A 57671-nucleotide genomic window follows, 5' to 3' on the forward strand; every position below is an offset into this window, starting at 1 on the left:
GTTTCATCTTTATATTTATTCATGATTTCCTTATCTAAATTCATCATAACAAATCTTGATGCATTCCATATTTTATTAGCAAAGTTTCTTGCTGACTCAACTCTTTCTGGGAAGTATCTTATATCATTTCCTGGAGCATTACCTGTAACTAACATAAATCTTAAAGCATCCGCTCCATAAGTATCTATAACTTCAAGAGGATCAACTCCATTTCCAAGAGATTTGCTCATTTTCCTTCCCTCAGAATCCCTAATTATTCCATGAATTAGCACCGTATCAAATGGCTTTTCTCCCATATTGTGTAACCCTGAAAATACCATTCTAGCAACCCAGAAGAATATAATATCATATCCAGTAACTAAAACATTTGTTGGATAAAAGTACTCTAAATCTTCTGTTTTATTTGGCCATCCAAGTGTTGAGAAAGGCCATAAAGCAGATGAGAACCATGTATCTAAAACATCTGTTTCTTGTCTTAATTTTTCTGATGAACATTTTGGACAACATTTTGGAGTTTCTTCTGAAACTATTATTTCTCCACATTCACAGTAATAAACTGGAATTCTATGTCCCCACCATAATTGTCTTGAAATACACCAATCCTGAATATTTTCCATCCAGTTAAAGTAAGTCTTTTCAAATCTTTCTGGTACAAATTTAGTTTCTTTATTTTTTACAATGTCAATAGCAGGTTTAGCTAAAGATTCCATCTTTACATACCATTGCTTTGATATTATTGGTTCTATTACAGTACCACATCTATCATGTGTACCTACATTATGAACATGAGGTTTAACCTTAACTAATAGTCCTTGTTCTTTAAGATCAGAAACCATTTGCTTTCTTGCTTCATATCTATCTAATCCTTGATATTTTCCACCTAGTTCATTAATAACTCCATGATCATCCATAACTCTAATTTCTTTTAATCCATGTCTCTTACCTACTTCATAGTCATTAGGATCATGAGCTGGTGTTATTTTAACTGCCCCAGTTCCAAATTCAATATCAACATATTCATCTGCAACTATTGGAATTTCTCTATCTGTCAATGGTAACTTTAATGTTTTACCAATAAGATGCTTAAATCTATCATCATTTGGATTAACAGCAACAGCAGTATCTCCAAGTAATGTTTCAGGTCTTGTTGTAGCTATTTCTAAAAATCCTGATCCATCTGATAAAGGATAGTTTATATGCCAAAAGCTACCTTCTTTTTCTTCATACTCTATTTCCGCATCTGATAAAGCAGTTGTACATTTTGGACACCAGTTTGTTATTCTGTTTCCTTGATATATTAGACCTTCATTGTATAACTTAACAAAGACGTGTCTTACTGCTTTATTTAAGTTTTCATCCATTGTAAATGCTTCTCTTGTAAAATCACAAGAAACACCCATTTTCTTTAACTGTTTTCTTATTGTTTCTCTATACTCATCTGTCCATTCCCAAACTTTTTCTAAGAATGCTTCTCTTCCCATTTCTTTTTTAACTAAACCTTGCTTTAGCAACTCATTTTCAACTTTAACTTCTGTAGCAATACTTGCATGATCTTGTCCTGGAAGCCATAAAGTAGAATATCCTTGCATTCTTTTAAATCTTATTAACATATCTTGAAGTGTATTATCAAGCGCATGCCCTAGATGTAGCTTACCAGTTATATTTGGAGGTGGCATAACTATTGAAAATGGTTTTTTAGTTTTATCCACCTTAGGAGTAAAGTATTTATTTTCTTCCCAAGTTTTATATATTCTTTCTTCAAACTCTTTTGGGTCATAAGTTGTTGATAAATTCTTTTTTTCTGACATTTGTATTTCCTCCTTATTTTAAGTTTTAAACTCACTTTAATCTCTTTTTTTAGAAATAAAAAAAGAGCCTTCATCACAAAAGGACGAAGACTCGCGGTACCACCTTTTTTCCCACTATCTTAAAATTGATTATGGGCTCTTTAATAAATAACGACTAAGAAAGCCGTCTTTGCTTACTTAAGTTCTGCAAAGAAACTCAAAAGCTACCTTCAAGAAACTCCGTATAAAGGGCTCTCAGCCACAGACCCTCTTCTCTGAATACTTTGTATTCTCTACTCCTCTTTTTCACTGCTTTTAAATATATTTTTGTAAAATCATCTTATAATATATTATTTAATTTGTCAATATTATCATATTACTTTATCTTAAATTAAAATACTATACTTCTTCTTTCCAAGTCATGGTCTTCATAAATTCATTTACGTATTCTTCACTCATATTTGGATTTATAGTTTCTTCATGAGATATTGTAACTATTGACATTGCAATTGCATATTTTACAGTATCTCTTAAAGAAAAGTTGTTCATATATCCATATCCTAAACCAGAAACAAAAGAATCTCCTGCTCCAGTTACATTTTTAACCTCTACACTTGTAGCTGCTATTTTCCCCTCTTCATTTGAGTTTTTATAATAAATACCTTCTTCATCTAAGCTAATAAATACATTTTCTACACCTAATGATCTAAAATAATCAGAAGCTTTTTTTAAATCTTCATTTGTTTCAACTTTAAATCCACATAGCATTTCTGCTTCTATTCTATTTGGTTTTATTGTGTGAAAGTGTTTTACTAAATGCTTAATTTTTCCAGCCTTTGTTGCTGATACTGGATCTAAAATAAATTTTGTTTTTCCTTTAAACTTAGTTAAAAGATATTCCATTAATTCTGGATTATCAGAATCTAAAATCGTATATTCCGCATTTTCAATTATATCTGCTTTAGAATCAATAAATGATGTTTCCATTTTATCTAAACTATCCATATCTACTATTGCAGACTCCATTTCACCATGTTCATTTAAAATTGCCATATATGTAGGTGTATACTCGCCTTTAAGAATTAAAGAATTATTCATATTATAACCAATAACTTTTGAATTAGCTAATATATTTCTACCTTGCTCATCATCTCCTAATATGGAAATAAATTCTGTTTTTACATTTACTCTTGCTAAATTTTCTGCAATATTTCTACAAACACCACCAAGGGAAATTTTTATATTTCCTGGTATTGAATCCTTTGGGCTATACTTTTTTCTACTAAAATCTATTATATCAACAATAGATGCTCCTAATACTAATATATAAGGATTATTATTTATCATAATATCTCTCCTAATCACTTTCTTTTCAAAAATACAACTATTATTATATTAGAGAAGTTAAAAAAAATAAAGGAGTTTTTAAAAACTTTGTCGAAATTCTATCATTTAATTTTAATTGTTATTTTTATCCAATTATAATAATATTTTATATAAACATACATATACTGTATATAATTTCCTGAATATGATAATAATTTAAGTGACTATAATTTTTGGGGAGGAAAGCATGGATTATTTTGTTGAAGGTAATAAATACTATAATTTAAAAGAATATAAAAAGGCAATTACTTATTACGAAAAAGCAATTGAAAATAAAGAAAGTATCACTTGTTCATATTATAACTCTGGAGTTTGCTATATTAAATTAAAAAAATTTGATTTAGCAATAGATATGATAAAAAAAGCAATCTCTATGCAACAAGAAAGTAAGTACTTTTTTAATTTAGCTTACTGCTATGCTATGAAAGAAGAAACAAGTAAGGCTCTTATTTACTTTAATATAGCTTGGTCATTAGATTCTAGCGATGAAGACTGTGAAAAAGCGATTAACTTAATAATGTCAAGAAATAAAAAAGCCCTATAATATTAATTATAGGGCTTTTTTACTACCATTCACCGGCTATACTTTCATTAATATGATCATTATTAAAATCTTCATTATCAAAGTAATCTCCAGCTAAATAAAATGTAGGATCTATTTTTATCCAGCGTTTTTCATCACTTAAATAAACTTCATTCCATGCATGAGGTCCAAAGTTTTTACCGTCAAATGCTTCACCTGTAACTAATCTTACTTTAAGATCTGCACTTCTAGCCATAGTGACATAAAGACAAGCATAATCGAAACATATACCACTTCTTGTATTCCATGCTTCTATTGCTCCACTATTTTTAATCCCCTTACTACTTAAGGCTTTTTCGGCTTTCTTATTGTCATATTCTATATTAGAACCAACCCAAGAATAAATTCTACTGGCCCTTTCTCTATCACTGCTTAAATTAGCTACTAACTCTTTAGCTTTTTGATCTATTTCCTTATTACTTTTAACTCCCTGCTCTAATGTTACGCCATTGTAATATGTGATAACATTTGAATTTACTGGAATATAATTTTTAATTTCACTATAATTTAAAACTGGTTTATTTATAGACAGTACATTTTCTAATTTGCTATACGCAGAAATACCATTAAATATATTAACTTTAAAATTTCTTCCTATAGTATTATTAAATGTTATAATGCTCATAAATAAAATTAAAACTATAACAAATCCTTTTAAAGTTCCAAATATAGAAGAAAAAAACACTATTCTTCCAGTGCCTCTTCCTAAAACTAAACTATAGCTTTTAGTTAATGGACTACATAAAGCTTTTAATATTTGATAAATTATAAATTGGCTTATTAAAAAACAAATTGCTAATGAAAAAGCCTTAAAAAATACTAAGGTTAAATTATTGAAATTATATAAGTTGTTACTAAGCTTCAGTATTGTTAAATATACTTTATCTAAATTAATTAGCATTACTAAAAAAGTTATGAAAACAGAAAAATAATATATTAATCTATTTAATGCATACTTTGCATTTCTTTCTTCTAAAGAGTCTTTTATACTTCCTTTAAGAGCTAAAATAATAAGAAGAATACAAATGCCATAAGGTAAATAAGCACTCATTTTCTACCTCTCCTTTAATATGAATCCTCTACTTTTATAATGTTTTTTACAACATTTGAAACAATATCATATTCATATCCCTTTGAAATTAGATATCTATATAATTTTTGTGATAATTTATATTTATCACTTTCCTTTTTACATAATATATCATATTTTTTTTTACCTAATGAATAAGCAACTTCCCTTTGGGTATCACTATTAATATTAGCTATTTCATCTTTAATTAATTCTTCATTAATTCCTTTTTTTATAAGAGTATACTTTATCTTATTTTGTCCTTGGCTTTTCATTTTATCTTTAATATACATTTTTGTATAATTCTCATCATTTAAAAAATTATATTGTTTTAAAAATTCTATTGTTTTATCTATAGAATCTTTTTCATATCCTTTTAAAATCAATTTATCTATGAGCTCTTTTTGACTTTTATAAGTTTTTTCAACTATTCTTAATGCAGAATTTTTACATTTTATATACTCATCTTCTTTTGCTATCTTTTTTATTTTCTCTATATCTATATTATCCTTAACTTTAATACCTTCTTTATAAACTATTTCAGCACTTAAAGAAAATGCATATTCCTCATCAATATATAGGTTTACTCTTTCTTTATTTCTCTTTTGAACTTCTAACTTTGTTATAACATTCATAAAAATTACCACCTTTTATGATTTCAAGATGTGGATTGTAGGATTTTTTAACACTTTTTTTGCTACTTCATGAATTTTGTTAGTATCTAAGGTATTTAGCTTCTCCATATCTTTAACAAATTCATATAAATCCTCTCCATCTAAAGCTTGATGTAACATATAATTGCAAAGTTCTGCTGGGTCTTCTAATGTTGAAATAACAGCTGTTTTATGAACCTTTTTCATTAAAGTTAAATCTCTATCACCAATTACTACATTTCCATTTTTAACACCATTAATTGTTTCATCTATTGCCTTTAATGTTTTTTTTATATCCTCTTCTCCAATTGCCGTATAGACATATAAAGTTTTAACATTTTTAGTCATATCTAATGTTGTATATATATCATAGGCTAAACCCCTTTTTTCTCTAACTTCTCTAAAAAGTAGTGAATTTGAGCTTTCTCCTAATCTATGATTTAATATTCTAAGTGGTAGTTCAAACTCTCTTTCTAAATCATAAAAAGTATATAAATACACTATAGTACTCTGTTCTATATTATCTTTTTTTGTAGTTATTATTTTTTCTTCATTTTTTTCCTCTACTACAATTATATTATTAGTATTGCCACTTTTCCAACTTGAAAACACTTTTTCTACTTCTTTTAATGCTTCTTCGTGCTCAAATGATGAAACAATAGTTACTACACTATTATTTGCCACATAATATTTATTATAAAATTCTACTAAATCTTCTCTTTTATAATTTTTAACATTTTCCTCTAGTCCAGCAACATCATATCTTAAAGGACTTTTCTTAAAAGCAACTTCATTTATTCTTTTAAAACTTAAATCTTCTATATCATCTTTACTTGTCCTTATTTCAGCTAATATTACTCCTCTTTCTTTTTCTATTTCACTTTTATTAAAACTTGAGTTAATTAGCATATCCCCTAAAATATCTATTCCATTTTTAATTTCTTCTTCTAAACAACTAATTGAATATACAGTTACAGCATAATCTGTGTAGGCATTATACTCTCCACCTAAAAACTCTAATTCATCGTTGATTTCTTCATAATTTCTTTTTTTAGTTCCTTTAAATATCATATGTTCTATAAAATGAGATATCCCTTTTTCTTTAATATCTTCATATAAAGACCCAACTTTAACTCCTACATTTATAGAGGCTATTTTAGTATCTTTTTTTATAGTAACTATTTCTAATCCATTATCTAAATTATGCCTCTTTACATCAAAATTAAGTTTAACCATCAATTACTCCTTTTCATTTTTAACAATAATAATAACTATAATATGATTATATACTAATTACAATATATAATTATATATTAAATATTCTTTACCTTAATAGAGTTCACATTTATAATTAAAATAAATATTTCTTTTTAGGAGGTTTTTATGACAAAGAATATACTTATTATAGAGGATGAGTTAAGAATTAGATTTTTACTTAGAGATTATTTTATTAAAGATGGTTTTAATATTATAGAAGCTTCTGATGGAGATGAAGGGATTAAGTTATTTATAGATAACAAAATAGATTTAGTAGTTTTAGATATAATGATGCCTAAAGTTGATGGTATTACTGTTTTAGAAACAATAAGAGAAGTATCTACTGTACCTGTAATACTTCTAACGGCTAAGGGCCAAGAAGAAGATAAGCTATTTGGATATGAAATGGGTGCAGATGATTATATTACTAAACCATTTTCCCCAAAAATCTTAATAGCTAAGGTAAAAGCTTTACTTAAAAGAACTTCTGATGATAAATCTACATGTTCTACTGATTTTAATGGATTGATAATTAATAAGTTATCTCATGAAGTAAAGGTTAATGGAAATATGATAAACCTTTCTCCAAAAGAATTTGAACTTTTAACATATCTTTCTGATAATGAAGGAATTGCCCTTTCAAGAGATAATATATTAGATAATGTATGGGGAATAGACTATTATGGTGATATAAGAACTGTAGATACTAATGTAAAAAGATTAAGAGAAAAGCTTGGAGATAAATCATCGTATATTGTAACTGTAAGAGGAAGTGGTTATAGGTTTGAAACAGTTAGTGAATAAAAGTATATCTAAAAAATTATTTGGTATTACATTTGGTCTAATATTATTTGTTATATTATCTAGCCTTACATTTCAATTATTATTTTTTGAAAAATTTTATTTATCTCAAAAGACAAAAGATATGATTAAAGAAGTTAATAAATTTAAAGCTATTTATTCATTTAAAATAGATGATGAATCTGCATTAACTTCTGCTCTTTATAGATTTGAGCAAGAAAATGAATCAAGAATTGCAATCTTCTCTGTAGATGGTAAGTTTAAATATCTTCCAGATTATTACAAGGGTGTAGATGATCTTAGAACATTAACAGCTTTTGCTACAGAACTTTTAAATAATAAAGAACTTATTTATGACGTTTTATCTACTGGTGAAACTAAATCAACTATTTTTGAAAATCAAAGTAGTAATTCTAAAAAAATAGGTATAATGGCACCAATGTCTATGTCTTCTAATAACGACTCTTTAATTATTTCTGTATCCTCTACTCAACCAATAAAAGAATCGTCAAATATTATAAAAGAATTTTATAAATATTTACTTACAGGATTTATTATTATAGGAGTTTTCCTATCTTTTATTTATACTAATTTAGTAACAAAACCATTAGTTAAAATAAATAAAGTTGCAAAGCGAATGTCATCTATGGATTTTACTGCTAAATGCGAAATAACCTCAGATGATGAAATTGGAAATTTAGGTGAGACTCTTAATTTTTTATCTTCTAATTTAGAAGATGCCCTTGAAAATTTAAAACAGAAAAATAAAGCTTTAGAAGAGGATATAGAAAAAGAACGTAAACTAGAAGAAATGAGAAAAGACTTTGTTGCAGGTGTTTCTCACGATTTAAAGACTCCTATAGGAATTATAGAAGGGTATGCTGAAGGTATTAAAGATGGTATTGCAACTGGAAATGATGCCACTATGTATTTAGAAACTATTATTGATGAAGCTCATAAAATGAATAAACTTGTATCTAATATGCTAGAGCTTTCAAAACTTGAATCTGGTAATTTAAATATTAATATTGAAAGCTTTAATATTATACGCTTAATACAAAAAACACTTAAGGGTTTATCCTTAGAATTCCAAAATAAATATATTAATCTTTACTTCAATCCTACTATTCCGTATGCTTATGTAAATGGAGATACTTTTCAGCTAGAGCAAGTTATTACAAACTTACTTACAAACGCACTAAAGTACACACCTAATGGTAATGACGTTATAGTAGATATAATAGAAAAAAATAATCTATATACTATATCTATAGAAAATAAAGGTGTTCATATTCCCGAGTCTGAACTTGAAAACATATATACTAAATTTTATAGGTTAGATAAATCTAGAAATAGAAATGGAAATAGTAGTGGATTAGGACTTGCAATAGTTAAAAGAATATTAACTATTCATAATAGCCTATATAAAATTGAAAACACTAAAGATGGTGTAAAATTTAGCTTTTCCCTAGAAAAAAATGATCATATTATTTAAAGTATAGATAATATCAAAATAAGCTGTATCAATTTAAGATTGATACAGCTTATTTCTTAATATCCTAATATCTCTGGTATTCTACATTCTACTTCTTCTATAGTTGATCCATTTCTTAAAGCATAGTCTTTAATTTGATCTTTATTAACCTTATGAACATCAAAATACTTAGCTTCTTCTGATGCAAAAAACAATCCACAAACTGAAGCTACTGGATTCATCATATAGCTTTCTGTAATTGTTACTTTTGTCAGCTTTTCTCCATTTAACAAATTAAATAACTTTTCTATTTCTTTTTGATCCTTAAGTGATGGATACCCTATTGCTGGTCTTATTCCTCTATATTTTCCCATTAAAATCTCTTTAATTTCTAAATCTTCATCTTCTGCATATCCCCAGTAATTTTTCCTTACATCTAAGTGAAGTTTTTCTAAAAAGGCTTCTGCTAATCTATCACATACTAATTTTAATAGCATTGCGTTATAATCATCTCCACTAGTTATTAACTTTTCTGTATATTCTTTAATCCCAATTCCAGCTGTTACAATAAAGGCTCCTATATAGTCATCTCCATGAATATTACTAGGTTTTATATAATCACTTAAACAAATATATATGTCATTTTTATTTATATTTTGTTGTCTAAATAAATTAAATGTTTCTAAAAGCTCTCCCTCTTCATTAAATACCTTTATATCATCTCCATAGGATTTTGCCTTAAATAACCCTAATGCTCCATTCATCTCATTTAGATTATTTTCTTCTAAATAATCTAAAAGTTTATTTGCATCATTAAAAAGTCTTTTAGCTTCTTCTCCATAAAATTTATCTTCTAGTATTTCTGGATAAGTTTTTTTCATATCCCATGCAGTAAAGAAAAATGTCCAATCAATATATTTTCTTACTTCCTTTACAGTATAATTAGTAATTTGTTTTATTCCTAAAAAATTAGGTTTTTTAATATACTTTTCTTCCCATTTTATTTGTAACTTTTTACTTCTTGCTTCTTTAAGACTTATAAACTTTGACTTTATATTCCCATAATTTTTTCTTTGATTTTCATAATCTATTTTAATTTCTTTTAAAAACTCTTCTTTTTTATTTGAAAGTAAGTTTTTGCATATATCAACAGTTCTTGAAGCATCATATCCATAAATAACTGGACCTGAATACTTTGGGGCTATTTTTAAAGCAGTATGAAGCTTAGATGTTGTTGCTCCTCCTATTATTAAAGGAATATTAAATCCATTTTTCTCAAGCTCTACTGCAACATTTATCATTTCATCTAATGATGGTGTAATTAACCCACTTAATCCAATAATGTCTACATTATGCTCTTTTGCTGCTTTTAAAATGTCTTCAGCTGGTATCATAACTCCTAAGTCTATTATTTCAAAATTATTACAAGCTAAAACAACACCTACTATATTTTTCCCTATATCATGAACATCCCCTTTAACTGTTGCTAAAAGAATCTTTCCACTATTTTTATATTCAGAAGTTTTATCCATTTCTATATGTGGTAATAGATAATTTACTGCCTTTTTCATAACTCTAGCAGATTTAACTACTTGCGGAAGAAACATCTTTCCATCTCCAAACAACTCTCCTACCTTCGTCATACCGCTCATTAAAGGGTTCTCGATAATTTTTAAAGCCTTATCATAATTAAGAAGAGCTTCATTAATATCTACTTCTATATAATCAGTAATTCCTTTTACTATTGAATAGCTTAATCTATCATTACAGGATTTTTCTCTCCAATTATTTTTTTCTTGTACTACTATTTCTTTATTACCTTTAAAATTTTCTGCCTTTTCTAATAACTCTTCTGCTGCATTAGAACTTTTATTAAATATAACATTTTCAACTAATGCCAATAAATCCTTTGGAATATCATCATATATTTGAAGCATACCTGGATTTACAATCCCCATATCCATTCCAGCTTCAATAGCATAATATAAAAATACTGAATGCATAGCTTCTCTTATAATATTGTTACCTCTAAAAGAAAAAGATAAATTACTTACTCCCCCAGAAACCTTTGCATATGGTAAATTTTCTTTTATCCATTTAGTTGCCTTTATAAAATCAATAGCATAACTATTATGTTCTTCAATTCCAGTTGCGATAGATAATATATTAGGATCAAATATTATATCTTCTGCTGGAAATCTTACTTTATTAACTAATATATTATATGCTCTACTACAAACTTCTATCTTTCTACTATAATTATCAGCTTGACCCTTTTCATCAAAAGCCATTACAACAACTGCTGCTCCAAAGTCTTTTATTATACTAGCTTTTTTAATAAAATCTTCTTCTCCATTTTTTAATGATATTGAATTTACAATTGTCTTACCTTGTATAGCCTTAAGTCCAGCTTCTATTACTTCAAACCTTGATGAATCTATCATAATAGGTTTTGAAGCTATATCTGGCTCTGATGAAATAAGCTTTAGGAAATTATCCATTTCATAAACACTATCTAATAGTCCGTCATCAATATTTACATCAATAATTTGAGCTCCATTTTCTACTTGCTCCTTAGCTACTAATAAAGCCTCATCATACTTTTTTTCTCTAATAAGCCTTGCAAATTTTGCAGAACCTGCAACATTTGTTCTTTCTCCAATATTTATAAAATTATTTTCTTTATTACTAACAACTAAATCTAAGCCACAATATTTACTTTGTTTTTTAATTTTAGGTATTTTTCTTGGCTTATATTTTTGAATAACTTTATATATTTCGTTAATATGTTTAAAGGTTGTTCCACAACATCCACCAACAATATTTAAATATCCTTTACTTGCCATTTCCTCTACAAAGGTTGCAGTCATTTTAGGTGTTTCATCATATAGACCTAATACATTTGGAAGACCAGCATTAGGATAAACAAAAACAAATAAATCCTGTGTTTTTGAAAGTTCTTTAATAAAAGGTATTAATTCCTTTCCACCAAAAGAACAATTTAAACCAATTCCAATGACATTTTCATTTTTCATAGATTCTGCAAATGCCTCTAATCTTTGACCTGATAATATTCTACCTGACTTATCTGTTATTGTTCCTGAAATTAATATAGGTAATATAATATTCTTTTCTTTAAAAACTTCATTTGAAGCTATAATTGCAGCTCTAGCATTTAAAGCATCAAAAATAGTTTCTACTAAAACTATATCTATTCCACCATCTATTAATGCTGAAATCTGTTCTTTATATGCTTCCTTTAATTCATCAAAGGTTACATTTCTATAACCTGGATTTTCAACATCTGGTGAAATTGATGCCGTTCTATTTGTAGGACCAATTGATCCTGCTACATATCTAGGTTTAGTTGGATTTTTAATAGTATACTCATCTGCTAATTCTTTTGCAAGTTTTGCACTTTTATAATTTAAATCATAAACTAAATTCTCAAGATTAAAATCACTTTGTGATATTACATTTGAGTTTAAAGTATTTGTTTCAATTATGTCTGCACCTGCTTCTAAAAACCCTCTATGTATTTCCTTAATTATTTCTGGTTTAGTTAAAGTTAATAGATCATTATTACCTTTTTGATCCTTATGAAAATCCTTTAGTAATTCCCCTCTATAATCTTCTTCCTTTAACATGTGTAATTGAATATTAGTTCCCATTGCCCCATCAAGAATTAATATTCGCTTCTTTAAATCTTCAACTAATTTGCAATTCATTTATTTTGCCCCCTTAATATTGCTTTTTTCTTTGAAAATTCTTTGGTATTTTTATGTAATTTTCATGTTACTATTATAACATCTTTTTTTTAAAAGTCTTTTTAATTTTATATAAAAAGAGTTAATACTTCTTTTTTGAAATATTAACTCTTTATTTTAACCTTTATGCTATTTTTTATCTAAATTTAATCCTCCTAAAAGTGCTGCAAAAGGATTATTTATATCTTCCTCTGATTCCTTCTTCATTTTCTTTAAAATATTATTAACTTCCCTCTTATTTGTTTTTTCAGATTTAGAGTTAAATCTTTTATTAAATATTGATGCTTTTTCTCTAAAACTACAATTTGTATTTGGACAAACATATATTTGACCTTCTCCTTGTCCTCTAAGTTCTAGCTTCTTTTTACATTCTGGACATCTTGCATTAGTATTTCTGCTTACGTTTTCTCTATATCCACATTCTCTATCTTGGCATACATTCATTATACCATTTTTACCTTTAACCTCTAATAAATATTTTCCACAATTAGGGCATTTCTTTCCTGTTTTATTATCATGAACAAATTTACTATTTGTTCCTTTAACAGCTTCTACTAATGCAACTGAATAATTTTTCATATCTTTTATAAATGAATTCCACTCTCTTTTTCCCTTTGATATTTCATTTAGTTGACTTTCCCATTTAGCAGTTAAAAGTGGTGACTTTAAATCTGTTGGTACAAGTTCTATAAGCTGTCTTCCTTTTGATGTTGGAATAATATCTTTTCCCTTCTTTTCAATTACAAAAGAATTAAATAATTTTTCAATTATATCAGCTCTTGTTGCAACTGTTCCAAGTCCTCCAGTTTCTCCTAGAGTTTTTGCTGCATCTTTTGAAACTGTAATATATTTATGAGGATTTTCCATAGCTGATAAAAGTGTACCTTCATTAAATCTTGCTGGTGGCTTTGTTGTACCCTTATTTAATAAAACATTCTCTACTTTAAATTTATCGCCCTTATTAATTCTTGGAAGAACTTGTTCTTTTATATCATCTTCTGAATTTTCATCATTATTATTATCATAAAGTTTTTTCCAACCCTTAGATATTATAACTTTTCCTTTTGCTATAAATCTTTCACCTTCTATCTTACCTTCAATTGTTGTTTGAGTATATTCAAAAGGTGGAAGCATTACACTTAAAAATCTCTTAACTACTAAGTCATAAATTTTTCTTTCTTCTGAAGATAATAATGATAAATTTGGTCTTTGCTCTGTTGGAATTATAGCATGGTGATCGCTTACTTTTGAATTATCTACGAATCCTTTATGTCCATTAATCTTTGTCTTTAATAAACTATCTGCTACACTTCTATATTCACCTATTGATATTGCTTTTAATCTATCTGGAATAGTGGAAACTATATCGGTTGTTAAATATCTTGAATCAGTTCTTGGATAAGTTAATACCTTATGATTTTCATAAAGTCTTTGCATTAAACTTAAAGTCTGCTTAGCTGAATAGCCCCATATCTTATTTGCATCTCTTTGAAGCTCTGTTAAATCATAAAGTGCTGGTGCAAATTTTTTCTTATTAACTTCTGTTATATTTATTATTTCACCTTCTGAACCCTTAACCTTAGATGAAATCTTATTAGCAAAATCCTCATCAAATATTTTCGAATTATTATCTTTATTTACCCAAGAAAGATTATAGTCTCTAGTTTTTATTCCTATTGTATAATAAGTTTTAGGTTTAAAATTCCTTATTTCATCTTCTCTATTAACTATCATAGCTAATGTTGGTGATTGTACTCTTCCTGCTGATAATTGAGCATTGTATTTACATGTTAATGCTCTTGTAACATTTAATCCAACTAGCCAGTCTGCTTCTGCTCTACATACAGCAGCTCTATAAAGATTCTCATAATCAGAACCTGGTTTAAGATTTCTAAATCCATCTAAAATTGCTTTATCTGTTTGTGATGAGATCCATAATCTTTTAAGCGGCTTATTTATTCCTGCTTTTTCTATTGTCCACCTTGCAACTAATTCACCTTCTCTTCCTGCATCAGTTGCTATAACTATTTCACTTATATCATCTCTATTCATTAACTTTTTAACTTCATTAAATTGTTTTCCAGTTTTCTTTAAAACTACAAGTTTCATATACTTTGGTAGCATTGGCAGTGTTTCCATACTCCAGGTTTTATATTTATTATCATATCCTTCTGGATCCATAAGACCTACTAAGTGGCCCATAGCCCATGTAACTATATATTTATTTCCTTCTATATATGCTCCTTTATTTTGATTGCATTTTAATACCTTAGCAATATCTCTTCCAACTGATGGCTTTTCAGCGAAAACTAAAATTTTTCCCATATTTAAATTCCTTTCATTTATTCATAATAAAGCTTTTATTATGAACATCTTATACTATATTTTTATGCTAATTAACTACATTTACTATATTAAATCATTCCACCATCTATTTTTATTATCTGACCTGTTAAGTATTTACACTCATCATTACATAAAAAAGTAACTAATTTGCCAATTTCCTTTGTATTTCCAAATCTACCCATAGGTATTTCTTCTTCTAAAGTCTTTCTTTCTTCATTATCTAAGAATGAATTCATCTCTGTATCTATAACTCCTGGTGCAATTGCATTAACTCTAACTCCCATAGAAGCAACCTCCTTTGCTAGAGATTTAGTAAATAAGTTAATTCCTCCCTTAGTAGTTGAATATAAAACCTCACAAGATGCTCCAACATCTCCCCAAATAGATGATATATTAATAATATTTCCACTTCCCCTACTTATCATTTGAGGTAATGTTAATTTACTTAAGTACATAGCTCCTAAAAGATTTACTCCTATTAAATCATCTATTTCTTCCTTAGATGAATCCATAAATAATCCGATTTTTGATATTCCTGCATTATTTACTAATATATCTATTTTACCAAATTCATTAATAATATTATTTATTATTTCTTTGCAACAATTAAAGGAAGATATATCTCCTTTAACAAGCTTTCCATATCCACCTAATGATATAACTTCATCTAAAGTTTTTTTTGCTCCTTTATCATCTTTTGAAAAGTTAATTAAAACAGTTGCTCCCTCTTTTGCTAGTTCAAGTGTAATTCCTCTTCCAATTCCTCTTGATGCTCCTGTTATTAATGCTATTTTCCCTATTAAGTTTCCCATTTTCTTCTCCAAATTTATTTCATTATTTTAAACATTCTTTTATAACTCTTTTTACATTTCCAAAAAATATTTTATCTATTTCATTTTGGCTAAAGCCTTCCTTTAATAATTTATGTGATAATTTTCCCATATCACCTATATTTTCAACTTCAACTTCATTTTCTATTCCATCAAAATCTGTTCCTAATGCTAAAACTTCTATTCCACCTATATTTTTTATGTGCTTTACATGAGCTATCATCTCATCTAAACCTGGAATATCTTTATCTCCAAGAAAAGGTGCACAGAAATTCAATCCCATTACTCCACCTTTATTAGCTAATTTAACTATCATATCATCTGTAAGATTTCTTGAATGCTCTGTAACGGCTCTTGCATTTGAATGTGTAGCTATAAATGGCTTTTTACATATATCTATAAGATCATAAAAGCCACCATCTGAAAGATGTGAACAATCTGGGATTATTCCGTACTTTTCCATCTCAATTACAATTTCTTTGCCTCTACTTGTTAAACCTTTATCCTTATATTCATATTTATAATTTGGATATCCAATGCTATTTTTAAAATTCCAAGTTAATGTTATAAACCTAATTCCTAGGTCGTACATTTCCTTTACTCTTTCAACTTTCCCCTGAAGCACTTCCCCTTCTTCTATTGAAAGAAAAGCTCCAACTTTACCATTTAAATTAGCTTTTTCTAATTCATCTATATTTGTTACAATACTTATATCATCTTTGTTTTTATTTATTTCATTTATAAAATTATTATACATTTTCTTAAATTCAATATATGGATCTTCTACTATATTTAATTCTATAAAATGTGCAAAAGTTTGTGCTAACGCTCCTCCTTTTTTCAATTTTCTAATATCCACCTTACATATACTATCTTTTAAACTTAAATTTTCATAAAGTAACCTACTTGCTGTATCACAGTGTAAATCTATTGTTTTCATTTATTGTTCTCCCCTCTATTTCACTTCTTATCTAGCCTTCTTTTTGCTCTCTACTAATTCTACTTCTTTTTTCTCTTGCAAGTAACAAGTACTCACTTAAATTTTCTGGACCTGCAATAACTTTTCTTCTTACCCAAAGTCTTCCTTCTTCTTCCACCTCGACACTCCATTTAATTAATGATATTTTTCCCTTTTCAATTTCAATTGAAGTCATTGCATATGGTAGTACACAACATCCATCATTAAAATATGGTGGTTCATACTTTCCTGGTAACCTACTATTATGTGTATGTCCACATAGTATCATCTTATAGTTATCTCTAGCCCATTTTTCAAGCTTTATATCAACTTTATTTCCCTTTTTATTGTTTTTAGCTGGACTTGTTGGATCTTTAAACCCCGCTACTCCATTTAAAAATTTCCATATATATCTTACTAAAAATCTCGAAAATATCCAATAATTTGAGTTCATTGGATCTAGTTGATGTCCATGAGTAACTAAAATTTTTTCATTTATTGAAGTATAGTTTAAATTTAATGCCTCATAAAACTCTATATCTTTTATAAACATTAAAAAGTTTTTACCATAATCCTTTCCAATTTTTCTTAAAACCTTATATTGGCTATCATAAAAACTTCCTCTATTTTTTATTATATCATGATTTCCATAAATCATATAAATTCTATTTTTTTCTTTGAATTTATTTAATATTTTAAAAATATCATCATAGCAATATGAAATATCATTGCAATTTCTATTTTTCCATAATTCATCTCCATCTCCAACTTCTATATAAGTAAATCCTTGTTTTAAATAATATTCTAAAGCAGTTTTATATACATTTTTATTTGGTAATAATGAGTCTGAGTATGTTCCATCTCCTCTATGAACATCAGATATAAAAACAATTTTTGAGTCTTCATTAATTTTTATTTCTCTAGCTGAATTATATAAATCAATTAAATTTGTCATAAAGCTCTCCTATATATTTATAACATTTCATTATATGTGCTTTATAGTAAACTTGTTAGTTTATTTTTTATTTACCTTTAATATCTGTATATAAATACTATGTTTTTGTACAAACTAATTACAATAATTCTTAAAAAAGGAGAGAATCATAGTGATTAAGAAATATAAAAAAATAGCTTTTATTATTATATCAATACTAGTATTTAATCCATTTTCTTCAGTTTTAGCAAATGATAAAAGTATTTATATTGATGATGAAATGTCTTCTATAAATAACTTGCCAGCAACTTCTGAGGAAACAAAAAATGAATTTAAACTTTTGTTAGAAAATTTATTTAAAGATAAAAACTCTGCAATTGTATCTGGTGATTGTGAACTTCTAAAAAACTTTTATGACCTTAAAATAAAAGTTAGTCAATGGGCTTATGAAAGTGAAGCAAAAAAAACACAATATCTTATTAATTGGTCAGAAAAACAAGCTGTAAAATTTACAGACTTACATTCTACAGTAAAAATTAGAAAAGTTGTTGAGAAAGAACCTGGATTGTTTGGAGTTATATGTGATGTAGCAACTGATTTTAATTATTACTATATTGACTCTCCCGATGTTATTAATCATTTTAGATTAGGAACAAATCATTACTTAAATTTAAAAAAAGAAGGGGATAGATATATTATTACAAAAGAGTGGTATACTGATCCATTTGCAGATTCATTAGATGTAACAAATATTAAATCTAATGAAATAAAAGAATATATTCTATCCAAATCTAAACCAGATTTTTTTCCAAATGAAAGGCTTTTAAAAGCTATAAATTATGCTCATACTTACTGTGGAGTTTCTGAAGATGAAGAGTTTACCTTTAAATATAACTCAAAGTATAAAAACCACAATCCCGATGGTGGTGACTGTGCAAACTTTGCATCTCAAATTCTTTTTGAAGGTGGAGGATTTAAAAAGAATGGCTTATGGAGTTATGAAGGAAAAGAAGGAACTAAGGCTTGGTTAAACGCTCAAGGATTTAAAAACTATATGGTAGGTAGTGGTAGAGCTTCTTACATTGCAAAAGGTAGCTATAGTCAAACCTATAAAGCTGCATTTAATATGAGGCCTGGTGACTTTGTAGCTTATGAAAAAAAAGGAAGAATTACTCATATTTCTACAGTTACTGGATTTGATTCTAAAGGCTATCCTTTAGTAACTTGTCATAATACTGATAGATTATTAGTTCCTTATGATTTAGGTTGGAGTAATCCAAATATTAAATTCCATTTAATTCATGTACATTATTAATGACATATAAAAGGACTATCACATGAAGAATTTTAAACACAATATTTCATTAGTTTATTTAAACAATATTGTATCTATATTTTTAATGTGATAGCCCTTTAAAACTATTTATAACTAAATATTATTTTATTTTTTTCTTAGCTTTGTTATAAAAAAACCTTCCATTATATCATTTGGTATTATTCTTATAGCTTTTTTCAATTCATCTTTATATTTTTTATTTTTATACTTCGATAGTCCACTAGTAACATTTGGCAAGGTTAAACTTATATCTTCAATTTGTAAATTTTTGTATTTATCTAATATATATTCTACTACTTCCTCATTTTCAAAGGGATTTAATGTACAAGTTGAATAAACCATAATTCCATTTGGTTTCAAAGCATTATATGCACTATCAATTAATTTTTTTTGAATTCTAACATAACTTTTTATCCTTTTTTCATTCCATTTATTATAGCTTTTAACGCCTTTTATTCTTATTGTTCCTTCACCCGAACATGGTGCATCTAATAATATTCTATCAAAATATTCATTTAATCGTTTACCAATAGTACATCCATCGGTTCCAACAACTATAATAGATTCTGCTCCTTGTTTTTTAATATTATAACTTAACCTTTGTCTCCTAATTTCATTTACATCATTTGCAAAAATCGTAGCATTGTTTTTTGTTAAGTCTGCCATAAATAAACTTTTACCTCCAGGAGCTGCACACATATCTAATATTGTTTGATTTTCATTAATATCTAAAAATAAAGGAGGTAGCATTGAAGAAAGATTCTGAAGATATATTTTTCCTTCATAATACACCTCTAGCTTTCTTAAGCTACTCTCCTTAACTCCTTTAACTATAAAAGCATTTTTATAAATAGAATGGTTAATTGCTTTTATTCTATTTCTACTAAGTTCATCCAAAATTTCTTTTCTATCAGATTTTAATTCATTAATTCTAAAGCTTGGGTTTCTACCTTGCTGAAAGCTTTTATAAATCATACCTAACTGATTATCAGTAAAGATTTCTTCTAATATTTCTATAAACTCTTTTGGCAAACAATGCTTAACATTCTTTATAGACACTACCTCACCCCTATAGTTTGTTTATACTATAGTTTACTAGTTCACTTTTAAGATTATGCTGCTTTATAATGCATTTTTAGCAATAAATAAAAATACATAAAGAATATTTAAGATAAAATTCTATTTATTAATGTACAATACTCATTGGTATAAAATAAAGGTTATAACTATCTATTTCAGTTACTATTCCTTTAACATTATATACATTTTCTATTAATTCTTTGTTTATTATATCTTTTGCTTTACCTTCTTTTATTATTTTTCCATTTTTCATTATAACTAAATTATGACTATATTTTATCGCTTGATTTATATCATGCAATACCATAACAACTGTTATATTATATTCCTTGTTTAACTTCTTTACTAACTCTAATATTTCTATTTGATAAAAAATATCTAAATACGTATTTGGTTCATCTAAAAATAATATTTTAGGCTTTTGTGCTAAAGCAAGTGCTATAAAAACACGTTGTCTTTCTCCTCCAGATAAGTTTGAGACAAGCTTTTTTCTTAAATTTTCTATATTAGTACTTTTAATAGCCCATTCTATTATCTCATAATCTTCTTTATTATTATTTTCAAAATATCCCTTATGTGGTATTCTTCCATAACTAACTAAATCTTCTACAGTTATATCATTTGGAATATTATTTTGTTGATATACGGTAGCTATTTTTCTAGCAATTTCCTTACATTTATAATTATTAATTTTTTCATTTTCTATATAAATATAGCCACTATTAGGTTTATTAAAGTTACAAAGAATATTTAATAATGTAGATTTTCCACTTCCATTAGGTCCTATTATTGTAGTTATTTTCCCCTTAGATATATTTATATTTAACTCCTTTATAAACTCTGCTTTATCATAAGAAAAGTTTAAATTTTCCCCATATAACATAATAATCACTCCTTATTAAAACCTTTAGCTATAAATAAAATTTATATATCACTTTTCCTTAATAGATATAAGAAGAATGGTCCTCCTAAAACTGCCATAATTATACCAACTGGTATCTCGTATGGCTTAGCTATAGTTCTTCCTAATGTATCTGCAATTAAAAGTAATATTGAGCCTAATACACAACTAAATGGTATTAAATACTTATGATTAGATCCTATAATAATTCTACATATATGAGGCACTATTAATCCTACAAAGGATATTATTCCTGCTATAGATGTTGATACTCCTGCTAAAAACACAGCTATAAAAGATATTATAATTCTATTTGTATCAGCATTAAATCCTAAACTCTTAGAATTTTTATCTCCTAAAACTATAACATTACAACTTTTATATACTAACAAGGCTCCAATTAATCCTATTGTAGTGTATATTATAAGTGGATTTACATCATTCCATGACGTAGCAGCTAAGCTTCCTGTAAGCCACATTTGAACACTAGCTGAATTATTTCCATTAAATATAATAATTATAGAAACTAATCCACCAAGCACTGCATTTACTGCTATACCTGAAAGTATAATTCTAATAGGAGATAATGTTTTCTTAAATGCTAAAAAATATACTATTATACAAGATATTATTCCACCTAAAAATCCAAATAAATATCTATAAGTACTTAAATAAGGAAATATAACCATTATTAATATAACAGCCAAACTTGCTCCAGAAGAAATTCCTGTTACTGATGGGTCTGCTAATGGATTTTTTATAATTGCCTGTAATAGTACTCCTGATACAGCTAGACTTGCTCCTACTAAAATTGCTATAATTACCCTTGGTATTCTTAAATCCCTTATAATTTCCCATGCTTGTCCACCATTATTAGTTAAAATACCTAAAATCAATTCCCTCAAGCTTATATCTATACTTCCAATTTTAATAGCTACTATAGTTGTTATTGCTAGAATAACTATTGAAATACAAATATATATTTTTTTTATTTTATTATTTTTCATTAATTACCTCATTAATTTTTACTAAAATTGTCTATTTATATAATATTTCCTCTAGGTTATCTAATGCTTCCATAGCTTTAAGATTTGCACTCATTCCAAATTTATTATGGTCTAAATAATAAACTTTATCTTCTTTTATCGCATTAACTTTTTTCCACATATAATTATTATTAAACTCATTTTCTACCATTGCTTTACTTTTCTCAGGATCTGCATGAGTCATAACTAAAATTTTATCTGGATTATATTTAAAAATTTCTTCCATATTTACTTGTACAAATGGAGTAGATTTATTTTCAATAAAATTTTCACCTCCAATAGATTCAACTAAACTACCTACATAGCATCTGCTTGTTCCAATCATTATGCTTCCAGGTGCTGCAAAAACTATTAAAATCTTTGGTTTTATATTTTTATTATTTAATTTTAATATTTCATTTTCCTTTGAACTTAAACTTTCAAGCAATTTTTTTGCTTCTTCTTGTTTGTTAAATTTATCTCCTAGCGTTTTTATAGACTCCTTTAACCCTTGTAAGCTAGTTAGTGTTACAAATTCACTTGGTATATTATTTTCTATAAATATATTTTTAAAATCATCTCCTAAAGTATCTACTGATACAACTACATTTGGATTTAATGATTTAATTATTTCTAAATCTGGATTCATTGGATTTCCAACTTTAACAGCATCTTTAGTACTTTCAGGTAACTCATATGCTGTTGTTGGTACTCCTTTTAGCTTTACACCTAATTTATCAAGTATTTGTGTAACAGCAACAGAAGTTGATATTACAATTGAGTCTTCACTATAATTTTTATTATCATTATTAGTATTATCATTACTATTATTTCTGTTATAACATCCCGTAATAAATGTCATAACAGAAATAACTATGATTATAAATGATAGTTTTTTCATAAATATACTCTCCTATAAAAATGTCTTTATATAACTAATCATAGCTATTTCTATTGTTTTTTGTTATAATTATTTAGGTTATAATTTAGGTATTATGCAAATAGATAATATTTATCTCTGCTATATAAATTTATTTATTTGCATATATACTTATTTTTTATTAAATTTATTTTTAACAATTATAATAGTAACTAGAATAACAACTATTCCTCCTGCTATTATTAAAGGTATAGAATTATTATAATTATCTTCTAACTTATCTACTTCACCTTTATCTTCTTTCTTTATAATATCACTTTTAGGCTCTTCTATTTTTTCTATTAGCTTTAATGTATCCTTTTTAGGTATTATATCAAAACTAACATCTCTTCCCATTGGAATTACATACATATTAGCATTTATCTTTGAATCTATTGAATTAATTTTAAACTTTACTTTTACAGTATTTTTTTCATTATTTCTATCAACTATTTCACTTTCAACATTATTACCATCTATTATCATTTTATAATTTTGCATGTATTCACTTCCTGAAAACTCTACTGTGCAAAACATCTCATTATTTCTTGACTCTATACTCATAATATTGTTTAAGTAAGTTCTAGACATAGACATACCAATTTCGGAACTATGATAAACATCATTTTCTACTTCGTATATACCACTTTCAATCGGAGAATTTTCAATAGCCTTTACATTAATTCCAAATAAAGTACTAAATATACATGCTAAAAATAATAGAACTGTAATTCTAAAATTTTTCATTTAATAACCTACCTTCTTTTTCTTCTATTCATAAAAGCACCAAGAGTTAACATCAATGATCCAGCAGTTGCCATCATTCCGCCTGAAACCATTCCTCCTGTATATGGTAATGTTCCATTTTTCTTTACTTCATATTCCTTAACAAAGTTCAAAGTCCCCTGTAAGAATTTAACACCAAACTGTACATTTGAGTTCATTGGAATTACAAACATTTCCACCTTAACATCAGCATCTATATTAGGAATTTCAAATCTTAAACTTAATAAATCTCCATTTCTTTCAACTATTTCATAGTTAGCATTTTCTCCATTAACACCTATTTTAAACTCCTTCATAAATTGTGAGTTATTAAATGTAATTGTTGCATATGTTTTTCCATCTACTTCTTCTATCTTCGAAATTTTTTCTAAATATTTTCTTGCCATTTCTCTACCAATTTGTCTATCATGAAAAACTTCATTTTGTACAGTGTACAATTTTCCTTTTATAACTACCTCTTGTGCTTTTTCATTTGCTTTATCATCAGCTTTTAAAACACTTGTTTCACTATTAGAAGATTTATCTTCACTTGCCTTTGTCGCGCTCTCATTTGTAATATTTGGTTCAATAGTATTACTATTATCTGTAGATGGTTTATTATCCTCATTTAGTTTACTATCTCTAATTAATTTTACATTTTCTTTATCATGAGCTACTGTAAATTGTACATCCCTTGACATCGGAATTACATATAGCTTCATAGATACCTTTGAATCTAAGCTTGGTACTTCAAACTTTAATTTTAATAATCCATTATCTAAAGTTTCTTTTTCATAATTAACTTCTGAATTATCTACAAGAATTCTATAGTTATCTAACATTCCTTGAGGGTTTAATTCAAGAGTTAAATAGTTTTTACCATCTTTAACTTCCATATTAGTCTTATCTTTCAATACACGTCTTACCATTGATTTACCAGTTTCACTTGTATCTTCTATAGTATTATTCAACTCATAAATTTCATTTTTATATGCATTAGTCTCTTTATTATCCTTTTGTTCATTATTTGTTTCACTATTAGAAGATTTCTCTTCGCTTGGCTTTGCTGTGCTCTCATTTGTAATATTGGGTTCAATAGTATTACTATTATCTGTAGATGGTTTATTACCCTCATTTAGTTTACTATCTCTAACTAATTTTACATTTTCTTTATCATGAGCTACTGTAAATTGTACATCCCTTGACATTGGAATTACATATAGCTTCATAGACACCTTTGAATCTAAACTTGGTACTTCAAACTTTAATTTTAATAATCCATTATCTAAAGTTTCTTTTTCATAATTAACTTCTGAATTATCTACAAGAATTCTATAGTTATCTAACATCCCTTGAGGGTTTAATTCAAGAGTTAAATAGTTTTTACCATCTTTAACTTCCATATTAGTCTTATCTTTCAATACACGTCTTACCATTGATTTACCAGTTTCACTTGTATCTTCTATAGTATTATTTAACTCATAAATTCCATTTTTATATGCATTAGTTGCTTTATTATCCTCTTGTTCATTATTTGTTTCACCTGAGGTTGCTGTTTGAACTCCTCTAACCGTTTCTGGCAATAAATTTTTTTCTTTATTTTCACTTATCACTATACTTTCAGATTTATTATTAGTTGCTGCCAATACAGATGTACTAGTAATTCCTCCTAAATTCGTTATAACAACTAACATAACTAATGTTTTCGATAAATTTCTTTTCACAATTATATTTACCAAGTTATTCAAAATTACCTTATTCACTCTTTGAATAACCTGATACCCCCCTTTCATTAATATATTTTTTATTTCTAAAATACTCTCCCTCCTACTAAAATTTCTAAAGTAAAATTAATAGTATCATTATTTTCCCAATAATATCCTACTTATTCTTACGATTTGTATTATACTATTATTAATATTGATTTTCAATATCAATTAATCTTTTTTGTAAATTTCTATTTTTTTATTTATAAATTTTAACAATACATCTTTATTAATCGTTTACAAATATGAATATTGTTTAAACTTTTTCTTAGCTAGTTTTACAATTTTAAAAATACTTATTAACATTAATTAATTTTTATTTAATAAATTAACAGAAGGAGACTGTTACAATACTTATTCAATGTGTTTAATCAGAAACAAAATAAGTATTAGTTGATATACACTTTATGAAGAGATTTCCTGATTTCCCTTATTTATATTAACTAGCAAATGAACTAAATAAAAATCTCCTTTATTTTAACAATATATTACTTTTTTTATATTTTTTTAATAAAAAAGTGATTACTCAAAATTTTTATTAAAATATAAAAGTTAAAGACATACTTTATTCACTAGTATATTTAACTTATATATTTATAAAATATTATTTTGAAAGTAATCACTTTTAAAAATTAATTTAAATTGAAATATTTAATTCTACTGGACAATGATCTGATCCTAATATCTCTGAATGTATATCTGCTGACTCTAAATTCTTCATAAGTCTTTTAGAAGTTAAAAAATAATCTATTCTCCATCCAGCGTTATTTTTTCTTGCGTTAAATCTATAAGACCACCAAGAATAAGCACCTATTTTCTCTGGATTAAAATATCTATATGTATCTATAAATCCTGAGTTTAATAAATTAGTAAATTTACCTCTTTCTTCTTCTGTAAATCCAGCATTTTTAGTATTAGTTTTTGGATTTTTAAGATCTATATTTTTATGTGCAACATTTAAATCCCCACAGACTATAACCGGCTTTTTCTCATCTAATTTTAAAATATATTCCTTAAATGCTTCTTCCCATTCCATTCTATAATCTAATCTTGCAAGTTCATTTTGGGAATTAGGAGTATAAACTGTTATCATAAAAAATTTTTCAAATTCTAATGTAATAACGCGTCCTTCTTTATCATGCTTTTCTATTCCAATTCCATATTCTACACTTATTGGATCATTCTTAGTAAAGATAGCCGTTCCTGAATATCCTTTTTTCTCTGCATAATTCCAATATTGTTTGTATCCTTCTAACTCTAAACTTATTTGACCTTCTTGTAATTTGCTTTCTTGAATACAAAATATATCAGCATCTACTTCTTTAAAATAATCTAAGAATCCTTTTGTTACACAAGCTCTTATTCCATTTACATTCCATGATATAAGCTTCATACTATTTCTCCTTTATAATATATTATTTATAAATATATTATAACAATCTTTCGTAAAAGTCTATTTTAACTATAAATAGCTTGACATTTTTTCTGATAATAATATTAGTTCCTCTAAAGCTTCCTTTGCATCTAAGACCTCTTGTTGTAATAATTTTACTGTTTCGTTTGTATTTTGAGTATTAGCAAGTGTTTCTTCTGAAATAGTTGCAACATTAGTAATTCCTTCATTTATTTTTAGATTATCATTACTAATTTCCTCTATTTTAGTTTTTACATTTAATACTCCACTTTCTAATGTTACTAATCCACCATTTAATTCTTTTAAATTAGTTGTTGTATTTTTAACTAATTCTTCCTCTTCATCTATAATTTCAGTAACTTCTTTTATTAAATCTGAAACATTTATAACCTCTTCTTCCAAAGCTTTAATAATACTATTAATTTCATTAGATGAATCTTTACTTTGTTCTGCTAATTTTCTTATTTCTTCTGCCACTACTGAAAATCCTTTTCCATATTCACCAGCCCTTGCTGATTCTATAGCTGCATTTAAAGCTAGTAAATTTGTTTTTTCTGCAATATCACTTATAATGTCTATAATAGATAATACTTTTTTAGTCTTATTTCTTAGTTCCTGTGATGTAATAAATACATTATTATTTTTATTTCTTATATCATTTGATTTAAATTCTAACTCTCCTATCATATTGAAAGTTTTATTAAAGGTATTTTTATTATCATTAAAATTCTTTTCCATGATTCTAGAACTATCTACAGCTAACTCAATATCATTTTTTATATTTTCTGACGCATTATTTTGTTCCTCAATGCTAGATGTTGTATTTTCACATCCATGCTCTATCTCTTTAACTGCATTATTAATACCCTTTGAAGAATTTTCTATAGTTTCAAATGTTTGTGAAATAGATTTTGTATTTTTATTTAAAAGTTCTACTGCATTTCTTATTTCAATTAATATTTTTTCTTGACTTTTGGCAATATCGGTTGCATTTTTTCGTTCTTTATCTGCACTCATTCTAATTTTATTAGAGATAAAAGTGATTATAAAAGCCATAATATAAAACATAAATATACTAAACATTTCTAATGTCATGCTTTTTCTTATAATATCATTATTTAAGTTAACAAATATCCATATTATATTTAATATGAAGGCCCCTGATATTGGTATAATCATATATTTATGATCTAGATAAACCATGCATATAACTATTAATGGTATTATTGTTATTGGTGCAATTACAGAATTTGTTCCAAATAATGTTATTGCATATACGATAGCATACGGTGTTCCAATTATATGTCTTACCTTTACGTTTCCTTTGTCTTTAAAATACATCATTATAAGGATTATTGTAGATATAATTATTAATCCAATTGCTAAGTAAGCAAAGTTTTCTTTTATATCACCTAAACTAATCATCCTTAAAAATCCAATTATTGTAGCTATAGATAATCCACTAGTAGCTATTACAAAACACTTATTGGGTAGCTTTATTTACGTTAATGTCCATATATTAATCCCCCTAAATTTATTATGCTCTTTATATTTTCGATATTTTTTAAATTTCCTTAATATTAATTTATAGAAATTCACACTAAATAAATTTTTATAAATTATTTTGAGTATCATTAATTGAGATGATATAATTTAACCCGAGGTGTTTAAATTGAATAGTTTAAAAATGTTAGATTCTTGCAGTTTATGTATTAGAAACTGTAATGTAAATAGAAATAAAAATAATCTTGGCTTTTGTAATTCATCTTCAACTATAAAGGTTGCTAGAGCTGACCTTCACCACTGGGAAGAACCTTGCATTTCTGGAACTAAAGGTTCTGGAACTGTATTTTTTTCTAACTGTAATCTTAAATGTGTTTTTTGTCAAAACTATGTTATATCAACTGATGGGAATGGAAAAGAAATTTCTATAGATAGGCTTAAGGAAATATTTCTAGAACTTCAAAATAAGGGTGCACATAATATAAATCTTGTTACTCCAACTCACTATGTTCCTCAAATAATTGAATCATTAAAACTTGCAAAAAAAGAAGGTTTAGTAATTCCTATTGTATATAATACAAATGGTTATGACTCATTAGAAACAATTAAAGCTCTTAATGGATTTATTGATGTATATCTACCAGATTTTAAATATATGTCTGATAAATATTCTACTAAATATTCAAAAGCTCCTAATTACTCAAAAAATGTACTGGAAATTATAAATGAAATGATTTCACAGGTAGGAATTTCAAAATTCAATAATGATGGTCTTATAGAAAAGGGAGTTATTATTCGTCATCTTATGCTCCCTAGTCTATTATTTGATTCTAAAAAGGTTATTGATAGCATATATACTTCATTTAAAGATACCGTTTATATTTCTTTAATGAATCAATATACACCGATGAATCAAGTTTCCATTTATCCTGAAATAAATAAACCCCTTAATCCAAAACATTACGACTCCTTAATATCATATGCCTTAGATTTAGGTATTAAAAATGGATTTATTCAAGAAGATGGTACAAATAGCAAAACATATGTGCCTAGTTTTAAAAATGAGGGAGTATAGCTCCCAATTTCCTCGCCAAAAGAAAAAGAGAGCAAATTTTAGCTCTCTTTAAATTAAACTATTTATATAATGGATATTTACCACATAATTTATGAACTCTTTGTTTTAAAGTTTCTAACTCTCCATCTCTATTAGAAATTGCATCATTAATTATAGAAGCAACTTCTTTAATAGCTTCTATATCAAACCCTCTAGTTGTTACTGCAGCAGTTCCTATTCTTACTCCTGATGTTACAAATGGGCTTCTAGTTTCATTAGGAACAGTATTTTTATTAACAGTAATTCCAATACTATCAAGTAAAATTTCTGCATCTTTACCTGTAATATCTTTATTGGTTAAATCTAAAAGAATTAAATGATTATCTGTTCCACCTGAAACAATTTTAAAACCATAATTAATTAATTCTTCACCTAAAACTTTGCAATTAGCAACTACATTTTCAATATAAGTCTTATAGCTAGGTTCTAAAGCTTCTTTAAAACAAACTGCCTTTGCAGCAATTATATGCATTAATGGTCCACCTTGAATTCCTGGGAAAATATTTTTGTCTAATTGCTTAGCATATTTTTCCTTACAAAGAATTAATCCACCTCTTGGCCCTCTTAAAGTTTTATGTGTTGTTGAAGTTACGAAGTCAGCATACGGTACTGGTGATGGATGCACTCCCGCAGCAACCAAACCTGCAATATGTGCCATGTCAACCATAAAAAATGCCCCTACTTCATCACATATTTCTCTAAACTTTTTAAAATCTATAACTCTAGCATAAGCACTAGCACCTGCAACAATAAGTTTTGGCTTATTTGCTAATGCTAATTCTCTTACATTATCATAATCAATAACTTCAGTTTCATTATCAACCCCATATGAAATAAAGTTAAATAATTTTCCTGAGAAATTAACTGGTGATCCATGAGTTAAATGTCCACCATGACTTAAGTCCATTCCTAATACTGTATCACCTGGTTCTAATATAGAAAAATATACTGCCATATTTGCTTGTGATCCTGAATGAGGTTGAACATTAGCGTGTTCAGCACCAAATAGTTCTTTTGCTCTATCTCTTGCTATATCCTCTATTTCATCAACTATATGACAACCACCGTAGTATCTTTTATTAGGATAACCTTCTGCATACTTATTTGTAAGATAGGATCCCATAGCTTTCATTACTGCTTCTGAAGCAAAGTTTTCTGAAGCTATAAGTTCAATCCCATCTTGTTGTCTTTTTAATTCCTTTTGTATTAATTCATAAATTGATTCGTCTTCTTTTGATATTTTATCAAAGTTCATAATTTCACCCCAAATTCCTTTTTTTTAAATTATAAATATAATTTAAAAAATAATCAACAACTTTAATATATAAATTTAACATTTAAGCCTAAAATTACATTTTTCTTATATTATAAGTTTTATTTTTAAAAATATTATTAGTATATTATATAGTTAATAACTAAAACTACTAAGTATAATATACTATATTTTAACTGTTTGTGATATAATACTTTAAAGAATTTTGCTTTAGAGGTGAATACTATGGATATGGATGAATTACTTCATGTTGCTACTTTTGCTGGAAAGATAATGCTTGAAAGTGGTGGTGAAACATATAGAGCTGAAGAAATAATTTGGAGAATTTGTAAGATATACGGTGTAGATGAAGCTGAAAGCTTTGTTACTCCAACGGGAATCATGGTATCGGTATGCCATGAAGGTAAAACATGTTCTCTTATAAGAAGAGTTTCTACGAGAACTATAGACTTAGATAGAGTTGATAAAGTAAATGACTTATCTAGAAATATCGTATCTAGAAATTTATCTGTTAAAGATTTAAAAGCTCAACTAAACATAATTAACAATGGTGAACGTTATAACAAATATACTACAATTTTAATTTCTGCCTTAGGGGCTTTTTGTTTTGTATTTCTTCTTGAAGGTACTCTAATAGATGCTATAGGTGCATTTTTTATAGGTATAATTATAAAGTTAACTTCAATTAAATTTGAGTCTCTTCAAATTAATCCATTTTTCATTAATAGTATTTGTGCTGGGATTGCTGCTATAATGGCAATATTTTTTCTTAAAATAGGCTTTATAAATAGTATTGACAAAACTATTATTGGATCTATAATGCTTTTAGTTCCTGGGCTTGCAATAACAAATGCTATTAGAGATACTATTTCTGGAGATTTAGTAGCTGGCTTAACTCGTTCAGCAGAGGCATTTTTAATTGCAATATCAATAGCAGTTGGAACTGGTGCAGTTCTTAGCTTTTGGATTTCTGTTTTTGGAGGTTTATAAATATGATAAGTCAGTCACTATTTGCTTTTTTTTCTTCTTTAGGCTTTGGAATACTATTTAATATAAAAGGTAAAAAATTATTTTTTGCTGCTCTTGGTGGGGGAATCGGCTGGTTTATAAGTCTTTATTGTTCAAAATTAGGTTTAAGTACATCTGCTTCATTTTTTATTGCTTCTGTAGTTTTTAGCATTTACTCTGAAATTTTTGCCAGAGTACTTAAAACACCTGTGACAACCCTTGTAATATGCGCCCTTATTCCTTTAGTTCCTGGTGGTGGTATGTACTATACTATGTATGAAGCAGTAACTGGTAATATAATGAAATCACTAGAAACAGGAATAACAACCCTTGCAAATGCTGGTTCACTTGCTGTTGGAATTATATTTGTTTCAACTATAACTAGGTTATTTGTATCTGCAAAGCGAAAAAGAGAATTTAAAGAACTATTACAAAAGAAAAGAAAAGCAAACTAAATCTGCTTTTCTTTTTTTAATTATTTAAATATATTAAATACACCTAATCCATATAAAAATATTATTAATATTGCTAATGGAGAAATATATTTAACAGAAGCTGAATAAAGTCCTTTTAACTTAAATTTATATAATCCTTCGCTTGATATTTCTTTGGTAGCATTTTTTACTCCCCATACCCAAGCAACAAATACGCATATTAGTATTCCACCAATTGGAAGAAATACTTGACCTGTTATAAAATCTAATGAATCAAATATATTCATTCCTTTTAAAATTTTTATATCTGATAATGGTCCAAAAGAAAGAATACTTGGTATTGCTAATATAAACAAAGCTAAAGTTACCATAGATATTGTTTTCTTTCTTCCTAAAGAAAACTGTTCAGAGATAAATGTAACTACAGTTTCCATTAAAGAAACTGTTGAAGTTAAAGCTGCTATTGAAATTAGCACAAAAAACATAAATTCAAAAAATTGACCAAATGGCATTGCTTTAAATACTGCTGGTAATGTTATAAATATAAGTCCTGGTCCTGCTGTTGGTTCCAATCCATATGCAAATACAGCTGGAAAAATAACAATTCCTGCCATTAATGCTATTATCGTATCTGCAATAGCAACTTGATATGATAATGTTACTAAATTTTCTTTTTTATTTATATAGCTACCAAATGTTATTATTATTCCCATTCCTAAACTTAAAGTATAAAATGAATGTCCTAATGCTTCTAATACACCATGTATTGATAATTGTGAGAAATCTGGTTTAAATAAAAATTCTAAACCTGCCTTAGCTCCTGGTAAAGTAACTGATCTAAAAATTAATAAAATAATAATTAAAACTAAAAGTGGCATAACTATTTTGCTAAACTTTTCTATACCTGTCTTTATTCCAAAAAATAATATAATTGCAGTTATAACTAGAACTAATAAAGTCATTAATGCAGGTTCTAATGGATTTATTGTTAAATTAGTAAAATATTCTCCAAATCCATCAGCTGGTATATTCTTTAATGAACCTGTTGCCGATCTTAAAATATATGAAAATACCCAACCAGCTATAATAGAGTAAAATGATAATATTATAAATGCTGTAGAAACTGCTAAATAACCTGACCAATGCCATTTTCCTTTTGGAGATATTTTTTTAAAGCTTTCTACTGCATTTACTTGATTTTTTCTTCCAACAGCAAACTCTGATAACATAACAGGGATACCTATAAGTAATATACAAGCTAAATAAACTAATATAAATGCCGCCCCTCCATTTTTACCAGTGATATAAGGGAATTTCCATATATTCCCCAAGCCTATAGCTGAGCCTGCTGCTGCCGCTAATATCCCTACTCTTGTACCAAAATTTTCTCTTTTCATTATTATCCCCCTTATTTGTTAAATTTTAATTTATAAACCAATTAATAGTATTATATATATAATAGAAATTTACTTATATTTTGTCAATAAATTTTCTTATTTTTTATCAATATATTAAAAATAATCATTTTTAATTAACATTTATTTATTTGTATATTATATTTTATCATTATAATTAAGAAAAACTAATTATCTATGAACTTATTAAATTGTAATAAAAAGAAAAAGCTATACAAAATAAAGAAATTAAATTCTTATATGCATAGCTTTTTCTAATAAACTTCTAAATAGTCTAAATTTAAAGTATTAATTTAGTTAATTAATACTACTATTTTACAAAAGTATTTATTGTTTTAATTAATCTTTTCAGACTTTCTTGTTGTTCTGTATCTTCTTCAATTCCTAAGCAATTATTAGCATAATGTTCTATAGTTAATCCTCCAACTTTATTTATTGCTGACCTTATTGCCGAAATTTGGACTAATATCTCTCCACAACAAACATTTTTTTCCATCATTCCCTGAATTCCTTTTACTTGACCTTCAATTCTTTTTAATCTATTTATTATATCTTTTCTTAATTTTTCATTTTCTTCATACATATTTTTTCCCTCCAAATATAAATACCTCCACATGGTATTTATATTTTAACATTTATAAATATATTTATTCAACTAAATATATTTTCTTCATTATTGATAATATTATTTATATAAGATATTATATAAATAATATTAGAAATTTTTTCAAGGAGGTTTATTATGCAAAATTTTAATTTCCAAAATAGTACTAAAATTATTTTTGGTAAAAATACAGAAAATAAAATAGGTAATGAAGTAAAAAAACATTCAAATAAAATATTACTTCATTACGGTGGTGGAAGCATAAAAGCTAACGGACTTTATGATAAGGTTATCAATAGTTTGAAAGTAAATAACATAGAAGTAATAGAACTATCAGGGGTAAAGCCAAATCCTAGAGTTTCTTTAGTTAGGGAAGGTATATCTTTATGCAAAAAATATAACATAGACTTTATATTAGCTGTTGGTGGTGGTAGTGTAATTGATTCTGCTAAAGCCATAGCTGCTGGAGTAAATTATCAAGGTGATGTATGGGATTTATTTACTGGAACCCCTATTAATCATGCATGTTTAAAAGTTGCAACTATTCTTACAATACCTGCTGCTGGAAGCGAAACAAGTTCTGGCACAGTTATTACAAATGAAGATGGTTTTTATAAATTAAGCACAGGGCACCCTTCTTTAAGACCTGTTTTTTCTATAATGAATCCTGAACTTACATTTACATTATCAAAATATCAAACCGCTTGTGGTATAGCTGATATGTTAGCTCATGTAATGGAAAGATATTTTACTAATGAAAAAAATGTTAGTGTTACTGATAGATTATGTGAAGGAACTATGAAATCAATAATAGAAAATGGTATTAATCTAATTAATAATCTAGATAACTATGATTATAGAGCAGAAATAATGCTTGCTGGTATGGTTGCACATAATGATTCCCTTAGTATTGGAAGAATTGGTGATTGGGCTAGTCATGATATAGAACATGAAATTAGTGCAATTTACGATATCCCCCACGGAGCTGGCCTTGCTATAGTTTTTCCAGCATGGATGAAATTTGTATATAAACATGATATAAATAGATTTGTTCAATTTGCTAATAGAGTGTTTAATGTCGAAATAAATATTAACAATTTAGAAGAAACAGCCTTAGAAGGTATTTCTAGATTAGAATCTTTCTTTAAAGCTTTAAATTTACCTACTTTATTGAAAGAAGCCAATATAACAGATGAGTATATTGATGAAATGGCTAGAAAATTAACGGCATATAGAGATCATGCAGGTAGTTTTGTTGAAATTCGCTATAAAGAAGCTCTTTCAATTCTTAAACTTGCCCTTTAATTAATAGCATTAGAAATGGTTAAAAATAAGTACACTTATTTCTAACCATTTTTTATTTGTTAAGATATCTTAAAATATTCTTTTAAAATAACAGCTCTTATAGATTCATATTTTATATGATCTGGAAGTTGTTTTTTTATAATGCTAATTTTATCATATCCATTTTTATTGCAGGCATCTATTATAATAGAAATATCATCTTTATTATAGTATTTTTTTAAATTTAAGTTTAATTCTAAATCTCCAGTTTCTTTTATATAATCAGTTACATATCCTAAAATTGTAGAAATCGATGTTTCTATTTCTGTTGAAATATACTCAATATTTATATTTTTCTTTAACATATCTAAAGCTATCTCTGAATTACTTCTTGTCTCTCCATCTATAATTAATTTTTTTCTATTCTTTTCTTTCCAAGAAACATCTACATTATTTTCTATTACGTATTTTTGTACTTCAGATATAATTTTCTTTCCATAAGATTCAATTTTTTTTGGTCCTATTCCTCCGATATCCTTTAAATTATCAATATTTAGTGGATATCTACCACTTATTTCTTTTAATGTATTCTTAGATAAAATCATTTGTGGTAATACCTTTTCTTTTTTTGAAATTTCTTCCCTTATAATTAATAATCTTTTAAGTAATAAAGTATCACTAGTTACTTCGAAAAAATTCGTTTCCTTTAAATTCTCATCATATTCTAATTCATTATTATCCCTTTTTATAATTATATTATTTTCATTTACATAATTCCTTATTATTTCTATAAATCTTTCTCCATACTTTTCAAATTTTATCTCTCCTATTCCTGAAACTTCTAAAAGTTCTTTTCTTTCTAATGGATACTTAATACTCATTTCTTTTAAAGTTCCATCACCAAAAATCATATAAGGAGGCACTTTTTCTTCAGCTGATATATTAAATCTTAATTCCCTTAAAATTTCAAATAATTCGTTACTTTCACTTTCTCTTCTTTCAACTTTAAACTCTTTAAACTGTACGCTTTCTTCTCCTTTAAGAACTTTAATCGAATTATTATTTAATCGTAAAACAGGATAAGTACCCTCTATAGAATCTAAATATCCATGAGATATTAATGTATTAATAAAGTTTTTAAGATTTTCATTTGAATAATCTTTCATTATTCCATAAGTTGATAAATTATTAAAATCAAATTGCATTACTTTTTTATTTTTAGAACCTCTTAATACATCAATAACCATTGTAGCTCCAAAACTTCTTTTCATTCTATAAATACAAGATAGAACTTTCTGAGCATCTATAGTTTTATCTATTACTTCACCTTCATTAATACAATTACTACAGTTATTGCAATCTTCATAAACCTTATCCCCAAAATAATTTAATATATATTTTCTATAACATCCATTGCTATAAATTAAGTCCACCATTTGTTGCAGCTTTTTATATTGATTATTTTGTCTTTCTATATTTTCTGTTCCAATTTCAATAAGATATTTTTGAGTATGAATATCTCCTGGAGAAAATAATAAAATACACTGACTTTCTTCCCCATCTCTCCCTGCTCTACCAATTTCCTGATAATATCCTTCTATATTTTTAGGCATATTATAATGAATTACATATCTAATATTAGGTTTATCTATTCCCATTCCAAATGCATTGGTAGCAACCATAATATTTATTCTATCATGAATAAAATCCTCTTGATTGCTTTTTCTTAACTCATCTGATAAACCAGCATGATATTTACTAACTGAAAAATCAAATTCCTTTAATAAGTCATATATATTATCCACTTCTTTTCTAGTTGCTGCATATATAACTCCAGATTGATTCTTATTATTTTTAATATAATCAATAAGATATTTTTTCTTATTTACCGCTTTTATTATATTTATTTTTAAATTTTCTCTATCGAATCCTGTTACAAATATTTTAGGATTGTTTAACTTTAATAGTTTAACAATATCTTCTTTAACCTCATCAGTAGCTGTTGCTGTAAATGCTGTAACTATAGGTCTTTTTTCTAATTTTTCTATAAAATTATATATACGTCTATAGCTTGATCTAAAGTCATGTCCCCACTGTGATACACAATGAGCTTCATCTACTGCAACTTGACTTATATTGCATTGTGTTATTGCATATAAAAATTCATTACTATCTAAACGCTCTGGCGCTATATAAATTATTTTATATTCATTGTTTCTAATTCCATTAATTATTTCATTGAAAGCTACTGTACTTAAAGAGCTATTTATATATGTTCCTTCTATACCCATTTCTCTTATTGCATCTACTTGATCTTTCATTAATGATATTAATGGAGATATTACTATTGTAATTCCTTCTAACATTAATGCTGGTACTTGGTAACATATAGATTTACCTCCTCCAGTAGGCATTATGGCTAGAAGATCATTTCCCTCTAGTATGTTGCTAATTATTTCTCCTTGACCTTTTCTAAACTTCTTATATCCATAATACTTTTCTAGAACTTCCAAAGCATTATTAATCACTATAAACCACTCCTATCCCTAACTTAATTATAATACTTACCATTAAGTTTTGTTTATATACAACCCTTACAATTCCTTAAGTAAATATATTTACAACAAAAAAGACTTTTAAAAGCTTATTTCAATTAAAAGTCATCTTTTCTGCAAAACAATTATTAAAATTATACGTTTCTATAAAAATTCTTCTTATATTGATGAATTATTTTCTATATTTATTCTATTTACTTTATTTTTATTGTTTCTATAAAATAAAACTTTATATACCACAATTAATATAATAATTAATACAAAAATAATTAATGCATACATCTGAAAAACTTCTTCTGGTAATACATTTATAATTGGATCTGTTACTGGATCAAAAAGCCAATAATTATTATTAAAAAATATCTTATGAAACATTATAAACGTTTTTGAGAAATCAATATATACACATATTAATAATGATATTATTGAAATAGAAAGTAAATTTGCTGAATAATTAAATATTTTATATACTTCTTTTTTATACTCTTTTTTTCTTTTTATAATTAAAGTAGCTATAAATATTAATGCTATTATAAATAAAGCTATATATATTATTAAGAATATCTTTTTCACCTCATAAAAATGTATTGCCCCATCTGTACTAGTTGGAAAGTTATTCATTTTTAAATCCTTTATAAATGGATTTTGAAGATATTTTATTAATATTTTATAATCACTCATAAGCTCAATATTAGATATTTCTCCTATGCTAGTTAAATTATACTTATTAATAGCATATTGATATATAGAGGTTATATTTAATACTGATATAACTGCTATTCCTATAGTAAAGAAGCTCGTACATATTACTAATAAAACTCTAATAAGAAAATTTATACTTTTTTTCATAATACACCTCTATTCTTATATTTTATATATTAACTTATTCAATAATATCATAGTTATTTAACTTTAACCATAGCTATATTTATATATAAAAAGATGCTAGATATGTATCTAACATCTTTTTAATTAATATTATTTTTTAAACTATATTTTTATTTTTATATTTCCAAAATAACATTGCAACAATTAGTAAAATTAAACAAATAGTTGCATATATAAAAAATAATGGATTTCCAATACTACCAAATAAAATAATTAAGGATCCTATTATAGCAAGGATTGGATTTAAACGCCCTCTCCATATACCTTTTATTTCTCCTTTTCTACCCATTTTAAATACTTTAATATATAAAAGTATATATAATAAATAATTAATTGTTATTGATATCTCTGAAATATCACTGTTTGGTAAATATCCAAACTTTTGTGTTATGTAATGAATAATAAGCCAAAATAAACTTATAATAAAGGCAATTACTGATGATACTACAGGCATTCCTAAGTTAGAATTAACCTTCTCCACCGCTTTTGAATTTGGAAACATTCCTCTGATTGCTAATGAATAAGGCATTCTAGTATATCCCATTGTAAGCCCATTTACAGTTCCTAATATAGAAATTACTACAAATGTAAGAACTAACTTTGCTCCCCAAGGTCCGAATATTTTATTTGCAGCTAAATCAACATGTGCATCACCCATACTCATAACCGTTTCTGGTCCAACATAAATACTAATTCCAACAAAATATAGTATATATATAACTAATATGAACAGTGGTGCAATAATAAGTGCTTTTGGTAAATTTCTTTTACAATTTTTTATTTCATGTCCTATGGATGTTGAAATAATCCATCCATCAAATGAAAAGGCAATTGGTGCAATTGCTGCAATCCAGCCTACTGATTTCATTGCTGTTACATCTCCAGGTGAAATTGTTCCTGGATTTCCAAAAAATAATCCAGCAAAAGCTATTAATACAAGCGGGATTATTTTAATTACTGTAGATGCATTTTGAAAATAACCTCCTAATTTTGCTGATAGAACATTAACTATAAATAAAACTATAATTACTACAAGTCCTATTAATGTTTGAATTAATAATGTTCCCTCTATTCCAAAAAGCATACATATATAAATTCCTGATACCCAAGATACTACTGCAATTAAAGTAGGATAATATAAAAATGTATGAAACCATCCAAATGCACATGCTATTGATTTATTATATGAATACTCTGCATAAGTAATAATTCCTCCAGCCTTTGAGTTTCTTGAAGCTAATTCTGAAATAGTAAGACTTCCAAATATTATACCTGTAGCTGCAATAGCAAAAACAAGTACACCTAATGAAATACTTCCACCTGTTGCAACTAAAATATTATCACTCTTAAAAAATATACCTGATCCAATTACTATTCCTACAATCATTCCTATGGCTGTAAATAATCCATATTCATTTTTCTTCATAAGTCACCTCTTTTAAATTAAGTTTAAGTTTTCTATAGAAATATATAAAAACAATATATCATAAATTGACAAAAATAAGAATAGAAATTTAATTAATTTGTTATTAACAATTTACATATTATTTTTTGTCATAATATGTAAATTTACTTTCTCTAAATACATGCTAATATAACTATTAATAAATTAAAGTAAAAAAGTTTAAAGAATAATTCTTTAAACTTTCTTACTTTAATTTATATTTCCTTTATAATTTCTTCTACCCATTTACAAAGATTTACAGATGCTTTTTTAGCAGTTTCAACAACTCTTTCATGTGAATGCTTTACTTTTTGTATTCCTGTAGCCATATTAGTTATACAAGCTATTCCTAATACTTCTAAGCCTAAATAATTAGCTGCTATTGTTTCTGGAACCGTTGACATCCCCACTGCATCTGCTCCTTGCCCTCCTATTGATCTAATCTCTGCTGCCGTTTCATAATATGGTCCTTGGAATCCTGCATATACACCTTCTTTATACTCTATATTCAATCTATCTGCAATTTCCTTAGATTTTTGTATAAGATTAAGTTTATATGGTTCAGACATATCTGGGAATCTTACTCCTAGTCTTTCATCATTAACTCCTATAAGTGGGTTTGTCCCAAATAAATTAATAAAATCATTTATAAGCATTAATGTTCCTGGAGCAAATGACTTATTAATTCCTCCACAAGCATTTGTAACAATAATCTTTTCTATACCTAGCATTTTCATTACATATACAGGATATGTAACTTCTTTCATAGTATATCCTTCGTAATAATGAAATCTTCCTTGCATTAAAAGAACTTCTACACCTTCAATATCTCCAAATACTAACTTTCCTTCATGTCCAGAAACTGTTGAAATTGGAAAGTTTGGAATCTCCTTATAATCTATATATTTTTTATTCTTCACTACGTTTACTAAATCTCCTAGACCTGACCCAAGTATAACACCAATTCTTGGATTATTGGAAATCTTTTCTTTTATAAATTTAACTGATTCTGCTATTTTATCATACATAACTCTCTTCTCCTTTAGTAAAATTTAATTTTATTATATATTATTTTGACTTATAATAGAAGTATATTTAAATGGAGGTTGTAAATTTGTATAAACTTTTTATAATTTATCTTATATTTATAAATTTATTTTCATTATTACTTATGTATGTAGATAAACAAAAAGCAATAAAACATAAATGGAGAATAAAAGAATCTACATTAATGTTTATTTCAATTTTAGGTGGCTCTTTAGGTTCTTTATTAGGTATGAATTTATTTAGACATAAAACAAAGCATATAAAATTCTCCTTAGGCATTCCTATAATAATTTTAATTCAAGTTTCTTTATTTATTTATTTTATACTAAAGAAATAAATATTAAAAAGGAAGATTATATTAATATTAATTATTAATTACGAAAAAATCACCAATGAAATATTTTATATCTCATTGGTGATTTTTTATAGTCTAAAAAATTATTCTTCTGTTTTATTTATTGTTAATCCTAATTCTATAATTTGTTTTTCATCAGCAACATTTGGAGCTTCACTTAAATAGCAATATACATTTTGGTTTTTAGGGAATGCTATTACATCTTTAATATTTTCTGTTCCTGCTAAGAACATTATCATTCTATCTAAACCAAATGCTAATCCTCCATGTGGTGGTGGACCAAACTTAAATGCATCTATTAAGAATCCAAATCTTTCTTGTGCTGATTCTTCTGTAAATCCTAATGCTTTAAACATTCTAGTTTGAAGCTTAGAATCATGAATCCTTATAGATCCTCCACCTAATTCTTCACCATTTAATACTAAATCATATGCCTTAGATCTTACAGCTCCTGGATTAGTTTCAAGCATATCTAAATCTTCATCCATTGGTGATGTAAATGGATGGTGAGCTGCATGATATCTTTCCTCTTCTTCATCATATTCAAATAATGGGAATTCTGTAATCCAACAAAAATTAAATTCTGATTTGTCTTTTATTAAATTAAATTGTTTAGCAAGCTCTAATCTAAGTGCTCCTAAGCTTTGGAATACTACTGAATTCTTATCTGCTACTATTAATATAGCATCGCCTGTTTCAGCTCCCATAGTTTTAATTATATTTTCAGTAACATCATCACTTAGGAACTTAGCTATTGAAGACTTAACCCCATCTTCTTTTAATTGAATCCACGCAAGACCTTTAGCTTTATAAGTTTTAACAAAGTCTACTAATTTATCTAATGGTTTTCTTCCAAGTTCTGACCCACCTTTTAGACATAAAGCTCTAACTGATCCCCCATTTTCTATTGCAGATTTAAATACTACAAAATCCATATCCTTAACATTTTCAGTAATATCAGTTATTTCCATACCAAATCTTAAATCAGGTTTATCTGATCCATACTTTTCCATAGCTTCTTTAAAAGGCATTCTTCTTATTGGAAGTTTAATTTCATGACCTACCACTTCCTTAAATACATGAGAAACTAACCCTTCATTCATAGCTATAACATCGTCTTCCTCAACAAAACTCATTTCTAAGTCTACTTGAGTAAATTCTGGTTGTCTATTTGCTCTTAAATCTTCATCTCTAAAGCATTTAACAATTTGATAGTATTTATCAAAACCTGACACCATTAATAATTGTTTAAAAATTTGTGGTGATTGTGGTAATGCATAAAACATACCTGGATAGTTTCTTGATGGAACTAAATAATCTCTAGCGCCTTCTGGAGTACTTTTAGTTAGCATTGGAGTTTCTACCTCTAAAAATCCATTATTATCTAGATAGTCTCTAACTGCCTTTGATGCTCTATTTCTAATCATAAATATTCTTTGCATATCTGGTCTTCTTAAATCTAAATATCTATATTTAAGTCTTATACTTTCAGCTGCATCTAAGTTTTCTTTTATATATATTGGTGGTGTTTCTGACTCAGATAATATCTTTAAGCTTTCACACTTAAGTTCTACTAAGCCAGTTTCCATATTTGTATTTGGAGCTTCTCTTAAAACAACCTCTCCTGTAACTGCAATACAATATTCTGGTCTAACATCCTTAGCCTTTTCAAAAGCTTCAGCATTAATTTCTTCGCCAAACACTATTTGCATTATTCCAGTTCTATCTCTAAGGTCTATAAATTGAAGACCTCCTAACTTTCTATTTCTTTGAACCCATCCCATAAGTGTTATTCTTTCACCTACGTTAGCTTCTCTTACATCTCCACACATTAGGCTTCTTTTTAAGCCACCTAAAGCTTCACCCATTATTAACTTCCTCCTAACTACTTAATAACTTTTGTTATTTCTTCTATATTTTCTAAATTCACTTCAAATTGTTCGCCATCAGACATTCTTTTAAGTCTAATAGTTTTGTTTTGAAGTTCATCCTCTCCTAAAATTGTAGTAAATTTAGCACCAATTTTATTAGCATACTTCATTTCTGCTTTTACGCTTCTTCCCATATGATTAACTTCAGTTTTAACTTCTGAATTTCTTAATTTATTTGCTAAAGTAAAAGCTGCAAGCTTTGCCTCATCTCCCCTAGCTCCTATATATAAATCAAATAAATCTTCTTTTGGAATATCAATATTTTCTTTTTCTAAAGTCATTATAAGTCTTTCAACACCCATAGCAAATCCAACTGAAGGCATTTCTGGTCCACCAAGTTGTTCAATTAACTTATCGTATCTTCCACCACCACAAACTGTAAAATCATCGTTTAATATTTCAAATATTGTTTTAGTATAGTAATCAAGCCCTCTAACTATTCCTGAATCCACAATATATGGAATATCTAAGCTATCTAAATATTTTTTTACTTCTGTAAAGTGGCTATCACACTCTTCACATACATAATCTAATATTATAGGTGCACTCTTTGTAATCTCATTACATTTCTTTTCTTTACAATCTAATATTCTCATAGGATTCTTTTCAAATCTAGTTTTGCAAAGTCCACATAAATTGTCGTAGTTTTCTTGTAAATATTTTTTTAACGCTTCATTGTATTTAGGTCTACATTTAGGACATCCTAAATTATTTATATTTAAACTTAAGCTTTTTAAGCCTAAATTCTTAAGCACATTCATTGCAAAAGCAATTACTTCTGCATCCATACTTGGTTCCTTAGATCCAAATATTTCTGTTCCTACTTGATGGAATTGTCTAAGTCTTCCTTTTTGTACATTTTCATATCTAAAACATGGTATTGAATAATAAAGTTTTGTTGGTTGAGCTTCATTGAATAATCTATTTTCTATAAATGCTCTTACTGTTGGAGCTGTTCCCTCTGGCTTTAATGTAATACTTCTATTTCCCTTATCATTAAATGTGTACATTTCCTTTTGAACTATATCAGTTGTATCACCTACACCTCTTAAAAATAACTCTGTATGTTCAAATATAGGAGTTCTGATTTCTCTCATCCCATAAAATTTTGCAGTATTTTTGAATGTTTCCTCAACAAAGTGCCACTTATAAGCATCTTCTGGAAGCATATCTTTAGTACCCTTCGGTGCCTGAATATCCATATTTTTCCCTCCTATTTTAAGTAAAGAGTATCTAAAAGCTTTTGCTTCCCCTCTACCATTTCTTTAATTCTAGTTGTATATTCCCTAATATCTTTTATATTAGCAAATCTCTCAATTCTATTTTCATCTAAAAATACCACTTTAGAAACTGCATCTGCTCCAAGTGCTATTATGGTTTGCTTATCCTCAATCATTTGTATATTATAAATACATTCTTTTCCCTTTTTAGAATATCCTAAATTCTCCATATTTCCAACCATATTTTTTTGTCTATACATATAATATGGATCTAAATTCAACTCTTTTGCAAGATTTCTACTTTCTTCATACATAGCAGTAAGTTCATCCTGCCTTTTTATTTGAATTCCTTTTTTTAAAATAAAATTCTCATAAAGTATTGATGCTCTCTTTAATGATAGTCCATGAACAGTTAAGCTATCTGGAGAAAGTTTTAAAATTTCATTAGCCGTATGTTTAACCTCTTTAAGCCCTTCTCCTGGCAAACCTATTATCATATCCATATTTATATCATTAAATCCTAGCTCTCTTGCTAATTTAAATTTTTCTATAACATCTAAAGAATTATGTCCTCGTCCTATCATATTTAATGTTTTATCATTCATAGTTTGAGGATTTATACTTATTCTAGTTGTATTATATTTTTTCATAGTTTCTAACTTTTCTTTAGTTATACTATCTGGTCTACCACACTCTACTGTAAATTCTACAACATTTTTTCCCTTAATGAAAGCACTATAAATTTCTTTCATTAAACTTTCAAACTCCTCATTATTTACTGCAGTTGGTGTTCCACCACCAAAATAAACTGATTCTATATTTAAGTTTCTATCTTCAACATACTTTTTCATTTCTCTTATTTCATATGTTAAGGCTTCTAAATAAGGATTAACTAACTTTTTATTTCCTCCAATAGGATTTGCTGCAAATGAACAATAAAAACATCTAGTTGGACAAAATGCCATACCTATATAAATAGCTATATTTTTAGAATTACTATTAACAAATCTTTTTTCTGCATTAGCAACATCAATACAAAGTTTCGCCTTTTCTTTAGATGCTAAATGCTTTTTATTAAATATGCTAATAACCTCTTCATCTTCTCTTCCTTCCTCAAGAAGCTTTAATGCTATTTTAGATGGTCTTATTCCAACAAGAGTTCCCCATGGATATTCATCTTTCGTTATATCTTTTAAAAAAGAAAAAATTAACTTTTTTATCTCTTCTTTAAGATTATCACTTACTAAAGTTTCTTTATATAGTTCCTTATATGATATATCTACTTTATTTTCTGTTATATTTATATAGTAATCTCCATCATCTTGAAATTTTAATTCATGAAGTGGAAAGTAGATATTAAACATTTGATATACATCATATCTATATTTTAAATCATTTAATGTGATTTTTACTTCCATTTTTTCTCCTTATGCTAAAAAAGGATTTCTCATTCTTTCAAATATAATTGTAGACTTTGGCCCATGTCCTGGATATACTTCTACGTTACTTTCAAGAACCATAAGTTTTTCCTCTATGCTTTTAATTATTTCATCAAAGTTTCCTCCTGGAAAATCTATTCTTCCAATAGACCCTTGGAATAATGTATCTCCAGTAAAAACCTTATCCTCTATTAAAAAACACATTCCACCCTTTGTATGTCCTGGTGTATGTATACATTTTATTATTAGATTTCCAAGTTTTAATATATCTCCATCGTTAATAAACCCGTATATTTTAGGCAATTTACCAAATACAAATTTATCCTTTTCCATATATTCTTCTTCCTCTTTATTCATTAAGACTTCTACGTCATATTTATTCTTAATATCAACAACCCCACCATTATGATCTGCATGGGCATGAGTTAATAGAATATACTTTATTTTTACTCCTAAAGATTCTACTACACTTATTATATGGCTTGAATCACCACCTGGATCTAATATAGCTCCCTCATTTGTTTCTTCATCAATAATTATATAACAGTTTGCCTGTAATGCTCCTGCTGGTATTGTTTTTACTATCATTATTACTCCTCCAATCTAGAAGTTTCTTTTACTATCTAAAAGTAAAGTCACGGGTCCATCATTTTGAATATCTACTTTCATATGTGCCCCAAACTTTCCTGTTTCAACCTTTAGAGAAGATTCTTTAAGTAACTCTATAAATTTATCATAAAGCTTTTTAGCCTCTTCTCCTCCTTGTGCTTCCATAAAATTGGGTCTTCTTCCTTTTCTACAATCACCATAAAGGGTAAATTGAGAAATAACTAATAGTTCTCCTTTTACATCTAAAATAGAAAGATTCATTTTATCATATTCATCTTCAAATATTCTTAAATTAATAACTTTATCTCTTATATATGTTAAATCATCTACAGTATCATCTTTTGATATTCCTACTAGTATATTTAATCCCTTACCAATTTCTCCAACTATCTCTTCATTAACAACAACTTTTGAAGAAGATACTCTTTGAACTATAGCTCTCATAGTATAACACATCCTTTAGTTATTCATTCTATATACATCCATAACACCTTTAAGTCTTCTTATTTTTCTCATAAGCTCTTTAAGTTGCTCTACAGAATCAATCTTAACTTTAATATTAACCATAGCTACATTACCTTTAGATGATTTTGCATTTAAAGCATTTAAAGGTAAATTAGCCTCTGTTATTATTATCATAATATCTGATAGTATCCCCATTCTATCTTCTGCTTTAACCTGTATTTCAGCAACATAAGCAGCTCCTTTAGCTGTCCCCCATGTTACTTCTACTACCTTATCACTATCATAATCTATTAGTGCCTTTAAGTTACTACAATCTGATCTATGAACTGATACTCCTCTACCTTTTGTTATATATCCTTGAATATCATCTCCTGGAACAGGATTGCAACATCTTGCAAATCTAACCATTAAGTTATTAAGTCCTTTAACTGTAATTCCATAATTATTATTTAAAGGTTTCTTTTCGCTTTTAGCAATATGGTCATCAATATTTTTATTAATATATTCTTGATTGCTTTTATCCTTTTCTGATAAGTTTTCTTCTTTTAATCTAGAAATAAAAGAAGATGCTGCTATTTGCCCAATTCCTATTGCTGCATATATATCTTCAATACTATGTATATTATATTTCTTTAATAGCTTTTCATAAGTTTCACCCTTAGCTATTTCGTTATATACTACGCCTTGCTTCTTTATCTCTTTTTCAAATAGATCTTTACCTTTATCTATATTCTCCTCTTTCTTTGCTCTTTTAAACCATTGTCTAATTTTACTTTTAGCCTGATTGCTTTTTGCCATGTTAAGCCAATCCATATTAGGCCCATTAGCATTTTTAGATGTTAATACTTCTACAATTTCTCCTGTTTTTAACTTATAATCAAGAGGAACTATTTTCCCATTAACCTTTGCTCCAATACATCTATTCCCAATATCTGTATGTATTCTATACGCAAAATCAATTGGAGTTGCACCATTTGGTAAATTAATAACAACACCTTTAGGAGTAAAGACAAATATTTCATCAGCAAACAAATCTATTTTAAATCCTTCAATAAACTCCTCTGCATCTGCTGTTTCCTTTTGCCACTCTAACATATCTCTAAGCCATGCTAGCTTGTTTTCAAAAGATTTTTCCTTATCTTCTTGAGCATCACCCTCTTTATACTTCCAATGAGCTGCTATACCATATTCAGCAGTTTTATGCATTTCGAAGGTTCTTATTTGTATTTCAAAAGTTTTACCTTGTGGTCCAATTACAGTTGTATGTAATGATTGATACATATTAGGCTTTGGCATTGCAATATAATCCTTAAATCTACCTGGTATCGGCTTATATATGGTATGTACAATTCCTAAAACTCCATAACAATCCTTTACCGAATTTACAAGAATTCTTATTGCTGTTAAATCAAATATTTGCTCTATACTTTTATTTTTATTAACCATCTTCTTATAAATGCTATAAAAATGTTTAGGTCTTCCATCTATATCACAGTCAATTTCCGCATCTTCAAGTTTTTTATATAAATCATTTGTAATCTCTAAAATATAGCTTTCTCTTTCAACGCGTTTTTCTGCTATTTGTTTAACTAAATCATAATATTCCTCTTCATGCATATATCTAAATGAAAGGTCTTCTAACTCCCATTTAATTTTAGAAATACCTAGTCTATGGGCAAGAGGTGCATAAATATCTAAAGTTTCTTTAGCTTTTTGCTTTTGCTTCTCTTTACTCATAAACTTAAGTGTTCTCAAGTTATGTAATCTATCTGCAAGTTTAATAATTATTACTCTAATATCTTTAGCCATAGCTAATAACATTTTTCTTACATTATCTGCTTGTTGTTCTTCTTTTGTTTTATATTCTATCTTTCCTAATTTAGTTACACCTTGAACTAAGTTTGCAACTTCTTCATTAAACATATCTCTTATATCTTCATATGTATAGTGAGTATCCTCTATAACATCATGGAGCAACCCTGCTACTATAGTACTTGTGTCCATCCCCATTTCAGCTAATATTATTGATACATCAATTGGATGGATTACATAAGGCTCTCCTGATTCTCTTCTTTGTTCCTTATGTGCCTCTGTGGCTAAATCGTATGCTTTTTTTACAATATCTATATCTATGTTAGTACAATTTTCTTTTATTTTTTGTAACAGGCTCTCTATCATTTGGACCACTCTCTCCTTTAATCGGATTAAATTCTAAAATCAATGGCTGGTTTAAAAAACCAGCCATTTTCTTTTATTATATAATATTTAAATATATATTTCAATAAAATTAGATATCATATTGAACTAATGATACAACTTCGTATCCCTTTAATTTATCTCTTCCATTAAGTTCTGTAAGCTCTATTGCAAAATCTAAAATCACAACTTCTCCACCTGCTAATTCAACAAGTTTTGCAACAGCTTCTATAGTTCCACCAGTCGCTAGTAAATCATCAACAATTGCAACTCTTTGACCTTTTTTAATAGAATCTTTGTGAATTTGTAATGTATCAGTACCATATTCTAAATCATAAGTTACACTTACTGTTTCACCTGGCAACTTTCCTGGTTTTCTTACTGGCACAAATCCAATTCCCATAGCATATGCAACTGGAACTCCATATATAAATCCTCTTGCTTCTGGCCCTACTATTAAATCTATATTCTTATCTTTTAAATGTTCAACCATTTTATCAATTGAATACTTTAAAGCATCTCCATCACCTATTACAGTTGTAATATCCTTAAAACTTATACCTTCTTTTGGGAAATTTTCAATTACTCTTATTTTTTCCTTTAGATCCATTATAAATCCTCCATATTTAAAAATTAGAACTATATAATAATTATAAACTATTTTCTTTAATATAAAAGCTATATTTATAATACTACTTTCTATAAATACAATTATTATATAGTTATTTTTGACTTGTTTAGATATTTCGTTATTTGTTCTGCTCTTTCTTTTTTAGTTGTTGTTAATAATTCTATAATAATTCGTGCATTATCCATCATTCTTACAGCATTCATAGTTGGTGTAATAACATCAATAATCTTTAATATGCACTCATCATCCATTTCTACTATATTATAATAATTCATTATTGCCCTTAATCCATGATTATTTGTGTTAATTAGAAATTTACGCCCTTCTTTTAATATGACTCCATTTTCTCCTTTTAAGGGAACTTCAGCCCATTGCTCTCCAATTAAAATTAAATCCAAATATTTATTAATGCTTTTTATGTTATAGTAAATCGCAACTGCTTGCATTAACTTAAAGGCTAATCCACTAATAGATAAATTTTTATATCTATACTGACAACCTTTTTGATTTGGATTTATATATATGTAATTTTTTTCGTCGCTTATTTCTTTATTTTCCAAAACCATCAAATCTATACCAAGATCCTTACAAAGCGCTTCTTCATCTTCTGAGTTTAACCCGATTCCTAGGGTAATCAGAAGCTGTCCCCCTAAAAAATTAACATTATTAATAATATCCTGCGAGGTAATTCCAGAAGTATTTGAATCTTCATCATGAATTATATATTCTATATCTGCATTTAAATACTTAAGCACTAAGCTTAAAGAAGCAATAGCACATAATCCATCTACATTTGGCACACCATAAATAACAATCTTTTCTCGATTGTTAATAGCTGCTACCATACGTTCAATCGCTTTATTCATATCTTTAAGTATAAAGGGATTATATCCAGTTATGTAATTTGGACTATAAATACTCTCCCAAAACTTACGCATGATAAACTCCTCCATAAAACTTAAGAAAACACATATATTATAATTGAAAATACTCTATATTACAAATGTTTTCTATGAAAAAAGCAATAAACCTCCATTTTTTTCGGAGGTTTACTTTTACTGTAAGTTTTTACCTAACAACTTATGCTGTTACAACTTCTTTTTTATTGTTTTTTCTATTCTTTAATATAACCCATACTGGTGATGCAATAAATATTGAAGAATATGCTCCTGCTGCTATACCTATAATTAGAGGGAATGAAAACTCCCTTACTGTAGGAACAAATATATTAACAGCAACAATTGTAGCAAGTGTTGTTAATGTTGTATTTATCGATCTTGACATCGTTTGAGTTAAGCTTTTATTAGCTATCTCTTCAACTGAAACTCTTCTCATATTTTTAACATTTTCTCTTATTCTATCAAATATAACTATTGTATCATTCATAGAGTATCCAACAATAGTTAATATTGCTGCTATAAATGGTGTATTTACAGGTATGTTAAATATTGCAAAAACGCTTAAGGTAATTAATAAATCATGAACTAAAGCTATAACCGCTGCAATTCCATAATTCATTTCAAATCTTATAGCTATATATATAAGCATAGCTATACAAGCAACTAAAAGAGCTAATATAGAATTTCTTGTTAACTCATTACCTATTGATTCTCCTATTTCATCTTGAGAAAGTAATGCTTTATCATCTAAATTATACTTTTCTTTTAAAGCTTTAAAAACTTCTGATACTTTTTCACTATTAAGATTTTTAGATTTTATTTCATATTGGGTTTTTTCAACTAAATTTGTTGTAGCATCTGGAACTATTTTTTTAACTACATCGTCAACTTCTGGTTTATTGAATCCTTCTCCTAATTCAATAATTACTTTTGTTCCACCTTTAAAATCAATACCAAAATTTAATCCTCTAGTGAATATAAAGCCTAATCCAACAATTATTATTATAGAAGATATGGCAAACCAAAGCTTAGTTTTTTCTATAATTTTAAGCATTTTTAGCCCCCCTCTTTACTCTAAATTGTCCAAGACTTTTTAAAAGTCCCATTTCTACAGTTAAATTTATTAATATCTTTGTTACTGTTAATGCTGTAAATAAACTTAAAGCTATACCAATCATTAGGGTAACTGCAAATCCTTTAACAGCACCTGATCCAATAAAGTATAAAATTAATGCTGCTATAAATGTTGTTGCATTAGAGTCTACTATAGAAGACATTGCATTTTCAAATCCACTTTTAACTGCACTTTTTATAGAAATGCCTTTTGCTAATTCTTCTCTAATTCTCTCAAATATAAGAATATTAGCATCTACCGCCATACCTATAGTTAATAATAACGCTGCAATACCTGGAAGTGTCAATGCAGCTCCTACCTCTACAAAAACTAAAAGTACTAATGAAATATATAAAGTTAAAGCTATACAAGCAATAACCCCTGGAACTCTATAATAGATTATCATAAATAAAAATACTAATGTTAACCCAAGAACTCCAGCTTTCATAGCATTAGGTAACGCTTCTGCACCTAGTTGAGCTCCTACATTTTTAACTGATACTGCTTTAATTGTAACTGGAAGCGCTCCTGAATTTATAACCCCAGCAAGCTTAGTTGCTTCATCCATTGATGAACTTCCTGTAATAACAGCATTTCCATCATTTATTACACTTTGAACAGTTGGTGAAGATACTTCTTCTCCATCCATTGTAATACTTATTTTCTTTCCTAAATTATTCGCTGTAGCTTCAGCAAACTTTTTTTGTCCATCGTTATTTAATTCTAATGATACAACTGGTCTTGTTGTTTGATGGTCAATAACTGCTGTTGCCTCTTTAACATCTTTTCCTGTTAAAACAATATTTCCTTCTGAATCTTTAAATTCTAAGTTTCCTGTTTTACTTAAACTATCAACTATTTCATTTGAGTCAAATGCACCTGGAATATCTATTCTTATTCTTCTTTCTCCTTCTGTAGTAACTACAGTTTCTGATACACCAATTTTATTAACTCTAACCTCTAGTAACTGTTTAGTCTTTTGAAGATTATCTGTTGTCACATTTTCATCTTGTATCTCCATAAGTACTGAAACTCCGCCTTGAAGGTCTAATCCTTTTGTTAACGCCTTATCAAAAGACTTAAACTCCCATCCCGCTACTTCAAAACCCTTAAAGCCTGCAAATGCTAAAGAAAAAATAGCGACTATGCATATAACAAATATAATTGAGCTTTTAATTTTACTCTTGCCTTTTGCTTTCATGTTCTTCCCCCTCTGTTACGTTTTCATTTTAAATTATATTACTTATGTAATGTAATATCAAGCACATTGGATAATTTGTTCACTAAATTTCCAGTTATCAATTACTTTAAATTATATTAATACTTACTAATTTTATATAAGAAAAAATCCTAGATGAAATTATTCACTCTAGGATTTTACCCAAACTATACTATTTTATACACAACAAATTTTATAAATTTATACCAAGCATTCCAGAAAGAGTTCCAATTAAAATACATAATCCAAACTTTATAAGGTCATACATTCCTAAGGTAGTTTCAGCTCCACATATTACTCCTATAAGGTATAATGATATGTAAAAAACAACACCTACTGCTAATCCAACAATCCACCCCTTACTCCCATGAGATTTTGCTGCAATAATACTTCCAATGACAAGAGAAACACATGAAATAACAACATAAATTACATTAAACAATCCATCTCCGATAGTCATGCTATTCATAATTATCGAAAACAATGCTGTAACTAAAAAAGTTACAATTAATGACCATAACACACCTTTAAGAACACATTTAAAATAATTTTTCCATTCCATCAAAACACCCCCTAATACTTAATATTATGAAGTATTAGGGGGTATTTATTCCTATTATATATCTTTATTTATTTTTGTTGCGATTCCATTTTTAGAAAGTTTTATTTTTGTTCTTTCCGCACTTGTTTCTATAATAACATGCTCATCTTCAATTATTATTATTTTACCTATTATTCCGCCTCTAGTCATAATCTCATCATTTTTTTGTAACTCTGAAATCATTGTATTGTATTTTTTTGTTCTTTTCTTTTCAGGCAATATTAGTAATAAATACATAAGACCAAACATTATTACAAATGGTACTATAATTGATAATAAATTCATTTTAACCCTTCCCTTCTCAATATAACATAATAATCATAATCATAATAAACAATATATATCATTTATATAGTATTGTCAACTATTTTAAATAATACTTTTTACTTCTAAGCTTTACCATTCCAATCCTTAAGTTTTTGTTCTTTAAATTCTTTGAAATATCCACCATCTATAGCATTTCTTATATCTTCCATAAGTTTATTATAGAAATATAAATTATGTAGTACGCAAAGTCTCATAGCTAACATTTCTTTTGCTTTAAACAAATGTCTTATATAAGCTCTGGTATAACTTTTACAAGCAGGACATTGACATCCTTCATCTATTGGATTGGTATCTAGCTCAAACTTTGCATTCATTAAGTTAATTTTTCCTTCTTTAGTGAATACATGCCCATGCCTTCCATTTCTTGCAGGAAGCACACAATCAAAAAAGTCTACCCCTCTATCAACAGCTTCTAAAATATTACTTGGAAGTCCTACTCCCATTAAATAAATAGGTTTATCTTCTGGAAGATATGGTACAACTGCATCTATAATTCTATACATCTCTTCATGAGTTTCACCAACTGCTAACCCACCTATGGCATATCCATCTAAATCTAATTTGGTTATAGTTTTGGCATGTTCAATTCTTATATCTTCATAGCAACCACCTTGATTTATTCCAAATAACATTTGATCTTTATTTATAGTTTCTGGTAAAGAGTTTAGTCTATCCATTTCAACTTTACATCTTTCAAGCCATCTTGTTGTTCTTGCAACAGATTTTTCTACATACTCCCTTGTTGAAGGATTTGGAATACATTCATCAAAAGCCATTGCTATTGTAGATGCTAAATTACTTTGAATTTGCATTGATTCTTCTGGCCCCATAAATATTTTTCTTCCATCAATATGAGATGAAAAATATACTCCTTCCTCCTTTATCTTTCTCATTCCTGATAAAGAAAATACTTGAAATCCACCTGAATCTGTTAAAATTGGTCTATCCCAATTCATAAATTCATGTAATCCCCCTAGCTTTGCAACAACTTTATCAGATGGCCTTAAATGAAGGTGATATGTATTGGATAGTTCTACTTGGCAACCTATATCTTTTAAATCCATTGATGATACAGCACCCTTAATTACTGCACAAGTACCAACATTCATAAATACCGGTGTTTCTATAACCCCATGAGGAGTTTCAAACCTTCCTCTTCTAGCATTTCCTTCTTTTTTTAATAATGTGTATCTTTTTTTAGTCAAAATCTTCACTTCCCTACAATAAATATTATTCCTTAACAATCATAGAATCTCCAAATGAAAAGAATCTATATTTTTCATTAACAGCTTCATTATAAGCCCTCATTACATTTTCTTTTCCTGCTAAAGCTGAAACAAGCATTATTAACGTTGATTCAGGTAAGTGGAAATTAGTTATAAGTTCATCTATTACTTTATATTTATATCCTGGAAATATAAATATATTAGTCCATCCACTTTGTTCTTTTACCATACCATTTTCATCACCTATAGTTTCAAGAGTTCTAGTTGATGTAGTTCCAACAGCAATAACTTTATTTCCTCTTTTTTTAGTTTCATTTATAATATCCGCATCCTTTTTATCTAAAGAATAATATTCAGAATGCATAATATGTTCATCTATATCTTCAACTTTTACAGGTCTAAAGGTTCCAAGTCCTACATGTAATGTTAAGTATGCTATATTAACACCTTTTTTCTTTATTTCATTTAATAAACCTTCTGTAAAATGTAATCCTGCTGTAGGTGCTGCTGCAGATCCCTTTTCTTTTGAATATACAGTTTGATATCTTTCCTTATCTTCAAGTCTTTCAGTAATATATGGAGGCAATGGCATTTCTCCTAATTCATCAAGAACTTGTTCAAATATTCCATCGTAAGAAAATTCTATTATTCTATTTCCTTCCTCTACGATATCTATTACTTCACAGTTTAATTTACCATTTCCAAAAGTAAACTTTTGACCAATTTTCGCTCTCTTCCCTGGTTTTGCTAAGCATTCCCACTTATCTCCTTCTATTCTTTTTAATAGAAGAAATTCTATTTTCCCACCTGTTTCTTGCTTTTCTCCAATTAACCTTGCTGGAAGCACTCTAGTATTATTTAAAACTAAAGTATCACCACAATTTAAATACTCAATTACATCATGAAAGCTTCTATGCTCTATCTCTCCAGTTTTTTTATCTAAAACCATTAGCCTAGATGCATCTCTCTTTTCTAAAGGATGTTGAGCTATTAACTCTTCTGGCAAATCAAAATTAAAATCACTTACTTTCATTTTTTGTTCTCCTAACTTTTTTACTCTAATCTGTTCCCTAAAAAAAAGTTTCTTGTGATCCCACACTTTTTTTATTTTTCCTTTTTCTACCTAAATGTTCATAAGCTTTATCAGTAGCAACTCTACCTCTTGCTGTCCTTATTATAAATCCTGTCTGAAGTAAATAAGGCTCATATACATCTTCAATAGTTCCAAGTTCTTCACCTATATAATATGATAAAGTTTCTATACCAACTGGCCCACCATTAAAATTATCAATTATTGCTTCTAATATCTTATTATCAACTCTATCAAATCCCTTTGAGTCTACCTCTAAAAGTTCAAGTGCAGCTTTTGCTTCTTTATAACTTATTAAAGAATCTGAATAAACTTGAGCATAATCTCTTACTCTTTTAAGAAGTCTATTGGCAATTCTAGGAGTACCTCTTGATCTTCTTGCAAGTTCATATGCACCTTCTTCAGTAATATCACATTCAAGCACAAATGAAGATCTTACAATTATCTCCTTTAATTGTTCCTCAGTGTAATATTGCATATCACATAATACTCCAAATCTATCTCTTAAAGGAGATGTTAACATCCCAACTCTTGTAGTAGCTCCTATTAAAGTAAACTTAGGCAAATCTAATCTAATAGACTTAGCTGCCGCTCCCTTTCCTATAACAATATCTAATACATAATCCTCCATAGCCGGATATAAAATTTCTTCAACATTTCTATTTAATCTATGAATTTCATCTATAAATAAAACATCATTATCTTTTAAAGTTGTTAAAATAGCTGCTA

At 27.4% G+C, this 57671-nt stretch carries 49 protein-coding genes and 1 other annotated feature (2 of these 50 running past the window's edge); of the genes, 9 read left to right on the forward strand and 40 right to left on the reverse strand.

Annotated features, from left to right (window positions below; genetic code table 11):
- Positions 1-1808 carry the 5' portion of a valine--tRNA ligase gene (locus tag ACYQ1T_RS14910; RefSeq protein ID WP_459836283.1) on the reverse strand. Its footprint begins 832 nt before the window's first position, so 1808 of the gene's 2640 nt are visible here — the first part of the coding sequence; its start codon is at positions 1806-1808; the stop codon falls past the left edge of the window.
- Between the two features lie 76 nt (positions 1809-1884).
- Positions 1885-2106 (reverse strand) — a binding site (T-box leader).
- Positions 2107-2186: 80 nt separating this feature from the next.
- Positions 2187-3134, reverse strand: a complete 948-nt coding sequence (locus tag ACYQ1T_RS14915; RefSeq protein ID WP_459836285.1) for a carbohydrate kinase family protein — start codon at positions 3132-3134, stop codon at positions 2187-2189.
- A 226-nt stretch (positions 3135-3360) separates the two neighbouring features.
- Here ACYQ1T_RS14915 and ACYQ1T_RS14920 point away from each other — a divergent pair, with 226 nt between their 5' ends.
- Entirely contained in the window at positions 3361-3717 is a 357-nt protein-coding gene (locus ACYQ1T_RS14920) for a tetratricopeptide repeat protein (protein ID WP_459836287.1), read from the forward strand.
- 22 nt (positions 3718-3739) lie between these two features.
- Here ACYQ1T_RS14920 and ACYQ1T_RS14925 read toward each other — a convergent pair whose 3' ends face one another.
- The 3 genes from ACYQ1T_RS14925 to ACYQ1T_RS14935 are packed head-to-tail and all read right to left on the reverse strand — an operon-like array spanning position 3740 to position 6714.
- Entirely contained in the window at positions 3740-4807 is a 1068-nt protein-coding gene (locus tag ACYQ1T_RS14925; protein WP_459836289.1) for a transglutaminase-like domain-containing protein, read from the reverse strand.
- A 14-nt stretch (positions 4808-4821) separates the two neighbouring features.
- Entirely contained in the window at positions 4822-5460 is a 639-nt protein-coding gene (gene recX / locus ACYQ1T_RS14930) for a recombination regulator RecX (protein WP_459836292.1), read from the reverse strand.
- A gap of 15 nt (positions 5461-5475) precedes the next feature.
- The gene (locus tag ACYQ1T_RS14935) at positions 5476-6714 is read right to left on the reverse strand and encodes a M16 family metallopeptidase (protein ID WP_459836294.1); all 1239 of its coding nucleotides are present in this window, start codon (positions 6712-6714) and stop codon (positions 5476-5478) included.
- Positions 6715-6861: 147 nt separating this feature from the next.
- Between ACYQ1T_RS14935 and ACYQ1T_RS14940 the strand changes: the two genes are divergently transcribed.
- Positions 6862-7539 carry a response regulator transcription factor gene (locus ACYQ1T_RS14940; RefSeq protein ID WP_459836297.1) on the forward strand — a complete coding sequence of 226 codons (678 nt, stop codon included), beginning with the start codon at positions 6862-6864 and terminating at the stop codon, positions 7537-7539.
- On the forward strand, positions 7532-9031 hold the full coding sequence (locus ACYQ1T_RS14945; protein ID WP_459836300.1) for an ATP-binding protein: 1500 nt from the start codon (positions 7532-7534) through the stop codon (positions 9029-9031). Before ACYQ1T_RS14940 ends, ACYQ1T_RS14945 begins: the two co-directional genes overlap by 8 nt.
- A 56-nt stretch (positions 9032-9087) precedes the next feature.
- Here ACYQ1T_RS14945 and metH read toward each other — a convergent pair whose 3' ends face one another.
- The 5 genes from metH to ACYQ1T_RS14970 all read right to left on the reverse strand — a co-directional run bounded on the left by metH (position 9088) and on the right by ACYQ1T_RS14970 (position 17866).
- Positions 9088-12738, reverse strand: a complete 3651-nt coding sequence (gene metH / locus ACYQ1T_RS14950) for a methionine synthase (RefSeq protein WP_459836303.1) — start codon at positions 12736-12738, stop codon at positions 9088-9090.
- 168 nt (positions 12739-12906) lie between these two features.
- A complete protein-coding gene (locus ACYQ1T_RS14955; RefSeq protein WP_459836305.1) occupies positions 12907-15102 on the reverse strand; it encodes a DNA topoisomerase III in 2196 nt (731 codons plus the stop codon).
- Positions 15103-15191: 89 nt separating this feature from the next.
- The gene (ymfI, locus tag ACYQ1T_RS14960; protein WP_459836308.1) at positions 15192-15935 is read right to left on the reverse strand and encodes an elongation factor P 5-aminopentanone reductase; all 744 of its coding nucleotides are present in this window, start codon (positions 15933-15935) and stop codon (positions 15192-15194) included.
- A gap of 22 nt (positions 15936-15957) precedes the next feature.
- Positions 15958-16893: a dipeptidase gene (locus ACYQ1T_RS14965; protein WP_459836311.1), complete on the reverse strand. Its 936-nt coding sequence runs from the start codon at positions 16891-16893 to the stop codon at positions 15958-15960.
- A gap of 31 nt (positions 16894-16924) precedes the next feature.
- Entirely contained in the window at positions 16925-17866 is a 942-nt protein-coding gene (locus ACYQ1T_RS14970) for a metallophosphoesterase (RefSeq protein WP_459836313.1), read from the reverse strand.
- A gap of 148 nt (positions 17867-18014) precedes the next feature.
- Here ACYQ1T_RS14970 and ACYQ1T_RS14975 point away from each other — a divergent pair, with 148 nt between their 5' ends.
- The gene (locus ACYQ1T_RS14975; RefSeq protein WP_459836590.1) at positions 18015-19160 is read left to right on the forward strand and encodes an amidase domain-containing protein; all 1146 of its coding nucleotides are present in this window, start codon (positions 18015-18017) and stop codon (positions 19158-19160) included.
- A 126-nt stretch (positions 19161-19286) separates the two neighbouring features.
- On the opposite strand, the gene ACYQ1T_RS14980 is transcribed toward ACYQ1T_RS14975, so the two are convergent.
- From ACYQ1T_RS14980 to ACYQ1T_RS15015, 8 genes are all read right to left on the reverse strand, one after another.
- Positions 19287-20240 (reverse strand): RsmB/NOP family class I SAM-dependent RNA methyltransferase, encoded by a 954-nt coding sequence (locus ACYQ1T_RS14980; protein WP_459836316.1) that lies wholly within the window; start codon positions 20238-20240, stop codon positions 19287-19289.
- A gap of 127 nt (positions 20241-20367) precedes the next feature.
- On the reverse strand, positions 20368-21144 hold the full coding sequence (locus tag ACYQ1T_RS14985; protein ID WP_459836319.1) for an ABC transporter ATP-binding protein: 777 nt from the start codon (positions 21142-21144) through the stop codon (positions 20368-20370).
- A 41-nt stretch (positions 21145-21185) separates the two neighbouring features.
- Positions 21186-22169 carry a FecCD family ABC transporter permease gene (locus ACYQ1T_RS14990; RefSeq protein ID WP_459836321.1) on the reverse strand — a complete coding sequence of 328 codons (984 nt, stop codon included), beginning with the start codon at positions 22167-22169 and terminating at the stop codon, positions 21186-21188.
- A gap of 31 nt (positions 22170-22200) precedes the next feature.
- Positions 22201-23088 carry a heme ABC transporter substrate-binding protein IsdE gene (gene isdE / locus ACYQ1T_RS14995; RefSeq protein WP_459836323.1) on the reverse strand — a complete coding sequence of 296 codons (888 nt, stop codon included), beginning with the start codon at positions 23086-23088 and terminating at the stop codon, positions 22201-22203.
- 150 nt (positions 23089-23238) lie between these two features.
- Entirely contained in the window at positions 23239-23853 is a 615-nt protein-coding gene (locus ACYQ1T_RS15000) for an NEAT domain-containing protein (RefSeq protein WP_459836326.1), read from the reverse strand.
- An 8-nt stretch (positions 23854-23861) separates the two neighbouring features.
- Positions 23862-25595: an NEAT domain-containing protein gene (locus ACYQ1T_RS15005; RefSeq protein WP_459836330.1), complete on the reverse strand. Its 1734-nt coding sequence runs from the start codon at positions 25593-25595 to the stop codon at positions 23862-23864.
- Positions 25596-26274: 679 nt separating this feature from the next.
- Positions 26275-27030, reverse strand: a complete 756-nt coding sequence (locus ACYQ1T_RS15010; protein ID WP_459836333.1) for an exodeoxyribonuclease III — start codon at positions 27028-27030, stop codon at positions 26275-26277.
- Positions 27031-27099: 69 nt separating this feature from the next.
- The gene (locus ACYQ1T_RS15015) at positions 27100-28476 is read right to left on the reverse strand and encodes a methyl-accepting chemotaxis protein (RefSeq protein ID WP_459836335.1); all 1377 of its coding nucleotides are present in this window, start codon (positions 28474-28476) and stop codon (positions 27100-27102) included.
- Between the two features lie 262 nt (positions 28477-28738).
- Between ACYQ1T_RS15015 and ACYQ1T_RS15020 the strand changes: the two genes are divergently transcribed.
- The gene (locus ACYQ1T_RS15020) at positions 28739-29629 is read left to right on the forward strand and encodes a radical SAM protein (protein ID WP_459836591.1); all 891 of its coding nucleotides are present in this window, start codon (positions 28739-28741) and stop codon (positions 29627-29629) included.
- 58 nt (positions 29630-29687) lie between these two features.
- On the opposite strand, the gene glyA is transcribed toward ACYQ1T_RS15020, so the two are convergent.
- Positions 29688-30923, reverse strand: a complete 1236-nt coding sequence (gene glyA / locus ACYQ1T_RS15025) for a serine hydroxymethyltransferase (RefSeq protein ID WP_459836337.1) — start codon at positions 30921-30923, stop codon at positions 29688-29690.
- A 243-nt stretch (positions 30924-31166) separates the two neighbouring features.
- Between glyA and ACYQ1T_RS15030 the strand changes: the two genes are divergently transcribed.
- A complete protein-coding gene (locus ACYQ1T_RS15030; protein WP_459836339.1) occupies positions 31167-31931 on the forward strand; it encodes a threonine/serine exporter family protein in 765 nt (254 codons plus the stop codon).
- A gap of 2 nt (positions 31932-31933) precedes the next feature.
- Positions 31934-32404, forward strand: a complete 471-nt coding sequence (locus ACYQ1T_RS15035) for a threonine/serine exporter family protein (protein WP_459836342.1) — start codon at positions 31934-31936, stop codon at positions 32402-32404.
- Positions 32405-32424: 20 nt separating this feature from the next.
- On the opposite strand, the gene ACYQ1T_RS15040 is transcribed toward ACYQ1T_RS15035, so the two are convergent.
- Together ACYQ1T_RS15040 and ACYQ1T_RS15045 are read right to left on the reverse strand one after the other, a co-directional pair.
- The gene (locus tag ACYQ1T_RS15040) at positions 32425-33780 is read right to left on the reverse strand and encodes a sodium-dependent transporter (RefSeq protein ID WP_459836344.1); all 1356 of its coding nucleotides are present in this window, start codon (positions 33778-33780) and stop codon (positions 32425-32427) included.
- Between the two features lie 328 nt (positions 33781-34108).
- Positions 34109-34381, reverse strand: a complete 273-nt coding sequence (locus tag ACYQ1T_RS15045; RefSeq protein ID WP_459836593.1) for a metal-sensitive transcriptional regulator — start codon at positions 34379-34381, stop codon at positions 34109-34111.
- A gap of 159 nt (positions 34382-34540) precedes the next feature.
- Here ACYQ1T_RS15045 and ACYQ1T_RS15050 point away from each other — a divergent pair, with 159 nt between their 5' ends.
- Positions 34541-35707, forward strand: coding sequence for an iron-containing alcohol dehydrogenase (locus ACYQ1T_RS15050; protein WP_459836346.1), 1167 nt, complete (start codon positions 34541-34543; stop codon positions 35705-35707).
- Between the two features lie 59 nt (positions 35708-35766).
- On the opposite strand, the gene recQ is transcribed toward ACYQ1T_RS15050, so the two are convergent.
- The 4 genes from recQ to ACYQ1T_RS15070 all read right to left on the reverse strand — a co-directional run bounded on the left by recQ (position 35767) and on the right by ACYQ1T_RS15070 (position 41601).
- The gene (gene recQ, locus ACYQ1T_RS15055) at positions 35767-38214 is read right to left on the reverse strand and encodes a DNA helicase RecQ (protein WP_459836348.1); all 2448 of its coding nucleotides are present in this window, start codon (positions 38212-38214) and stop codon (positions 35767-35769) included.
- 186 nt (positions 38215-38400) lie between these two features.
- Positions 38401-39090: a TIGR01906 family membrane protein gene (locus tag ACYQ1T_RS15060; RefSeq protein ID WP_459836350.1), complete on the reverse strand. Its 690-nt coding sequence runs from the start codon at positions 39088-39090 to the stop codon at positions 38401-38403.
- Positions 39091-39226: 136 nt separating this feature from the next.
- Positions 39227-40555 carry an APC family permease gene (locus ACYQ1T_RS15065; protein ID WP_459836352.1) on the reverse strand — a complete coding sequence of 443 codons (1329 nt, stop codon included), beginning with the start codon at positions 40553-40555 and terminating at the stop codon, positions 39227-39229.
- Between the two features lie 233 nt (positions 40556-40788).
- Entirely contained in the window at positions 40789-41601 is an 813-nt protein-coding gene (locus ACYQ1T_RS15070; RefSeq protein WP_459836355.1) for a purine-nucleoside phosphorylase, read from the reverse strand.
- A gap of 71 nt (positions 41602-41672) precedes the next feature.
- Between ACYQ1T_RS15070 and ACYQ1T_RS15075 the strand changes: the two genes are divergently transcribed.
- Positions 41673-41957 carry a DUF1294 domain-containing protein gene (locus ACYQ1T_RS15075; protein ID WP_459836357.1) on the forward strand — a complete coding sequence of 95 codons (285 nt, stop codon included), beginning with the start codon at positions 41673-41675 and terminating at the stop codon, positions 41955-41957.
- Between the two features lie 101 nt (positions 41958-42058).
- Here the strand turns inward: ACYQ1T_RS15075 and aspS are convergent, their stop codons facing one another.
- The 15 genes from aspS to ruvB all read right to left on the reverse strand — a co-directional run.
- Positions 42059-43843 carry an aspartate--tRNA ligase gene (aspS, locus tag ACYQ1T_RS15080; protein WP_459836359.1) on the reverse strand — a complete coding sequence of 595 codons (1785 nt, stop codon included), beginning with the start codon at positions 43841-43843 and terminating at the stop codon, positions 42059-42061.
- A gap of 17 nt (positions 43844-43860) precedes the next feature.
- The gene (hisS, locus tag ACYQ1T_RS15085) at positions 43861-45108 is read right to left on the reverse strand and encodes a histidine--tRNA ligase (RefSeq protein WP_459836362.1); all 1248 of its coding nucleotides are present in this window, start codon (positions 45106-45108) and stop codon (positions 43861-43863) included.
- A gap of 11 nt (positions 45109-45119) precedes the next feature.
- Positions 45120-46544: a coproporphyrinogen III oxidase gene (locus ACYQ1T_RS15090; RefSeq protein ID WP_459836364.1), complete on the reverse strand. Its 1425-nt coding sequence runs from the start codon at positions 46542-46544 to the stop codon at positions 45120-45122.
- A gap of 9 nt (positions 46545-46553) precedes the next feature.
- Positions 46554-47153, reverse strand: coding sequence for an MBL fold metallo-hydrolase (locus ACYQ1T_RS15095; RefSeq protein ID WP_459836366.1), 600 nt, complete (start codon positions 47151-47153; stop codon positions 46554-46556).
- A gap of 15 nt (positions 47154-47168) precedes the next feature.
- Complete coding sequence (dtd, locus tag ACYQ1T_RS15100; protein WP_459836368.1) at positions 47169-47618, reverse strand: D-aminoacyl-tRNA deacylase; 450 nt, start codon at positions 47616-47618, stop codon at positions 47169-47171.
- Positions 47619-47633: 15 nt separating this feature from the next.
- Positions 47634-49817, reverse strand: a complete 2184-nt coding sequence (locus ACYQ1T_RS15105) for a RelA/SpoT family protein (RefSeq protein WP_459836371.1) — start codon at positions 49815-49817, stop codon at positions 47634-47636.
- A gap of 109 nt (positions 49818-49926) precedes the next feature.
- Positions 49927-50445, reverse strand: a complete 519-nt coding sequence (locus tag ACYQ1T_RS15110; protein WP_459836374.1) for an adenine phosphoribosyltransferase — start codon at positions 50443-50445, stop codon at positions 49927-49929.
- Between the two features lie 104 nt (positions 50446-50549).
- Positions 50550-51404 carry a DHH family phosphoesterase gene (locus ACYQ1T_RS15115; protein WP_459836376.1) on the reverse strand — a complete coding sequence of 285 codons (855 nt, stop codon included), beginning with the start codon at positions 51402-51404 and terminating at the stop codon, positions 50550-50552.
- 142 nt (positions 51405-51546) lie between these two features.
- Complete coding sequence (secF, locus tag ACYQ1T_RS15120) at positions 51547-52419, reverse strand: protein translocase subunit SecF (RefSeq protein WP_459836379.1); 873 nt, start codon at positions 52417-52419, stop codon at positions 51547-51549.
- Positions 52412-53680 carry a protein translocase subunit SecD gene (gene secD / locus ACYQ1T_RS15125; RefSeq protein ID WP_459836381.1) on the reverse strand — a complete coding sequence of 423 codons (1269 nt, stop codon included), beginning with the start codon at positions 53678-53680 and terminating at the stop codon, positions 52412-52414. Before secD ends, secF begins: the two co-directional genes overlap by 8 nt.
- Before the next feature lie 211 nt (positions 53681-53891).
- Complete coding sequence (locus ACYQ1T_RS15130) at positions 53892-54260, reverse strand: TIGR04086 family membrane protein (RefSeq protein WP_459836383.1); 369 nt, start codon at positions 54258-54260, stop codon at positions 53892-53894.
- A gap of 54 nt (positions 54261-54314) precedes the next feature.
- Entirely contained in the window at positions 54315-54584 is a 270-nt protein-coding gene (gene yajC / locus ACYQ1T_RS15135; RefSeq protein ID WP_459836385.1) for a preprotein translocase subunit YajC, read from the reverse strand.
- A gap of 104 nt (positions 54585-54688) precedes the next feature.
- The gene (gene tgt / locus ACYQ1T_RS15140) at positions 54689-55831 is read right to left on the reverse strand and encodes a tRNA guanosine(34) transglycosylase Tgt (RefSeq protein ID WP_459836387.1); all 1143 of its coding nucleotides are present in this window, start codon (positions 55829-55831) and stop codon (positions 54689-54691) included.
- 25 nt (positions 55832-55856) lie between these two features.
- Positions 55857-56885, reverse strand: coding sequence for a tRNA preQ1(34) S-adenosylmethionine ribosyltransferase-isomerase QueA (gene queA / locus ACYQ1T_RS15145; RefSeq protein ID WP_459836389.1), 1029 nt, complete (start codon positions 56883-56885; stop codon positions 55857-55859).
- A gap of 37 nt (positions 56886-56922) precedes the next feature.
- Positions 56923-57671, reverse strand: the 3' portion of a protein-coding gene (gene ruvB / locus ACYQ1T_RS15150) for a Holliday junction branch migration DNA helicase RuvB (RefSeq protein WP_459836391.1). Its footprint extends 277 nt past the window's final position; 749 of the gene's 1026 nt are visible here — the last part of the coding sequence; its start codon lies beyond the right edge, outside the window; the stop codon is at positions 56923-56925.

This window comes from Clostridium carnis, assembly GCF_054657435.1.

Coding starts and splice junctions, on each gene's coding strand:
- ACYQ1T_RS14925 (WP_459836289.1), bottom strand. CDS start 4,807: ATGAGTGCTTATTTACCTTATGGCATTTGTATTCTTCTTATTATTTTA.
- ACYQ1T_RS15095 (WP_459836366.1), bottom strand. CDS start 47,153: ATGATAGTAAAAACAATACCAGCAGGAGCATTACAGGCAAACTGTTAT.
- ACYQ1T_RS15035 (WP_459836342.1), top strand. CDS start 31,934: ATGATAAGTCAGTCACTATTTGCTTTTTTTTCTTCTTTAGGCTTTGGA.
- ACYQ1T_RS15110 (WP_459836374.1), bottom strand. CDS start 50,445: ATGGATCTAAAGGAAAAAATAAGAGTAATTGAAAATTTCCCAAAAGAA.
- ACYQ1T_RS15030 (WP_459836339.1), top strand. CDS start 31,167: ATGGATATGGATGAATTACTTCATGTTGCTACTTTTGCTGGAAAGATA.
- ACYQ1T_RS15040 (WP_459836344.1), bottom strand. CDS start 33,780: ATGAAAAGAGAAAATTTTGGTACAAGAGTAGGGATATTAGCGGCAGCA.
- ACYQ1T_RS15015 (WP_459836335.1), bottom strand. CDS start 28,476: ATGATTAGTTTAGGTGATATAAAAGAAAACTTTGCTTACTTAGCAATT.
- metH (WP_459836303.1), bottom strand. CDS start 12,738: ATGAATTGCAAATTAGTTGAAGATTTAAAGAAGCGAATATTAATTCTT.
- ACYQ1T_RS15060 (WP_459836350.1), bottom strand. CDS start 39,090: ATGAAAAAAAGTATAAATTTTCTTATTAGAGTTTTATTAGTAATATGT.
- ACYQ1T_RS15065 (WP_459836352.1), bottom strand. CDS start 40,555: ATGAAGAAAAATGAATATGGATTATTTACAGCCATAGGAATGATTGTA.
- secF (WP_459836379.1), bottom strand. CDS start 52,419: ATGCTTAAAATTATAGAAAAAACTAAGCTTTGGTTTGCCATATCTTCT.
- ACYQ1T_RS15045 (WP_459836593.1), bottom strand. CDS start 34,381: ATGTATGAAGAAAATGAAAAATTAAGAAAAGATATAATAAATAGATTA.
- ACYQ1T_RS14955 (WP_459836305.1), bottom strand. CDS start 15,102: ATGGGAAAAATTTTAGTTTTCGCTGAAAAGCCATCAGTTGGAAGAGAT.
- ACYQ1T_RS15115 (WP_459836376.1), bottom strand. CDS start 51,404: ATGCGTAAGTTTTGGGAGAGTATTTATAGTCCAAATTACATAACTGGA.
- glyA (WP_459836337.1), bottom strand. CDS start 30,923: ATGAACTTTGATAAAATATCAAAAGAAGACGAATCAATTTATGAATTA.
- ACYQ1T_RS14965 (WP_459836311.1), bottom strand. CDS start 16,893: ATGAAAACAATAGATTTACACTGTGATACAGCAAGTAGGTTACTTTAT.
- secD (WP_459836381.1), bottom strand. CDS start 53,680: ATGAAAGCAAAAGGCAAGAGTAAAATTAAAAGCTCAATTATATTTGTT.
- ACYQ1T_RS14940 (WP_459836297.1), top strand. CDS start 6,862: ATGACAAAGAATATACTTATTATAGAGGATGAGTTAAGAATTAGATTT.
- ACYQ1T_RS15070 (WP_459836355.1), bottom strand. CDS start 41,601: ATGTATGATAAAATAGCAGAATCAGTTAAATTTATAAAAGAAAAGATT.
- ACYQ1T_RS15105 (WP_459836371.1), bottom strand. CDS start 49,817: ATGATAGAGAGCCTGTTACAAAAAATAAAAGAAAATTGTACTAACATA.
- ACYQ1T_RS15000 (WP_459836326.1), bottom strand. CDS start 23,853: ATGAAAAATTTTAGAATTACAGTTCTATTATTTTTAGCATGTATATTT.
- aspS (WP_459836359.1), bottom strand. CDS start 43,843: ATGGGTGAAGCTTTAGGTGGCTTAAAAAGAAGCCTAATGTGTGGAGAT.
- dtd (WP_459836368.1), bottom strand. CDS start 47,618: ATGAGAGCTATAGTTCAAAGAGTATCTTCTTCAAAAGTTGTTGTTAAT.
- ACYQ1T_RS14935 (WP_459836294.1), bottom strand. CDS start 6,714: ATGGTTAAACTTAATTTTGATGTAAAGAGGCATAATTTAGATAATGGA.
- recX (WP_459836292.1), bottom strand. CDS start 5,460: ATGAATGTTATAACAAAGTTAGAAGTTCAAAAGAGAAATAAAGAAAGA.
- ymfI (WP_459836308.1), bottom strand. CDS start 15,935: ATGGGAAACTTAATAGGGAAAATAGCATTAATAACAGGAGCATCAAGA.
- ACYQ1T_RS14970 (WP_459836313.1), bottom strand. CDS start 17,866: ATGACAAATTTAATTGATTTATATAATTCAGCTAGAGAAATAAAAATT.
- hisS (WP_459836362.1), bottom strand. CDS start 45,108: ATGGATATTCAGGCACCGAAGGGTACTAAAGATATGCTTCCAGAAGAT.
- ACYQ1T_RS14990 (WP_459836321.1), bottom strand. CDS start 22,169: ATGAAAAATAATAAAATAAAAAAAATATATATTTGTATTTCAATAGTT.
- ACYQ1T_RS14985 (WP_459836319.1), bottom strand. CDS start 21,144: ATGTTATATGGGGAAAATTTAAACTTTTCTTATGATAAAGCAGAGTTT.
- ACYQ1T_RS15090 (WP_459836364.1), bottom strand. CDS start 46,544: ATGGAAGTAAAAATCACATTAAATGATTTAAAATATAGATATGATGTA.
- ACYQ1T_RS14920 (WP_459836287.1), top strand. CDS start 3,361: ATGGATTATTTTGTTGAAGGTAATAAATACTATAATTTAAAAGAATAT.
- ACYQ1T_RS15020 (WP_459836591.1), top strand. CDS start 28,739: ATGTTAGATTCTTGCAGTTTATGTATTAGAAACTGTAATGTAAATAGA.
- ACYQ1T_RS15075 (WP_459836357.1), top strand. CDS start 41,673: ATGGAGGTTGTAAATTTGTATAAACTTTTTATAATTTATCTTATATTT.
- ACYQ1T_RS15010 (WP_459836333.1), bottom strand. CDS start 27,030: ATGAAGCTTATATCATGGAATGTAAATGGAATAAGAGCTTGTGTAACA.
- ACYQ1T_RS15130 (WP_459836383.1), bottom strand. CDS start 54,260: ATGGAATGGAAAAATTATTTTAAATGTGTTCTTAAAGGTGTGTTATGG.
- ACYQ1T_RS15050 (WP_459836346.1), top strand. CDS start 34,541: ATGCAAAATTTTAATTTCCAAAATAGTACTAAAATTATTTTTGGTAAA.
- isdE (WP_459836323.1), bottom strand. CDS start 23,088: ATGAAAAAACTATCATTTATAATCATAGTTATTTCTGTTATGACATTT.
- ACYQ1T_RS14915 (WP_459836285.1), bottom strand. CDS start 3,134: ATGATAAATAATAATCCTTATATATTAGTATTAGGAGCATCTATTGTT.
- queA (WP_459836389.1), bottom strand. CDS start 56,885: ATGAAAGTAAGTGATTTTAATTTTGATTTGCCAGAAGAGTTAATAGCT.
- yajC (WP_459836385.1), bottom strand. CDS start 54,584: ATGAATTTATTATCAATTATAGTACCATTTGTAATAATGTTTGGTCTT.